Origin of the sequence: Flavobacterium sp. GSP27, from assembly GCF_003970395.1 — a bacterium.
Taxonomy (GTDB): domain Bacteria; phylum Bacteroidota; class Bacteroidia; order Flavobacteriales; family Flavobacteriaceae; genus Flavobacterium.
On sequence record NZ_RYDP01000010.1, the window covers coordinates 57,672 to 115,342 of the forward strand.

Genomic DNA, 57,671 nt, shown 5'->3' on the forward strand with positions numbered 1-57,671 from the left:
CGTTGACGCGAATGGCTTCATTGGCACCTATTGCCAGCGCTTTTCTTAAAGTAGGTTCGGTTTCTGGTCCTCCAACATTCACAACCGTAACGGTTGCGCCTTGTTGTTCTTGGAACCAAATAGCGCGTGTCAAACCAAATTCGTCATTTGGATTGATTACATATTGAACTCCATTGGTGTCAAATTCTGAATCGCCGTTGACAAAGTTAATTTTTGAAGTAGTATCAGGAACGTGACTGATGCAAACTAATATTTTCATACTTATATTTTTTATTATTCGTAATTTCTTTTACAAATTTAAAATATTAATTTGAATAATATACTATGCACGCATAATATTTTACTTAACTACTACGTTTTCGCTACTTTACAGTTTAAATTTAATATTTAGCAAATAATAACCTGTTAGCGATTGAGAAATTCTTTCTTCTGTGAAATTATCGAATCGAGTTAGCGTAATTTGTTCGTAATTTTTTATGTTCAGAATATCGTGCGCTATTAAGCTAATTTCGACTTTTGACTTTGGGGAATTCATACGAAGTCTGGGGCTGAGCTGATAAATTTTGTTGGAAAAAGTGGAAGTGCTTATTTTTTTGTAAGAGAATTTATTTACGAATGATATAGTATTGGAGATTTTAAAACTAGTTTCGATAAAAGGATTTAATATTGAAATGCGACTCTTAAAAAGGACATCTTTATATACGTCTTTTGATACTGCCACTCCGGTTTCAAATTGTAAACTGGTTTGTCTTAATCTTGATATAAACGAAAGATATCCAGAAGTCGATTCTGTTTTTAAATTTTGATTAAGGTTATTTGAAAATAAAATTTTAGAACTGGAAGAATAAGAAGCACTTGCTCTAATTGAAAAGGGAATGAAAGAAAGTGTTTTCTCTGAATAAAGCATCGAGTTAAAACGATTTTCAAAGGGAGCCAGCTGATATTGAATCAAATTTACCGCTGCATCGGCACTGGAGTTATTGGAAATGATATTTGTTGCCTTATAATATGAAAGATTAGAAATAATAGATAATTTTCTTTTATTATCAAAATAGAAATAATCAATTCCTACTTGATTGTTTGGTGACACACTGTTTAATCTAAGATTCACATTTGAGTAAATAGTTCTGTAATCACTAATAACACTGTTTGGTATTAAATTTTCTGCTTGTGTGAGGCTGTTGTTTCTGGAAAAAGATAATTTGATGTAATGATTGGAACTAAAGTCTGTTTTTAAGCTTATTTTGGGTGTAAATAACCACTTTGTATCGGTTGAATTGTCCATTTTAAATTGAATTCTGGAGTAGGATAAAGCAGATGAGAATGTCGTTTTGTCCGAAAATTTAAATTTAGTTTGTAATCCAAAACTTTGAACGCTGTTTTCTGTGATTATGTCATTTTCAAATTGCGGAAATTGCTCTTCAGTACTTTTATAATTATCTTTTCTTGAAGAGGACTCCATGAAAAGTGAGTTAGCTGTCTTTTTTACGTTGAAGGTATAATTGGCATTCACATCGATATTATTCTTGTTTAAGTCGCTATTCTGAATAATTTTGTTTGCATTATTCTCAAAGTTCAAAGCTAAAAAAGGAAGGTTGGATTCGATATTTAAAAGGTTTGATTTTTTGAGAATTTGCTGTTTCAAAGAAAAATTAAAGCCGCTGTTATTTTCGAAAAGTGTAGCGAAATTCAATTGATGATTAAATGTGTAATCTGTTAGTTCTGTCGCGTTATTTAATTGGTTTGCGTTGTTGTCAATTTCAATTGAATTGGTTTTACTTATGCCCGAAAAGAACCCTTTATAACTGATTAATGTTTTTTCATTTGGTTTAGTGGTAATGTCTATAGAGGAATTAGTGAAAACGGTTTCTTCAGTACTATATCTGCTGTCTTTATTGGAGAAAACACCAGAGTTGGACGAGTAGAATTGCGTATTTGACTGTTGTTCTATTTGATCTACACTGTTAAAAATCGAGTAAAAGTTTACCTGCGTTTTTTTATTGGGCGAATATTTTAGATTTAAACCAGTGAAATAGGAGGATCGTTCTTTCACATTATTGCCAATAGTTAAAAACCGAGGTAAATCATCATTTTTCGAAAATGTGGTTTCACCAATGGTACCTTCTTCTTTTTGGTTTGTAAATTTGGTATAATCGTCAATGTTCATGGAAAGTTCCCCCGTATTATTGGAATCGCTAATCAGACTAAATAACGTTTTTTTGCTAAAATTGAATAGTGTGGCGTGTACTTTATATTTGTTATCGCCAGCTCCCGCGGATACGTTTCCTGTAAGTTTATTTTTGAATTGTTCTTTGATGTTGATGTTTAAGGCAGTAATCTCAGATTTATTGTTTTTTTTAATAGTCTTAAATTCAGTATAGTTTTTTATTAACTCAATATTTTTAACCATTTCAGCAGTGATGTTTTCGGTGGCTATTTTTTGTTGGTTAATAAAAAATTCCTCTCCATCAATTAAAAGTTTGTCTACTTCTTTTCCATTTGCTTTGATTTTGCCTTGAGAGTCTATGTCTAAGCCGGGTAATTTTTTGATGACATCTTTCAAAGTTTCTTCGGTACCATTTAGAAATTTTTCAATCCGGTATCTTAGTGTGTCGCCAATTTCGGTCATTCCGGCAGCTTCGTTCTTAATGATTACATTGTCTAGATCAATTTTGTTTTCTTCTAATGTAATTTTGCCTATGTCTAACAAATTATTTGTTATTTCAATTTCCTTTGTGAAAGACTTTAAACCCAAATAACTTATTTTAAGGATATATAAACCTTTCATGTCTACCACTAGGCGAAAATTTCCTGAAGTGTCAGAAAAGGAAAAAGCGAAAATTTCATCATTTTTAATATCTTTTAATTGTACAGTTGCCTGACTTATTGGTTTACTGGAGATGTCCACGACTGAACCGGTCACGTTATTTTGAGAAAATATAGGTACAGCAAACAATAAAAAAAAGCAGAGAAACTGCTTTTTTAGTGAACAAATATCCTGAAAAAAATGAATCATTATTTGTTACTTTGTTTCAAATAGTCACTGAAACTCATTTCTGTAGCCCTGTTGTTAGGTTCTTCGATAGGTGTGTTTTCTTTGCTAAAAACCAATTTGTCAAGAGTTAAAACTGTAATGTCACTAATCTCCACTTGTATTATGAATCCGGGTAAGCCGCTGTAGTGCATGGGTCCATCGTTAATAGGTATATCTTCAGTGTACCAAGCAACGATGGATTGATTGGAGTTGAATGTGGTATTGATTGTTGTTGCTTTTTTACAAACATAACCGTTAATAGTTTGGGTTTCGCTAATTAATTTCCAGTTAAATACGGGTAATGATTCTTTTATGTTTATGTCCTTGTTATCTTGGGTAAAAACAACTTTTAATTTTTTTAAGTTAAAATCTTTATATCTAATAAAAGACGAAGGTCGACTTATGGACGATGTTGTTTCGTGTTTTATTCCATATTTTTCAATATAGGTTGTGTCAATTGAGGATTTTTCGTTAGAAATCAAATTTTGTATTGATTTATTTTCTGAATATAGATAGGAAAAAATCATTGGTTTAAGTGCTTTGTCAGAAAGTGTTGTCTCGTCTCCAATTCCTTTAATTGGTCTTTCTATAAGAATAGCCTTTAGAGTTTGTGCAGTTGCAAAATTAAAAAACAATATAAGTACGATTGAAAAATAATTATAATTCATATGTAGTTTGATTACAAATACGAAAGGGAGTTTCACCCTTTCGTATTTGTATATTTAAAATGTTCGGTTTATTCAGCCGCTAAGGAATACCAAGTGCAATGATAAGTAGTAGTAACGGTTGTTACGCCATTTAAACCATTATAACTTGTAGATTCTGAGATTTTATAGCAAAACCAAACATCTTTCTCTTCTAAAGTGTTCGTTTTTGTATTTTCTTCTCTTGTAAATTGTAAATTTTCAGTGTTGCTAAAAGTTTTTGACTCGTTATTGGCTACCGCTAATCCAGAAAAAGCAATTAATGCAACTGCTGTAAATAATAATTTTTTCATAGTATAATGTTTTAAGGTTATACTTGCTAAATAAAAAAAAACAACTCTTGCAAGAAAAACTTGATTTTTTTATGATGTTTAAATTCAAGGCAGTTATGTTTTTAAAATCGTTTAAAATCATTTGTTACTTCTACTAAAACTATTATACTAAAAGAATTAAGGTTTATTACATCGTTTTCGTAGCCCGGATAGCAGCGGCATCCTTCTTGTGGCTCCTTTAGCCACAGGAAGATACAGCGGAGAGCCGGAAATAGCTCCTGAAAATTATCGCTATAAATCCTGAATTAATTTAGAGTAATTTATGCTTTTAAATGATATTAAATATTTATTTTTGCTTTTCGAAAATTATCCTTCGACTGCGCTCAGGAGGACAAAATATAAAAAAATATGAGAACGATACAATTTAGAGAGGCCATTTGTGAAGCGATGAGTGAAGAAATGCGTCACGATGAGTCCATATACTTAATGGGTGAAGAAGTTGCAGAATATAATGGTGCCTACAAAGCATCTAAAGGTATGCTAGCTGAATTTGGCGAGAAAAGAGTCATTGATACTCCTATCGCAGAGCTTGGTTTTACTGGTATTGCAGTAGGTTCAGCCATGAATGGATGCAGACCGATTGTGGAATACATGACGTTCAATTTTTGTTTAGTAGGTATTGACCAAATCATAAATAATGCTGCCAAAATGCGTCAGATGACGGGTGGACAATTTAATGTGCCAATCGTTTTTCGTGGTCCAACAGCTTCGGCAGGACAATTAGGAGCAACGCACTCACAAGCGTTAGAAAACTGGTTTGCGAATACTCCGGGTCTTAAAGTGGTAGTTCCCTCTACGGTTTATGATGCCAAAGGTTTGTTGAAAGCGGCTATTCGTGATAACGATCCTGTGATTTTCATGGAATCTGAACAAATGTATGGGGATAAAGGTGAAGTTCCAGATGGCGAATATGTAATTCCGTTAGGAGTTGCTGATATCAAGCGTGAAGGTACGGATGTGACAATTGTTTCTTTTGGAAAAATTATCAAAGAGGCGCATATTGCCGCTGACGAATTAGCCAAAGAAGGAATTTCTTGTGAAATTATCGATTTGCGAACTGTACGTCCTATGGACTATGAGACGATTTTAACATCGGTTAAAAAAACAAATAGATTAGTAGTTCTTGAGGAAGCATGGCCTTTTGCAAGTGTGGCTTCTGAAATTACCTATATTGTTCAAGAACGTGCTTTTGATTTCTTGGATGCGCCTATTCAACGTATTACGACTGCAGATACGCCAGCGCCGTACTCTCCGGTTTTATTGAAAGAATGGTTGCCTAATGCTGGTGATGTAGTAAAAGCGGTTAAAAAAGTACTGTATAAAAAATAGTCAGTTGGAATCGTTTGATTTGGAATAAGGGCTAATAACCCGTTTTTTAATAATCAATTAATCCTGCGGTCTTAATTAACTATATTTGAAACTTCATCAATTCTTTAATTTGATGAAGTTTTTTTTTGAATGACTATGAAATCGCCATGACAGAAGCTGTCTCAAACACCAATTAAGATCTGGCGATACCATATTCCTACAAAAACAAATATTATCTACATATGAAAAAGAATCTCTTATTGTTTCTGCTTTTGTTGTTGGTCTCAGCAACTACTAGTTTTGCGCAAACAAAAGTGAGTGGTGTTGTGGTTGATAAATCCAACCTGCCCATTCCATTTGCCAATGTAGTTTTCAAAGGTTCCAGTGAAGGAATTGTGACTAATGAGGACGGTAAGTTTTACCTGGAATCCAAAAAAACATATACTACTTTACTCATATCCTCCGTTGGGTTTTCTGAAAAAGAAATTTACTTAGATAAACCGGTAAATTATAATTTCAAAATTCAGTTGAATGAAGCCGAAAGCTTAAACGAAGTAGTGGTTTTTGCCGGAAAAACATCAAAAAAGGACAATCCTGCGCTCGATATTCTGAGGAAAATCTGGGAAAGAAAACGTAAAAACGGGTTGTATCAGTTTGACCAATACCAGATGGAAAAGTACGAGAAAATAGAATTTGATATGAATTCTATTGACAGTGCTTTTATGAAAAGCAAACTTTTTAAAGGGATGGAATTTATATTCGATCAAATGGATACGTCCCGAGTAACCGGGAAAACCTATTTGCCTATTTTTATAAATGAATCACTCCATGATGTTTATGGAGACAACAAATTAAAGAAGGTAAAAGAAAAAATAAAAGCCAATAAAACGTCCGGATTTGATGGGAATCAACAGATTTTATCTTTTGTAAAAGACTTGTATTCAGATTATAATATCTACAATAATTACTTGACTTTTTTTGACAAAAGCTTTACCAGTCCGCTGTCTAAAACAGGGATTGATGTCTACAATTATGTACTGAAAGACAGTTCGTATATTGATGATAAATGGTGCTATAATATTGTTTTTTATCCAAGACGAAAAAACGAATTGACTTTCAAAGGAGATTTTTGGGTGAATGATTCCACATTTGCCATCAAGAAAATCAATATGGCAGTGACCAAAAGTGCCAATATCAACTGGGTAAAAGATATTTACTTAGAGCAGGAATTTGAAGTAGTCAGTGACTCGGTTTTCTTGTTGACCAAGGATTATTTGATGTCTGACTTTGCTTTGAACAAAAAAGAAAATTCGAAAGGTGTTTATGGAAAAAGAACTAGTTTTTACCGGAACCATCAGTTCAATACAGAATTGCCTGTTGCTTTTTATAAAGCCGAAGTCAATTATATGGATGACGAAGTCTACAATAAATCCGAGGAATATTGGAATGAAAACCGTTTTGAAAACTTAAGCAAGGATGAATTGGGCGTTTATAAAATGCTTGATACCCTGCAAACCGTAAATAAATTCAAACAATTGTACAGCTTAGTATCCATACTAGGAAGTGGTTATGTGGAGTTTAATAACTTTGATTATGGACCTGTTTTTTCTACATTTGGATACAATGAAGTAGAGGGTGTACGGTTGCGAGTAGGAGGAAGAACCTATTTTGGTCCTAACGATCCTTGGCGCATTCAGGCGTATACTGCGTATGGGTTTGATGATGATAAATTTAAATACGGACTTTCCGGAAAATGGATGGTCGACAAGAAAAATAGGATCATTTTATCCGGCGGAAATAGGCGAGACATTGAACAAATAGGAGCCAGTTTAACTACTACAAATGATGTTTTAGGCCGAAGTTTTGCTTCGTCGTCCGTATTCTCATCTGGCAGTAACGGGAAGTTAACCAACATCAATTTGACTAATGTTGCCATAGAAATGGAGCCAGTAAAAAACTTGACTTTTCAGGCTGGGATTTCGTATCGTACGCTGGAGTCTGCATCGCCTACTTTTAGCCTGGATTATTATACCAACATAGCCAATTTAGCTACTAAAAGTGATGTAAAACAATCCGAAGCGAACATTCAGATCGAGTATTCTCCAAAGCGAAAAACGATTGGTTTTGGGGTTGAAAGAAGCAATGTTGACAGTCCTTTTAGTCGTTTTTTTATTAATTACAGCCATGGATTCAAAGGGCTTTTGAACAGTAATTTCAAATATGACAAAGTACAATTATATTACAAACAGCCTATAGTTATTGGTCCATTGGGGCGAACCAATATTATTATGGAAGTAGGAAAAACTTTTGGAACAGTTCCGTTAGGATTGATAAATGTGATTCCGGGAAATCAAACTTTTTTCACGATTGAAAACACCTTCAGTAATCTTAATTTCTATGAATTTGTATCGGATCAATATGCTACTTTACAGTGGAATCACAATTTCAACGGGCGTCTTTTTTCCAGAATACCGTTCATGCGCAAACTCAATTGGAGAGAAATTATATCCGTAAAAGGGGTTTATGGAAGCATCTCTGATGAAAACAGAGCTATTAATGCTTCGGGTTTAATTTACAATGCACCTGAAAAAGGCTATTGGGAATACAGTGCTGGTATTGGAAATATCTTCAAAGTATTCCGTATTGATTTCGCCTGGCGAGGCAATTATCTCAACGTGCCGGAAACGAATCGTTTTACTGTAAAAGGGTCGTTTGGGTTCAGTTTTTAGGAGCTATTCCGGCTGTACACTATATCTTTTTATAAGGCGAATAAAAATCGCCTTATAAAAAGGATGCCGTTTCCATCCGGGCTAAAAAAACATCAGATTATGCAAGAAGCCATCGACTACCTTTTAGAAAAAGATGCTATTTTCAAAGCAATCATTGAACAATACGGAATGCCTGTTATTCCCAAAAGACCGCAAGGTTTTGAGACTCTGGTATTGTTGGTTTTAGAGCAACAAGTATCGATAGAGTCCGCTAAAGCTACTTTTTTGAAAATAAAAACTACTCTAAAAACGGTAACACCGGAAATTCTTGTTCTCATATCGGATGCTGAGTTTAGGAATCTTGGCGTAAGCCGTCAAAAAACGTCTTATATCAAAGCTTTGGCGACAGCCTTAATAAATAAAGAACTTGATTTAGAAAGTTTGCCAGCCAAAACGGCTCTGCAAGTGCGCGAAGAACTCATCAAAATCAAAGGGATAGGAAACTGGACCATCGATATTTATTTAATGTTTTCTCTGCAAGAGCCTGATTTATTGCCATTAGGCGATATTGCCGTTGTACACACAATCAAGGAATTACTGGATATTCACGACAAAAATGAGATGCAAGTTCATACGTTGAAATGGAGTCCGTATCGCTCTTTTGCAACCTATCTTTTATGGCATTATTATTTAAAGAAAAGAAATAGAACCGTTTTTTACTAAAGTGCTGTTTCTTAAAATTTAATCAACAGATAACATAGATTTTTCATTGTTGAAAGGGATTCTTTACTTATTTTTGCAACCATAAAATATAGAAAAGAAAAACTAAAATGACTGCAGACAAATTAACAACTTTCGATGTTTTAATCGAAATCCCAAGAGGAAGTAGAAATAAATACGAATATGATTTCGAAATAAAAAGAATGCGTTTTGACAGAATGTTATTCTCGTCAATGATGTATCCTGCGGATTACGGATTTATTCCGGAAACATTAGCCTTAGACGGCGATCCATTAGATGTATTGGTTTTGGTAAACGAACCTACTTTTCCCGGTTGTGTTATGGAAGTAAAACCCATTGGTGTTTTCCACATGGCGGATGATAAAGGACCGGATGAAAAAGTTATCTGTGTACCGGTTTCAGATCCAATCTGGAATTCATTGAATGATCTGTCAGACATGAATCCACATTTATTAAAAGAAATTGAACACTTTTTTCAAGTGTACAAAGATCTTGAAAACAAGAAAGTAGATGTAGGCGGCTGGGGAGATGTAAATGAAGCCTATGCAATTATCGCAGAGTGTACGGAGCGATTTAATCAAATTGAGAATAAACCAGAGGGATTGTTTAGTATTAAATAATTTTACGTCATAATTTTTACAAAAAAAGCAACATTCTGTTAAGAATGTTGCTTTTTTTGTTTAAATTCGTTTTGTTACACTATTAATTTTAACCAAAAACCAAACCGAAATTATGAATACAATTATGATTTATTTGCCTATTGCGATGGCATTTATTGGACTGGCATTTATGTTTGCTAAAAGAAAATGGGTATTAAAACAGGATCCGGGTGATGGTAAGATGAAAGAGATTTCGGATTACATTTACGAAGGAGCCTTGGCTTTCTTGAAAGCAGAATATAGGTTGTTGACGTTTTTTGTCATTGGAGCTAGCATAGTTTTAGCCGGAATTTCTTTTTTCGTTCCTACTACACACATATTAATAGTGGTTGCTTTTGTTTTTGGTGCTTTTTTCTCGGCTTTAGCTGGGAACATGGGAATGAAAATTGCAACAAAAACCAATGTTAGAACCACACAAGCCGCCCGTACCAGTTTGCCTAAAGCCCTAAAAGTTTCTTTTGGTGGCGGAACCGTAATGGGATTAGGGGTTGCGGGATTGGCTGTTTTAGGATTGACCACTTTCTTTATTTTCTTTTTTCACTTCTTTATGAACGGCGTTTGGACTTCTACGGAAGATATGACCATTGTTTTAGAAACACTAGCGGGATTTTCTCTTGGAGCAGAATCTATTGCCTTGTTTGCAAGAGTTGGTGGAGGAATATACACTAAAGCGGCCGATGTTGGAGCTGATTTGGTAGGGAAAATAGAAGCTGGAATTCCGGAAGATGATCCCCGTAATCCGGCTACAATTGCGGACAATGTAGGGGATAATGTAGGCGATGTTGCCGGAATGGGAGCTGATTTATTTGGTTCTTATGTCGCAACCGTTTTAGCGGCCATGGTTTTAGGAAATTATGTAATTAAAGACATGGGCGGAACTATTCAAGATGCTTTTGGAGGAATAGGACCTATCTTATTGCCAATGGCAATCGCCGGTTTTGGTATTTTATTTTCGATTATCGGAACGATGGTGGTAAAAATTACAGATGATAATGCAAAAGAAGCGCAAGTGCAAAGCGCTTTAAATAGGGGAAACTGGCTTTCAATAGGATTAACCCTTATTGCCTGCTATTTTTTAGTGCAATACATGTTGCCAGAAACCATGAAAATGGATTTTTTTGGAGAAGGAACTAAAGAAATTTCATCCATGCGTGTTTTTTATGCTACAATTGTAGGTCTGGCAGTAGGTGGACTCATTTCGTCAGTAACTGAGTATTATACAGGATTGGGTACAAAACCTGTTATGGCAATTGTTCAAAAATCTTCAACTGGAGCAGGAACAAACGTAATTGCAGGATTGGCAACCGGAATGATTTCTACGTTTCCAACGGTTTTATTATTTGCAGCTGCAATTTGGACTTCCTACGCATTAGCAGGATTTTATGGTGTGGCTTTAGCTGCTTCAGCGATGATGGCAACAACGGCCATGCAATTGGCAATCGATGCTTTTGGACCCATATCGGATAACGCCGGTGGAATTGCTGAAATGAGCGAATTGCCTAAAGAAGTACGCACAAGAACCGACATTTTAGATGCCGTAGGAAATACAACTGCAGCAACCGGAAAAGGCTTTGCTATTGCTTCGGCAGCATTAACTTCACTAGCTCTATTTGCTGCGTATGTAACTTTTACAGGAATTGACGGAATCAATATTTTTAAAGCACCAGTTTTAGCAATGCTATTCGTGGGAGGCATGATACCTGTAGTTTTCTCGGCATTAGCGATGAATTCTGTCGGGAAAGCCGCAATGGACATGGTGTATGAAGTACGTCGTCAGTTCAGGGAGATTCCCGGAATTATGGAAGGAACCGGAAAACCGGAATATGCTAAGTGTGTTGATATTTCGACGAAAGCTGCATTGCGCGAAATGATGTTGCCGGGAATATTGACAATTGGTTTTCCAATTGCAATTGTTTTGCTTGGCAAATTAGTTTACGGAGACAACAACCAGCTAATCGCCGAAATGTTAGGGGGTTATATGGCCGGAGTTACCGTTTCGGGTGTGCTTTGGGCTGTTTTTCAAAACAATGCCGGTGGTGCTTGGGACAACGCTAAAAAATCTTTTGAAGCGGGAGTTCTTATTAATGGTGAAATGACCTATAAAGGTTCTGATGCGCATAAAGCGGCCATTACTGGCGATACTGTTGGAGATCCGTTCAAAGATACTTCTGGACCATCAATGAATATTTTAATTAAATTGACGTGTTTGATTGGTTTGGTAATTGCACCAATTTTAGGTAGTGGTAATCATACATTGGCTAATAAAGCCGCTTGTTGTGCTGCTTCTGAAATGTGTACTTCAATATCTAAAGAAGAGTGTCTTGCTAAAGGATGTGACAGTAAAACGTGTAGATTTATGAATGCTTCCGCAGCAGTAACTGAAATGGTCTCGAAAAAAGTTACGATAGAAAAAACCAATGTTGATGGAGAAGTAAAAGCGACTATTAAAACTAATATTAACGGAAAAGAAAACATTCAAAGTTTTGAAGGAACTGATGCAGAAGTTCAGGCTAAGATTGATGCTTTAAAGTAATCAATATCTTGTAAATAAAAAATGCCTCGCAATTTAGACTGTGAGGCATTTTTTGTTTGAAATTATAAAATTATTGTTCTAATGCATATTCTTTGATTAAAGTTGAAGCTGGAATATGGAGTGTTTCTGTTAAAATTCTAATTTGTTTAATAGTTAAAGCTCTTCTACGTTTAAAAATTTCAGTTACTCTGGAGCGACTATTTAAAATGACTCCTAAATCAGAATCTGTAAGTCCGTTTTGTTCCATCATAAATTTAATGGCTTCAATTGGATCTGGTTCAGGAATAGGATAGTGTATTTGTTCATATTTCTCTATAAGAGTGACTAGAATATCTAATTCATCTTCTTCATTGGTATTAGGTTTAGCATCAAAAAGGGTGTTTACTCTTTCTAAAGCTAGTTCATAATCTTTTTCTGTTTTTATAGGATTTATTTCCATTTTTTATAAGTTTTTAATGTCCTTCAAATTGTCATATTCAGGATGAGTTCCAATAAATAAAATATAGACAATTTGTGTTACATAATTAATTTTCACGATTAATCGGTAATGATTGCCACAAATATTGAAAACCACTTTGTTGTTACCTACAAAATCTGCCGAGCCGAAAATTGATTTTATAGCATTAGAATTGATGAAACTATTTTTGTCAATAACCTGATACCAAGACAATAATTGTTGTTTTGAACTAGGGTGTTGCTCCCAAAAATGCTGTAAAGTTCTTTTGGCAATTATTCGCATACGTTATTTTGAATGTCAAAGATAGTCGAAAATTCCCTATTTGGGAAAAATATTTTTTTCGTTTTAATCTCATTGAAAAAACTATATTTGCTAAAATAACAAAATATAATATTGAAAAGATAAACAGATAATTTAACAAATAAAAATATAGCGTTTCGCTAAAGATTTCCCCGCTTTCTTAAATCAGCAAAATTTAAAAATGTAGCACTGGGAACTCAAAGCAGAAACGCCTACGGTAAGCGTGGGCGGTTCTCTTTGTTTGTGCTACAAGGGTTTTTGCTGAACCTAAGAAAGTCAAACATGTGGGAATTTAGCCCACGTGTTGTTTTTGGTAAAACCAAAAAATAAATGCCTACACTACACTGGATTGGTAAAGACAAAATTATCAATCATCATCAAAAAGTTCCTTATAAAGTCCTGAATCACGAATTTGGTTTTTCTGAAAATGAAAAATCGGAAACTCCTATTGCTTCTGGAAACCTTATTATCAATGGGGATAACCTTGAAGCGTTGAAATCTTTATTGCCCAAATACGAAGGAAAAGTTAACTGCGTTTACATCGATCCGCCATACAATACAGGAAACGAAAGCTGGGTGTATAATGACAATGTCAATTCTCCGAAGATTAAAAAATGGTTAGGCAAAGTCGTGGGCAAAGAAAGTGAAGACTTGACCCGACATGATAAATGGTTGTGTATGATGTATCCACGATTAAAATTGCTTCATAAACTATTGACCAAAAATGGTGCTATTTTTATCTCAATTGATGACAATGAACAAGCCAATTTGAAATTAATGATGGATGAGGTTTTTGGTGGTGGAAATTTTGTTAGTAATGTAATTTGGCAAAGGGCTTACTCTCCAGTTAATCTTAAAAAGACATTTTCGCAAAATCACGATTTTGTTATATGTTATTGTAAAAATTATTCTCTTTTTGAAATGAATGGACTAGAAAGGAGCGTGGAGGCGGATGACAGATATAAAAACCTAGATAATGATGAAAGAGGTTTGTGGACTTCAGGAGATTTAACAGTTGGTCCAGCTGTAGATACTAAACTGTATAAAATTGTTAGCCCATCTGGAAAAGAGTTTTATCCACCAAAAGGGAGATGTTGGGTTATTACTGAAGATCGTTTTAATGAATATTTAGAGGATAACCGTATATGGTTTGGGGAGAAGGGTAATAATATGCCTAGACAAAAAAGATTTTTATCAGATGTCAAAGATGGCATTACACCAATGACCGTATGGACATATCAAGAAGTTGGTCATACACAAGATGCTAAAAAAGAGATTAAATCAATTTTTTCTGAAAGTGACATCCCATTTGACACACCAAAATCAATAAAATTAATGGAAAGAATTATTCAGTTAGGTGCAAACAAAAACTCCATAATCCTGGACAGCTTTGCGGGTTCAGGAACGACAGCCCACGCGGTTTTAAACTTAAACAAACAAGACGGAGGCAATCGCAAGTTTATTTTGATAGAAATGGAGGATTATGCTGAAACTATTACTGCCGAACGTGTCAAAAGAGTTATTAACGGTTACGGCCCCCCAACCCCCAAAGGGGGAGAAAAAACCACAGAAGGAACTGGGGGAAGTTTTGATTATTACACTTTGGGCGAACCATTATTTGACGAACATAACAATCTAAACGAAACGGTTGGCATAGAGAAAATCAGGGAATATGTTTGGTTTGCTGAAACTCGAATCCCCACCCCAGCCCTCCCCGAAGGGGAGGGAGCCAGAACGGGAAAGGTTTACTTAGGTACTCACAACGATACTGCTTACTATTTTATCTATGAAAAAGACAGTCTGACAACATTGGATTATGAATCTTTAGCAGATTACGTTCAACAAAAAGCAGAGCGCTATATTATTTATGCCGATAATTGCTTGTTGCCGGAAACTTTTATGAGAGCCAAAAATATTGAATTCAAGAAAATTCCGAGAGATATAACTCGTTTTTAACTATGGAACTAAAAACCTATCAAAAGCAAGTAATCGACGATTTGCAACAGTATTTCGAGTATTTGCAAAACCATAAAAAAGCGGATAAAGCTTTCAATTCTTTTTGGCAGGAAAAAGTGGGCTTCTACAATCCATTAACTGGTGAAGGAATGCGTCCGTATCAAAATACCGTTCCAAATGCCGTTCATTTGAGCATAAAAGTGCCAACCGCTGGAGGAAAAACCTTTATTGCCTGCAATGCATTGAAAACTGTTTTTGATGCAATGCCAGAAACTAAGGCAAGAGCAGTTGTTTGGTTGGTACCTTGGAGCAATTTATTAGATCAAACGGTACGAAATCTTTCTAACCCCGATCATCCGTATTGTCAGAAACTGAACTCATTGTTCAATAACCGAGTTCAAGTCTATGAAAAACGAGATTTATTGCAAGGGGCTAATTTCAATCCATCATCGGTACAAGAGCAATTGAGTATAATGGTTGTAAATTTTGCTTCCATACGGGCCAAAAATAAGGAAGACAGAAAATTTAATGAGCAAAATTCTAATTTATCCAGTTTTTCCGATTTGATTGATGATGAGATTGTTTTAGAAGGCACCGAAAAAGAGGCGTTAATCAATGTTATTAGAAGTTTAAATCCAATTTTGGTTGTCGATGAAAGTCACAATGCCGAAAGTGATTTGAGTGTTGAAATGTTGAATAATCTCAATCCAAGTTTCATTTTGGATTTGACCGCAACACCTAAGCAAAATGCTAATATTGTAAGTTTAGTTTCGGCTATTGAACTCAAAAAAGAGCATATGGTTAAATTGCCTGTCATCGTTTACAATCATCAAAATATAGAAGGTGTTATAGAAAGTGCTTTGCATTTGCAAAACAAATTAGAAACAGAAGCTAAAATTTTGGAAGAAAATGGAGGGAAATACATTCGTCCAATAGTTTTGTTTCAGGCACAACCCAAAGGGAAAGAGGATAATACGACTTTTGACAAATTGAAAGCTCAGTTGATTGCAGTAGGAATTCCTGAAGAGCAAATCAAAATCAAAACGGCCAATAAAGATGAGTTGAAAAACGAGGATTTAATGAGCAAGGATTGTCCAGTTCGTTATATTATTACAATCAATGCCTTGAAAGAGGGCTGGGATTGTCCGTTTGCTTATATCTTGGCTTCCTTGGCGGACAAGTCATCGGAAGTTGATGTTACTCAGATTTTGGGTCGTGTTTTACGTCAACCGTATGTTATGAAACACAACAGCACTATGTTGAATTTGTCGTATGTAATTACGGCCTCGGTTAAGTTTCAGAATACGTTGCAAAATATTATAAAAGGTTTGCAGCAATCAGGTTTTAGCGAAAAAGATTATCGTGATAAAGATATAATGGCAGAATTTGTAAAAGAAGAAGTGAAGCAAGAAACATTAGATAAATTCTTTTTTCCTGAACAGATAGAAGTTGTAGAAGAAGGTGTTATTGATATTCAAAAAATTCATTTCAATCCCAGTGAAATTAGTAACTCTCCCAATATTGCTGTATTTGAAATGGAAAAAATGGCAATTGAAGATAGTCTAAAAATGGAGATTCAAATTGCAAATCAAGATAATTCTAACACCGTTCAACAAATATATTCAGAGGTTGGTATGAAAGTGAAACAATATAAAATGCGGGAAAGTGTGGCTGAACAGGCTTCAGCAATTGTATTGCCAAAATTTGTAGTTGAAGTTCCTCAAAATGAATTTCTCTTTATGGAACAAGGTGACACACAATTATTAGACAGGGTCAATCTTTTGAAAGATTTTAAGCTTTCGGATAAAGATATTCAAATTCCTTTTAAAAGTATTTCTTCGGATTTATATAAAATTGATACTGAAAAAACGAATGACGGCGGTTATAAAATGGTTTCGTTCAAAATAGAAAATGTAGTGCAAGAAAAAATGACGGAATACATTTTAGCTAAACCTAAAGAAGGACAAATTAAAGATTTAACACATTTTGTAGTCAAGCAAATTGATAAATTACCACCTATTGCCGATAATGAAATTAAGAAATACGTCAATAGAATTTTAGAGAATATGACTGCCCAAGAGCTAATTGATTTCAATCAATATAAGTTAACGTATTCTGATTCGATTAAGGAAAAAATCAATCAATTAGCCGATATTTATGCGGAAGAAAAGTTTAAAGATTGGCTCGAAATTGATAAAATAAAAGCAAAAGCAATCTGGAAATTTGAAACAGCCATAATTCCGCCAAGAATTGGGAATGACATTGGTAATTCATTGTATGTTCACGAAGGGGATATGAACGGATTAGAAGAGCAATTTATTTTGGAGATTTCCAGTTCATCAAATATTGCTTTTTGGCATCGTAATTTAGGAAGAGGTAAAGGATTTTCTTTGAATGGTTATAAATCGAATCATTATCCTGATTTTATTTTGGTAACTAAAACTAATAAAGTAATCGTTGTTGAAACCAAAGGTTCTCATTTAAATAATCCGGATACCGCAGCAAAGTTGAGGTTAGGAAAATCTTGGGCAAGGCTTTCGGGTTCTAATTATAATTATATGATGGTTTTTGATAAAAACGCAATTGATGGCGCCTATAATTTAGAGAAAGCAATAAGTTTGATAAAACAGATGTAGATTTGTGGAAATCGTTGTAAATATAAATGCCTCACAATTGCGAGGCATTTTTTGTTTTTATGTATTTTATCACCAGTTTCTACTCCCTCTCCTTCGGAGAGGGTTGGGGAGAGGATTCTAAAACAACCCGTTCAACTCCGCATCAATTCTATTAAAAATAGTTCCTAAATCTTCGGGATTATCAACAAAATTCATGTTATCCACATCAATAATTAATAATTTTCCTTTGTCATAGGTTTGAATCCAGCCTTCGTAGCGTTCGTTCAAACGACTCAAATACTCAATGGATATTGAGTTTTCATATTCACGGCCGCGTTTGTGTATTTGACCAACTAAATTAGGAATAGAACTCCTTAAATAGATCAATAAATCAGGGGCTTTAACCGTAGATTCCATTAATTCAAAAAGAGACGAATAATTCTGGAAGTCACGATTGGTCATCAAACCCATTGCATATAAATTAGGAGCAAAAATATGGGCATCTTCATAAATAGTTCGGTCCTGAATGATTTTTTTGCCACTTTCACGAATTTGCATCACCTGACGGAAGCGACTATTCAAGAAATAAATTTGTAAATTAAACGACCAACGTTCCATTTGATGGTAAAAATCATCTAAATACGGATTGTCTACTACGTCTTCATAATGTGGTTCCCACTTGAAATGTTTCGCTAATAAGCGTGTCAAAGTTGTCTTTCCAGAGCCTATGTTTCCTGCTATTGCTATGTGCATTACGGTAGTATGATTTTATAATTTGTAATTCCTTCAGCTGTAAAAATAGATAAAATTTGGTCTTTGTAATAGAATTTTTTAAAGGATTTTTCTGAAATTTCAATTTCAGTTTTTTGGTTTTTTTCCAAATCCTGCAAAATTAAAATCCCATTTTTAGAATAGATGATCTGATTTTCATTTATAATTTCAATCGAGTCAAAATCAGAAACTTTTCCTTTGTTTGCTATTTTGCCAAAAATATCGCAAGTGTACCAGTTGTTTTTACCGTCCATCCAATAGAAGATGTTGAAATCTGAAGCGTAATTCTTAATGCTTTCTGTAAAAGGAACTGAAATAGTTTTGTAATCCTTGTTCAAATAATCATATAATCCCAGTTGCTGATTCATACTGTTGTAAACCCACAACTGATTCATTGATGCAATTCCAATCGCAGTAGCTACAATTGGAATTGTATTTTCTGAAAAATTTATTTTTTGAATTTCATTCAGTTGATTATCCAAGATGACAACGGTATTGAAATTTTCGTAAAATAAAACAATTTTCAAAGGGTTATGCAAATCTATTTTTGTGATTCTACCCAAAGAAATATTTTTGTATTCTAAAGTATTCCGTGTTCCAATTTTAGAAAAAACATTGTTATGGATGGTGTAATAAAAACCAAATGAATCATAACCTAAAAACGCATCTCCATCAAATCGAATAGAATCGATTTTAATAGCTGTTAGTTTTTGGTTCTGACTAAAAACAAATGAAAATGAAGCGATAAACAGCAATAATATTACTTTTTTCATACAGCGAAATTACAATTAAACGGTATATAATTTTGATTGTTTTATTAATATTTTAACAGAATACTTGTAACAAAAATAGTGTTTTTCACTCTTATTCATTAAAACCCAATAGTTATGTATAAAGTAATTTACGCAATAATAGTAACAATTGCATCGTTTTTGGGGCTTCGCGCTCAGGAATTTCAAGGAATGGCAGTGTATGAATCAAAAACCAGTACCTCCGATTTCAAAACACGAATGGAAGGCAATAAGGATATGACTCCTGATATGCAAAAAATGATTGAGGAAAGTATGAAAAAAATGTTCGAAAAAACATTCATTCTTAATTTTGATAAATCGGCATCAATATACAAAGAGAAGAAAAACTGGATGCTCCCGGTCAAGGCGGTGGCGTAATGCGAATGATGTCGTGTATGACTGGCGGTGGCGGAACGTATTAAAAAAGGACTCGAAATTTGAGTATAGAATACAGGCAAATAACCTTTTAAATACGAGATCAAGATTAAACAACTCCTTTAGCGTAAATGGCTTTAATGCGAATGAAACGATTATTTTACCACGATTTGTGACCTTTATTTTAAAGTACAATATATAGCCAAATTAAAAAGGGGATTTTGACTGAACAAAATCCCCTTTTTCATTTTAAATCTGTACTGAATTACAATCCAAAAGCAGTTTTAACTTGGTCAACAAAATCTAATTTTTCCCAAGTGAATAAATCTACAGTAACCGTTTTTTCTAAGCCACCTGGAGCTTTAAATGTTTTAGTTACTGTTTCTGGAGTACGCCCCATGTGTCCGTAAGCAGCCGTTTCGCTATAGATTGGATTTCTTAATTTCAAACGTTGCTCTATAAAGTACGGGCGCATGTCAAAAATAGCTTCTACTTTTTTAGCAATTTCTCCATCGGTTAAGGTTACTTTTGAAGTCCCATAAGTTTCTATAAAAATCCCCATTGGTTTAGCAACACCAATTGCGTAGGAAACCTGTACTAAAATTTCGTCAGCAACACCTGCTGCAACTAGATTTTTAGCAATGTGACGAGTCGCATAAGCCGCACTTCTGTCTACTTTACTAGGGTCTTTACCAGAGAATGCACCACCACCGTGAGCACCTTTTCCACCGTAAGTGTCTACAATAATTTTTCTACCTGTTAGTCCAGTATCTCCGTGAGGTCCTCCAATGACAAATTTTCCTGTTGGATTGATGTGGTATTTAATTTGATCATTAAATAAATGAGCACTCGCTGGATTTTTTGCAATAATTCTTGGAATCAAAATTTCGATGATGTCCTTTTTGATTTTTGCAAGCATCGTAGCTTCTTCGTCAAAATCATCATGCTGTGTTGAGATTACAATAGCTTCAATTCGAGTTGGCTTGTTGTCATCACTGTATTCTAACGTCACTTGAGATTTAGCATCCGGACGCAAATAGGTGATTTCGTTATTTTCACGTCTTAAAACGGCCAATTCTTTTAATAATTTATGAGATAAATCTAGTGCCAAAGGCATGTAATTTTCTGTTTCATTTGTTGCGTAACCAAACATCATTCCTTGATCACCAGCACCTTGTTCTTCAGGATTTGCTCTATCAACACCTTGATTGATGTCAGCAGATTGTTCGTGTATAGCAGAAAGAATACCACAAGAATCCGCTTCAAACATGTAGGCGCTTTTGGTGTAACCAATTTTCTTGATTACATCGCGAGCGATTTGTTGCACATCTAAATAGGTATTTGATTTTACTTCACCTGCCAAGATTACTTGACCTGTAGTTACTAAAGTTTCGCAAGCTACTTTTGAGTCAGCATCAAATGCCAAAAAATTATCAATTAATGCGTCTGAAATTTGATCTGCAATTTTGTCTGGATGTCCTTCGCTTACAGATTCTGACGTAAATAAATAGGCCATAATAATTATTATTTTAAATTAAGCGAGAAAAAATAATTGCTAAAAAGGACTAAAGAAGAGTTTCTGCTTTAGCATTTTTTCTACTGAAAAACGTTCAGTATTCATAATGAATTTGTTTCATTATGAAGAGGTTGCAATCAGTTCAAATTTTTCCTCTTGTATTTGGTTGCAAATGTATGAAACCATTTTGAATTGCAAATTAATCTTTTGTTTTTTTTGAGAATAAATATTTTTCGGGTTCTAAATTATTAAGAAAAAATAATATTTAAAATAGTTTCGCTATTGTTTTCTTAAACTTATTTGGATATTTAAAAAATAATTTGCAATTTTGAAATTCTAATAAAGTAAAAATGAAATTTAATATTTGTAATATGTTTAAGGTCGCACAGGAAAATTCCTGAGGGTTGCGTATTGAATAATTTAAATCAAATTATATATCAAAAGCTTCCCGGATAACGGGAAGCTTTTTTTTTGAATAGTAATAAACAGAATAGATTTTTTAGTCACAAAAAGCCTCGATGAATAACCTAAAAAGCCAAAAAACAAATAACGCAACAGTCAATAACATGATTTGTGTCAATGCCATTATGTGTATTCGCGGCTGTTGATTCCAAAAGTAAGTGTATAACTTAAAACCCTTTTGGATATGGATCTAAAAGGGTTTTTTGTTTTTCTGATTTTTTCAAATCTCACAACAATTCATACAAGGAGACCAAAAATGAATATTAACACCTAACACCTAAAAATTATGAGCACAACAAAGTATTTTACAAAGACATTTCGGTTATTAAAAAGTATTAATTTTAGAAATAAAAAAGAAAAGGAAAACGATTCTAAGAATGAATTGATTCATCCTAGATTTGAGATCTCAAAGAACGATGTTTTGGCACAAAAAATAGTGACTAATTCATTGCTTTTCCTAATGTATTCCCAAGAGAATGAAGCGCTTTTTATTTAATAAATCCGAATTTATTTTTGGTTTTGAGATTTTCAAAGGATGTTTAAAAGTGTTGTTTTGACGAAGTAAGAAAACGGGATGAGTATTCTCATTACTTCGTCAGAATAACAATTGCGTGTGAATTGTTTTTTGTATTTATGGTGCCCAAAGAAATAAACGAATCCACATAAAAATTTGGTTGTTACAAAAAATAGTGGTTAATTTGCTACTTTAAGTTCAAAAACGTATTGAAATGTTATAAAGAAAGGCAGAGGGATTAGACCCGATGAAGCCTTAGCAACCCTTCGATTTATCGAAGAAGGTGCTGCATTCTACCACGCTCATCGTGGAAAGATAACACTAAGAATTAGTCTAGATAACGCCTGACTTTCTTTATAATATTTCCAAACACAGATCAAAAATCATAAAAGATTTGCCATTGGAAAATAAACCAACCTCTATTACATTTCAAAATTTCACCACTAAAAGTGGCGCTTTTTATGCTACCTTAAACGTAAGTTTTCAAGTTTTTGGGCCAGAATTGCATACGGCACCAATTGTTTTGGTCAACCATGCTTTAACCGGAAATTCACAAGTTGTGGGCGAAAACGGTTGGTGGAATGATTTAATTGGAGCACACAAAACCATAGATACTACAAAATATACAATACTCGCATTTAATGTTCCCGGAAATGGTTTTGATGGTTTTGAGATCGAAGATTATTTAGATTTTACTGCCAGAGACATTGCCAGGATTTTTATTGAAGGGATTCGGGTTCTGGATATTAAAAAACTATACGCCATTATTGGGGGTTCTGTAGGTGGCGGAATTGCTTGGGAAATGGTCGCTTTAGAGCCAAAAATCACACAGCATTTAATTCCTATCGCAACGGATTGGAAATCGACGGATTGGCTAATTGCCAATTGCTTTTTGCAGGAACAAATTCTCAACAACTCTTCAAAACCTATTGAAGACGCTCGCACTCATGCTATGTTATGCTATAGAACTCCGGAATCATTTGCTGCAAAATTTCAGCGAACCACCAATGAAGAATTGGGGATTTTTAATGTAGAAAGCTGGTTGCTACATCACGGCGAAAAATTGCAGAAACGTTTTCAAATTTCGTCATATAAAATGATGAATCAACTGTTGAAAACAATCGATATCACCAGAGACCGCACATCATTCGAAGAGATAACTTCAAAAATTGAAGCCGAGATTCATATTATTGGAATCAATTCCGACCTGTTTTTTACGGCAAATGAAAATAAAGCAACGTACAAGGATTTAAAAAAATATAAAAAGAGGGTTACCTATCAGGAAATAGTTTCCATCCACGGACACGACGCTTTTTTGATAGAGTACAAACAATTACACAATTTGCTTCAGGATATATTCTAAGCCAAAAAACAGAACACAATGAAAATATTGAAATTTGGAGGAAAATCGTTATCGAATGGCGACGGAATAAATAAGGTGGTTGCAATTATTATTGATAAAGTAAATCAAGGAGAGGAAATTGCTATTGTGGTTTCGGCGCGAGGAAATGCTACGGATGAATTAGAAGAAATTTTAAGTATTGCCGCTAAAAACGGAGTTTATAAACCTCTTTTTGATGATTTCAAAAAATACCAACAAGACGAATATCAAGACGTAGATTTATCCGAAGAGTTCCATGTTCTTGAAAAATTATTCGAAGGCGTCAGCTTAATTGGTGATTACAGCAACAAAATAAAAGACCAAATTTTATCAAAAGGGGAACTACTTTCGGCAAAATTACTGACGGCAATTTTGGTCGAAAATGGGATAAATGCCCGTTTTGCAGATACTCGGGAATTGATAAAAACCGATTCGAAATTTGGTGATGCACAACCTTTGGAACAAATTTCGAAGAAAAATGTCATCAATTATTTCAAACAAAATAACGGAACAACCGTAAATATTGTTACAGGTTTCATTGGTTCAAACACAAATAATGACACGACCACTTTAGGAAGAAACGGTAGCAATTACACCGCTTCGTTGATTGCGAATTATTTGAATGCGGACGAATTACAGAATTATACGCATGTAGACGGAATTTATACCGCTAATCCGGATTTAGTAGTTGATGCAAAGAAAATTGACCATTTGTCGTTTAATGAAGCCAATGAAATAGCCAATTTTGGTGCTACGATTCTTCATGCCAAAACGATCATTCCTTTGTTGGAAAAAAACATTCCGCTTCGTATCTTGAATACGTTCAACCATGAAAATAAAGGAACATTAATCACTTCCAATTCAAACAAGGAAGGGATCAAAACACTTTCGGTGCTTGAAAATGTTTCGTTAGTGAACCTGGAAGGAAGAGGATTACTGGGAAAAACAGGTGTTGATGCCCGTATTTTCAGAGTGATGGGCGATAATGATATTAGCGTAAGTATCATTTCTCAAGGTTCGTCAGAAAGAGGAATTGGTTTAGTTGTTGCCACTGATAAAGCGACAAAAGCAATGATTGAATTAGAGAAAGAATTCGAAAATGATTTCTATTCGAAAGATGTAAATAAAATCACGGTGACGGATGATGTTTCGGTGATTTCTATCATTGGTCAGGATTTAAGTACTTTTCACAAGCCATACACGGCGTTGATAAAAAATAAAATTGTCCCGATTCTTTTCAATAATACCGTTACGGGTAAAAACGTGAGTTTGGTGGTCAAAAAATCGCAATTGAACAAAGCTTTAAACGTGATTCACGGAGAGATTTTTGGAGTAGCTAAGAAAATCAATATCGCTATTTTCGGACATGGATTAGTTGGTGGAACGTTGATTAACCAAATATTGGAATCGGCAGCAACTATCGAGAAAAGAAAAGATATCAAACTGAATGTTTTTGCAATTGCCAATTCAAGTAATGTACTTTTGAATAAAAATGGCGTTACTCCAAATTGGAAAAATGAAATCCAGAACAATGGCTTTTCTTATACTATAGATGATGTAATTGCCTACGCAAATGAGCATCACTTGGAGAATTTGATTGCGATTGATAACACGGCAAGTGCTGAATTTGTTGGAAATTATATAAAATTAGCTGAAAACAGTTTTGATTTGATTTCGTCTAATAAAGTGGCCAATACGTTAAGCTATAGTTTTTATAAAAAATTACGAAAAGTGCTGGCGGATAATCAAAAGAGTTATCTTTATGAAACTAATGTTGGAGCAGGATTGCCATTGATTGATACGATTAAATTATTGCACCTTTCAGGAGAAAATATCACAAAGATTAAAGGTGTTTTTTCTGGAACATTGAGTTATTTGTTCAATAATTTTTCTGCAAAAGAGGCTTCGTTTAGCGAAATATTGAAGGAGGCCATTGACAATGGGTATACAGAGCCGGATCCAAGAGAAGATTTGTGCGGGAACGACGTAGGTAGAAAATTATTGATTTTGGCAAGAGAATTAGACTTGCAAAATGAGTTTGAAGAAATTGATATTCAAAATTTAATTCCAGAACATTTGCGTGAAGGCGATGTTTCGGATTTCTTGAATAAATTGACCGAGTTTGATCCAATTTATGCTAAAATAAAAGCCGACCAAAAGCCCAATCACGTCCTGCGATACATAGGCGAATTGTCAGGCGATTTGCAAAATGACAAAGGTAATCTAGAAGTAAAATTAGTTTCCGTACCTTCGGATACTGCTTTGGGAGGCTTAAAAGGTTCTGATTCTTTCTTCGAAATTTACACTGAATCGTATGGCGACAGACCAATCGTAATTCAAGGCGCAGGTGCAGGATCTGCGGTAACGGCGAGAGGTGTTTTTGGTGATATTTTGAGATTGTCGGATAAAGGGTAGCCCCCATACCCCTGAAGGGGGAATAAAAAGATTGCAGATTGCTTCGCCAGTTCGAGCAAGCTCTCGGGTGACGATTTTTGATTTAACATATATAAAAGTAAAATCTGCGTCCAAATAAATATAAATAATAAAAAAGGGACTGCCTCCAGTCTTGGCTCCCTTCCCTTCGGGGAGGGTTGGGGAGGGGAATAATATGAAAATTACACTAAACAGAGTAAACGACAACTTCCACTTTGAATTAAAAAACGAGCGTGGTCACTTAGTAAACGTAGATAGCCGACCAGAATTTGGCGGAGACGATAAAGGCGCAAGTCCAATGGAATTAGTATTGATGGGTGTTGCGGGTTGCAGTGCGATTGATATGATTTCGATTTTGAAAAAACAGCGTCAGGAAATCACTTCTTTCAAAGCTGAGGTCGAAGGAGAACGGGTACAAGTAGGAGAAGCAAAACCATTCAAGGATATTACTGTAGTATTCTTTTTGGAAGGACCTATTAATGAAGAAAAAGCAGCGAGAGCCGCACAACTTTCTTTCGAAAAATACTGTTCGGTTTCTAAAACATTAGAGCCAACAGCAACCATACACTATAAAGTAGTTTTGAACGGAGTTGAATTGGCGTAAAGCTAAAATAGTCAACTTCTAAAACTTTAATTTTAAACAATAAAGAGCTTTTTTTTATAGAAAAATTATGCGGAAAAACTTTGTGAATCTCTGTGATTCCTTTGCGAATCTTTGTGAAACAACTCTTTGAAATCTAATAATAATGAACGATCAAGAATTTGGTTTTGAAACCTCAGCCATCCGTACCCAATTAGAAAGAACACAATATTTAGAGCACTCGGTTCCTTTGTACTTAACTTCTAGTTTTGTATTTGAGGATGCCGAAGATATGCGTGCTTCTTTTGCCGAAGAGAAAGACAGAAATATATATAGCCGTTACAGCAACCCAAACACGAACGAATTTGTTGATAAAGTGTGTATAATGGAAGGTGCGGCAGCTGGTTTTGCCTTTGCTTCAGGAATGGCAGCAGTGTATTCAACCTTGGCAGCTTTATTGAAATCTGGAGATCATATTGTTTCTTCGAGTAGTGTTTTTGGAGCGACACATTCTTTATTTATCAATTATTTTCCAAAATGGAATATTGAAACCTCCTATTTTGATATTAATAAGCCGGAAACAATTGAAAGTTTCATCACACCAAATACAAAGATTCTTTTTGCGGAATCACCTACCAATCCTGCTGTTGATATTATCGATTTAGAACTTTTAGGAACGATTGCTAAAAAACATAATTTGATTTTGGTAATTGATAACTGTTTTGCAACACCTTATCTGCAACAACCAATAAAATGGGGTGCGCATTTAGTGGTGCATTCCGCTACAAAGTTAATGGACGGTCAAGGTAGAGTGTTGGGAGGAATAACAGTTGGTGATGCTGAATTGATTCAAAAAATCTATTTGTTTTCTCGACTTACCGGTCCTTCTTTATCGCCTTTTAATGCTTGGGTATTATCAAAAAGTTTAGAAACTTTGGCGATTCGTTTAGACAGGCATTGTGAAAATGCGATGAAAGTAGCGGAGTTTTTAGAGCAGCATCCGAATGTGAATCGCGTGAAATATCCGTTTTTGAAATCGCATCCACAATACGAAATTGCTCAAAAGCAAATGAAGTTGGGCGGAAATATTGTTGCTTTTGAAATAAAAGGGGGGCTTGAAGCCGGAAGAAACTTTTTGGATAAAATAAAATTATGTTCTTTATCACCAAATTTAGGAGATACCAGAACAATCGTTACGCATCCAGCATCGACAACACATAGCAAATTATCTGTTGAAGAACGTTTAGCAGTGAGTATTACCGATGGTTTAGTTCGTGTTTCAGTAGGATTGGAAACCGTAAAAGATGTGATTGCTGATTTGGAGCAGGCGCTTTCGTAAAGTTCATGACGATTGAAGCCATACAATAGTCCAGGGTTTAAACCGTGGTCAATGTGGTTTATTTAAGAACGTTTAGCAGTGAGTATTACCGATGGTTTAGTTCGTGTTTCAGTAGGATTGGAAACCGTAAAAGATGTGATTGCTGATTTAGAGCAGGCATTGTTGTAAGGATTTTTTGATTGTAGATTTACTACAAATTAAAAATCATCAATCTCCATTCACTATTCTTAAATCAAAAAGTATATTTTTGTTGTTTCAATATAAAAAGAATGTTGATTTCAGACAGCTTTGAAATCTACAATCAAAAATAATTAATCTTCAATTATATTTTTTTAAAATGCTTTCAAAAAAAACTAAATACGGAATAAAAGCACTTACTTTTTTGGCACGCCAAAAAAACAATTTTCCGGTGCAAATAGCGGAGATAGCCAAGAGCGAGACTATCTCGATCAAGTTTTTAGAAAGTATTTTATTATTACTGCGTCATTCTGGTTTTTTAGGAGCCAAAAAAGGAAAAGGCGGAGGCTATTATTTGATAAAAGATCCTAAGGAAATAAATATGGCCCATGTGTATCGTATTCTAGAGGGACCTATTGCATTACTTCCATGTGCCAGCCATAATTTTTATGAGCCTTGTGAAGACTGTGCCGATGAAACCACTTGCGCCGTTCGGAAATTAATGACCGAAGTGCGAGACAATACCCTGATGATATTGGAAAACAATACCCTAGCGGATATCGCCTTTTAAAAAATAAACTTAAAAATTAGTGTTGTAGTTAAACAAAAAGTACTATTTTTGCGCTTTAATCTACAATGCCGATAGGGTAATAGATAATAAATAAAATTTATTTTACCTTGCAAGCATGAATAAAGAAGTAGTAGAAGAAAATAAAGGGATGATAAAATCCCAAATTACATTTAAAGAACGCTTGTGGGTTGTTATTCCGGTTGTTTTATTAGTTGGATTAATTTCTACATTGGTGTACAACCATCATGCTGAATTTTCTTGGAATGGTTTTGTGGGAGGGTTCGATCAGGAGTTTTTAATCTTTTTTTGTATTGGCGTTTTTGCACAACTAGTCGATGGAACTTTAGGAATGGGCTACGGAGCAACCTCTACCTCTTTTTTATTGGCATATGGAATCCCGCCAGCAATCAGCAGTACAGGTGTTCACGTTGCTGAAATGTTTACCACCGGCGCTTCTGCAATTTCTCATCATCGTTTTGGGAATATCAATAAAAAACTAGTCCGGCATTTGTTGATACCCGGAATTTTGGGTTCGATTACCGGAGCTTATTTGTTATCGGATGTAATTGATGGGGATGCAATAAAGCCTTTTATTGCCGTGTATATGATCGCTTTGGCGGTTATAATTATCAGAAAGGCAATGCAAAAAAATATTATTAAAAAGAAAACGAAACGATTGAATATTCTGGCTTCTTTTGGGGGATTCATGGATTCCGTTGGAGGTGGAGGCTGGGGGCCAATTGTAACTTCTACATTATTAGGACGCGGTAGAAATCCTAGATATACAATTGGTTCTGTGAATGCAGCCGAATTTGCGGTTTCTTTCGCTAGTGGTATTACATTTATGATTTTTGGAGGAATCCAAGGATGGCAGGTTATTATAGGTTTAATTTTAGGAGGCGTTATTGCTGCGCCAATTGCTGCTTTATTAGTTAATAAAATCAAAAGAAAACCAATGATGATTTTGGTAGGTATCTTAATTATTATTTTGAGTTTAAGAACCTTGTCAAAATTGTTGTAAAAGATAAACGGAATTATGAGCACAGATATAGTACAAGCGTTATTGCATAAAACCAAAGATTTTTCCATTGAGGAAACGCTTCGTTTTTTAGCCAACGAATATAAGGATAACGTAGTTTTTTCTACTTCTTTTGGTCAGGAAGATCAGGTGATTACGGCTTTAATTGCGAAAAATGATTTGCCAATTACCATTTTTACATTGGATACAGGACGATTATTTCAGGAAACGTATGATGTTTTTCATAAAACTTTAAGAAAATATAAAATTGACATTAAAACCTATTTTCCGGAAGCAATTGCGGTGGAAGAGTTGTTAAATCATAAAGGTCCAAACAGCTTCTATGAATCGGTGGAGAATAGAAAAGAGTGTTGTTTTATTCGAAAAGTGGCACCGTTGACTAAAGCATTAAAAGGGAATGACATCTGGATTACTGGTTTACGTGCGGAACAATCCGAAAACAGAAATGACTTAGACCTTTTTGAATACGATGAAAAGTTCGACATTATAAAATTCAATCCATTATTGAAATGGACTTTGATAGAAGTAGAAGCTTATTTAGAAAAAAATAATGTGCCACAAAATGTATTACACAAACAAGGGTTTGTAAGTATAGGATGTGCTCCATGTACGAGAGCCATAGCCGAAGGGGAAGATATCAGAGCAGGGAGATGGTCATGGGAATCGAGTCATAAAGAATGTGGGTTGCACCAAAAATAATTAAAAATTAATACAACAATCTTTCAATTTTTGAATTTTTTAATCCTTGAATAAATAAAAATATAATGAGTACCATATTAAAAACAAATGCTTTAGAAAGCGAAGCGATATACATATTTAGAGAAGTAATTTCTCAATTTGACAAACCGGTATTGCTTTTCTCTGGTGGAAAAGATTCGATTACTTTGGTACGTTTAGCTCAAAAAGCATTTTTTCCAGCGAAAATCCCTTTTCCATTGTTGCACGTAGATACGGGACATAACTTTCCTGAAACTATTGCTTTTAGAGATAAATTAGTTGCTGAATTGGGATTAGAATTAATCGTTCGTAATGTGCAAGATGCTATTGACGAAGGGAAAGTTGTAGAAGAAACAGGTAAGTACTCCAGTAGAAACAGTTTGCAAACGACTACACTTTTGGATGCTATCGAAGAATTCAAATTTGATGCTTGCATCGGTGGTGCGCGTAGAGATGAAGAAAAAGCGAGAGCGAAGGAGCGTATTTTTTCGGTTCGTGATGATTTTGGTCAATGGGACGAAAAAAATCAGCGTCCTGAATTATTTGATATTTTAAACGGAAAAATTGAAAACGGTCAAAACGTTCGTGTTTTTCCAATTTCGAATTGGACAGAGCTAGATGTTTGGAGTTATATCGAACAAGAGCAAATCGAAATTCCATCGATTTACTTTTCACACAAGCGTAAGGTATTCTTGAGAGACGGTATGATTTGGTCTCATTCTCCTTTTGTTTACCAAGAAGAAGATGAGCAAATTGAAGAAAGAATTGTTCGTTTTAGAACCGTTGGAGATATGAGTTGTACCGCAGCTGTTGATTCTTATGCAGCAACGATTCAGGAAGTGGTGGGTGAAATTAGATCTTCAACTATTTCTGAAAGAGGAGCCAGAATTGATGATAAACGTTCTGAAGCTGCAATGGAAAAAAGAAAACAACAAGGTTATTTTTAGAATTTGATTTTTTAAAATTAGTAAGCAAGTATAAAAAAAACAAGAGTTTTAAAGGTTTTATACTTTAAAATTTAAACTCAATATAAAATGGAAGTTTTAAAAATAGCAACAGCAGGAAGTGTAGATGACGGAAAAAGTACATTAATCGGGAGATTATTGTACGATACAAAATCATTGACTACAGATAAGATTGAAGCAATAGAAAAAAGCAGTAAGCAAAAAGGATACGATTACTTAGATTTCTCATTGGCTACCGATGGTTTGGTTGCTGAAAGAGAACAAGGAATTACGATTGATGTGGCGCATATTTATTTTTCGACAGCCAAAAAAAGTTACATTATTGCCGATACTCCGGGTCACGTTGAATATACACGAAACATGGTTACCGGAGCTTCAACTTCACAAGTTTCAATCATTTTGATTGATGCGCGTAAAGGAGTTATTGAGCAAACCTACCGTCACTTTTTTATCAATAATTTATTGAGAGTAAAAGATGTGATTGTTGCGGTAAACAAAATGGATTTAGTTGATTATTCAGAAGAAGTATACAACAAAATCAAAGCAGACTTTCAGGCATTAAATGCAAAAAGTGCTTTCAAAGAACAAAATGTAAGTTACATTCCGCTAAGTGCAATCAATGGTGGTAATGTTGCCGATAAATCGGAGAACATGCCTTGGTATACTGGACAGACGGTTTTGGAACATTTGGAATCATTGGAACCAAATGATATCTACGAAAACGGGATCGCACGTTTTCCTGTTCAAACAGTAATCCGACCAAAAACGGAAGAGTATCACGACTTTAGAGGATATGCCGGAAAATTATACGGTAACACTATTAAAGTAGGAGATGCAGTAACGGTGCTTCCTTCTTTAACTGAATCTACAGTAACGAATATTCACTTTTTTGATAAACAATTTGATGAAGCTACGGCTGGTTCTTCTATCACTTTGGAACTGGAAAATGATATCAATGTAACCAGAGGGGATATGATTGTAAAATCGAATGAACTTCCTAAAATTGAAAAAGACATTACAACAACTGTTTGTTGGATGGACAGTAAAAAATTAGTGGCAGGCGCAAAATATTATGTACAACACAACAGCAATAGAGTTTTGGCAAAAATTGATAGTGTAAAAAACGTAATCGCAACCGATTATTCTGGAACAACACCAGCGACTCAATTAGCTATAAATGAAATTGGAGAAGTAACTATCAAATTGAGCAAAGCCATTTATTTTGATGCTTACACGGATAATAAATCTAACGGAGCTTTCATCTTAATAGATGCTGCAACCAACACAACAGCTGGCGTTGGTTTTATAAAATAGTCCCTACCCCAGCCCTCCCCGAAGGGGAGGGAGACATACTGGATAAAAGTATGTCGGTAGTTAAGGGGTTTACCTTTTTACGGTGAGAATATAATAATAATTGAGTTAAAAGAAAATGTAATAATATTTCCAGTTTCGACTCCCTCCCCTTCGGGGAGGGTTGGGGAGGGGATAAACATAACTAAAGATGCAAAGTTTTAGAACAGAAATAGAAGATCCGATTGTCCAAAAAGAGATTATCGATTTAGAGAAAAAAATTCATTCCTTCCGAAGTGGACAAATTGACGATGAGCGTTTTCGCAGTCTTCGTTTGGCACGTGGTATTTACGGTCAACGCCAAGAAGGCGTGCAAATGATTCGTATTAAATTGCCATACGGAAAAGTGACTAGCGAGCAATTGAAGCGTATTACGGAAGTGTCCGACAAATATTCTACAGGACGTTTGCACATTACAACCCGTCAGGATATTCAAATTCACTATGTGAGTTTAGACAGAACACCGGAGCTTTGGTCTGAGTTAGCCAAAGACGATATCACTTTGAGAGAAGCTTGTGGAAACACCGTGCGTAATATTACTGGAAGCGAATTAGCGGGTGTAGATGTTGACGAACCTTTTGACGTTTCGCCTTATGCGCATGGTTTGTTTCAATATTTATTGCGTAACCCAATTTGTCAAGAAATGGGACGTAAGTTCAAAATATCATTCTCCTCTTCTGATAAAGATACTGCTTTGAGTTATTTGCACGATTTAGGATTTATTCCAAAAATTGTAAATGGCGAAAAAGGGTTCAAAATAATGTTTGCCGGAGGTTTAGGTTCTCAACCAAGTCACGCTGAATTGCTTTCAGAATTTGTACCGGTGAACCAAATTATCCCAACTGCCGAAGGTATAATCAGGGTTTTTGACCGTTACGGAGAAAGAGCAAAACGTTTGAAAGCACGTATGAAGTTTTTAATCAAGGACTTGGGTCGTGAAGAGTTTTTGCGTTTGGTTGACGAAGAGAAAAAAGCTCTTCCGTTTCATACTTACGAAATAGACACTACCGCTTTTGAAGGACCAATTACTGAACCTTTATTGGCAGTACCAGCAGTAACGATCGAGGATGTTGAAGCTTTTGAAGCTTGGAAAAAATCGAATGTGATTGCACAAAAACAAGCAGGATATGTAGCTATTGGTATTAAAGTACTTTTAGGAGATTTTTATACAGACAAAGCAAAATTATTAGCCGATTTGATTAAAAATTATGGTGCTAATGAGTTGCGTTTTTCATTAAGACAAAACATCGTTTTGCGTAATATTAAAGAAGAAAATTTAGCGTTCTTTTACCAAGAATTAGCCAAATTAGATTTTGTTGCTTTAGGATACGATACTATCGGAGATATCACGGCTTGTCCAGGTACGGATACGTGTAATTTAGGGATTGCAAGTAGTACTGGTATTGCAGATGAATTAGAAAGAGTATTAAAAACAGAATACCCACAATATAGCAACAATCAGCAAATCGCTATAAAAATTAGCGGTTGTATGAATGCTTGTGGACAACACAATATGTCCGAAATTGGTTTCCAAGGAATGTCAATCAATGCCGGAAAACTAGTGGCGCCAGCGCTTCAAGTATTATTGGGCGGAGGAAATTTAGGAAACGGAAACGGAAGATTTTCGGATAAAGTAATCAAAATTCCAAGTAGAAGAGGACCCGATGCGTTGCGTTTTATCTTAAATGATTTTGATGCCAATGGAAACGGACTATCATTCTTGAATTATTACGATGCAAAAGGAGAGAAATATTTCTACGAATTTCTAAAACCATTGGCAGATATAACAAACCTTACCGAAGCTGATTTTGTAGATTGGGGAAATGCCGATAACTACGTAAAAGCAGTTGGAATAGGAGAATGTGCAGGTGTAGTAATTGATTTAGTGGCTACTTTAATATTAGAAGCCAAAGATAAAATGACTTTTGCACTAGAAGCTTTTGAAGATAAAAAATGGGCGGATGCTATTTATTTAGCCTACGCAGGTTTTGTAAACGGTGCCAAAGCAATTTTACTGGCCGAAAACCAAAAAACAAATCACCACGCTGGAATTATCGATTTGTTTGATACTGTTTTTATCGAAAGCAAAAAAATAGAATTGGACTCAAGCTTTAAAGAGTTAGTTTATCAAATCAAAGCGAATGAGCCTTCGGCAGAATTTGCACAAAAATACATTCAAGAAGGAGTTGCGTTTTTTGATAAAATAGAAAAATACAGAGCAAAAGATTTAGCTGATGCATAATACAATACAACCAAAAGTAACTTTAGTGGGTGCTGGTCCTGGCGATCCAGATTTGCTTACTCTGAAAGGAGTTAAAGCACTTGCTGAAGCGAACGTGGTTTTGTATGATGCGCTCGCCAATGAAGAAATAATGAATCACGCACCAAAAACGGCCATAAAAATATTTGTGGGTAAAAGAATTGGCGCACATGAATATTCGCAAGACCAAATCAATCAGTTGATTGTTGATAATGCGCTTACCTATGGAAATGTCGTTCGGTTGAAGGGTGGAGATCCATTTATTTTTGGTCGTGGAAGCGAAGAAATTGAATTTGCAGAAAGTTTTGGAATCCCTACATTTGTAGTCCCCGGAATTTCATCTTCGATTGCAGTTCCGGCTTATCAAGGAATTTCTTTGACAAAAAGAGGTGTTTCAGAAAGTTTTTGGGTAATCACAGGCACTACTTCCGACAGGAATTTGTCGAATGATGTAGCTCTCGCAGCGCAATCATCAGCAACAGTTGTGATTTTGATGGGAATGAGTAAACTATCACAAATTGTTTCATTATTCCAGAAGGAATCCAAAGGAGAAACTCCTGTTGCAATTATTCAAAACGGAACTACTCCACAGGAAAAAATTGGAGTTGGAACGATTAACACTATCCAAGGAGTTGTGGCGGAGAAAAAGTTAAGTTCACCAGCTATAATTGTTATTGGAGAAGTGGTCAAAGAAAGTATCAAGTTAAAAGGATTTCACGAAGAATTCATTTTAAGTAACATTGCATAAAAAATAAGTATAAATTATTCAAGCTCAGGTTCCCTCTCCTTCGGAGAGGGTTGGGAGAGGAAAATAAGATAGTAATGGAAAGAAACGAACTATATCCTGTTTTTTTAAAACTACACAACCTCAATGTACTTATTGTAGGTGGAGGAAATGTGGGTTTAGAAAAGTTATCTTTCATGTTGAAATCCAGTCCAAATGCCAATGTTGAAGTGGTGGCGCCAAGGTTTCTTCCAGAATTGGAAGGCCTGGCAGCAAAACATCCTTCGGTAATATTGACCTATAAAAAGTTCAATCGCTGGATGCTTCGCAAACGCCACATGGTAATTGCCTGCACCGATGATTTGAAAGTAAATAAACGGGTATTCGACTTGTGTCGAAAAAGACATTTGATTTGCAACATTGCCGATACACCGGATTTATGTGATTATTATTTGGGCGGAATCGTAACCAAAGGAAATGTGAAAATAGCCATTTCAACCAACGGTAAATCACCGACAACTGCCAAAAGATTACGGGAGTTTTTCGAAGAAATAATTCCGGATGACATCAATAAAATGGTCGAAAACCTCAATGAATATCGCAAAACGCTTAAAGGGAATTTCGAAGAAAAAGTACAAAAAATGAACGAAATCACAGAAGCATTAAAAAACAAAGAATAAAAGCATTGCAAATTAACGAATGATATTTATCATTTAAAGTTGTAAAAATCAATCGTTAATTTGTACTAAATAGTTTATTATAATTACATTACATAAAGAATAAAAAAATGATTAAAACAGACATACTTATAATAGGAGCCGGACCAACTGGTTTATTTGCCGTTTTTGAAGCAGGATTATTGAAATTAAAATGCCATATTTTAGATGCTTTGCCACAAGCGGGCGGACAGCTTTCAGAATTATATCCTAAAAAACCTATTTATGATATTCCAGGGTTTCCAGAAGTATTAGCTGGGGATTTAGTGGATAATTTAATGGAACAAATCAAGCAGTTCGAGCCAGGATTCACACTTGGCGAGCGTGCAGAAACGATTGAAAAACAAGAAGACGGAAGTTTTATTGTCACCTCAAATAAAGGAAAAAAATTCCATGCACCAGTTGTGGCGATTGCCGGTGGATTAGGAAGTTTTGAACCCAGAAAACCATTGATCGAAGACATCGAATTTTACGAAGATAAAGGAATCAAGTATTTCATTAAAAATCCGGAAAAATTCAGAGACAAAAGAGTAGTAATTGCAGGAGGTGGTGATTCCGCTTTAGATTGGAGTATTTTCTTGTCGAATATTGCTTCCGAAGTGACTTTAATTCACCGTAGAAATGAATTCAGAGGAGCCTTGGATTCGGTCGAAAAAGTGCAGGAGTTAAAAGATTCCGGAAAAATAAAAATGATCACGCCGGCAGAAGTAGTTGGTTTAAATGGAGCCGAACATTTAGAATCAATTGATATTGAAGAAAATGGTGCCCACAGAACCATTCCTACAGATTATTTTATTCCGCTTTTTGGATTAACTCCAAAGTTAGGTCCTATCGGAGACTGGGGATTAGACATTGAAAAAAATGCCATAAAAGTAAATAATGCTTTGGATTATCAAACGAATATTCCCGGAATTTTTGCCATTGGTGACGTAAACACTTATCCAGGAAAACTGAAATTGATTCTTTGTGGATTCCACGAAGCAACTATGATGTGTCAGGCAGCCTACCAAATAATCAATCCGGGTAAGAAATATGTGCTGAAATATACTACAGTTTCTGGTGTTGACGGATTTGACGGAACTCGTAAAGAAGCTCCAAAAGCCGTGGTTAAAGCCATAGTTTAACAACTTAATACAAACTAGTTAAAAAATATAGCGCTAATACTTGCAAGTATAGGCGCTATGTCTTTACTTTGCACTGTTCCTATATTTATTGAAAGTTATCACGAAAGGCGGAGGGAAAGACCCAATGAAACCTTAGCAACCCTTTATCTTTAAAGAAGGTGCTACATTCTACTTTATACAGAACCAGTTTCAGTATTTAAGATAGATAACACACGAATACTCACTCAGTATTTCTCAAACCTTTTCTTGACAACATATATTTTTAGCCTGCTGAATTAATTTCGGTATCAGGAGCGAACAATTGGTGTTTTTTTGCCAATACTGTTCCCGCTTTCCGCTATATCTTTTTTTCTGAACGCCAGAAAAATAGGATATCGCTTCAATCGGGGCTAAAGAGTTCATATAGTGAACTTTTGTAATTAATAATCAAAAGTGTAAATCCCGAAATGGATCGTGATTTACAAGAAATAACAAGATATGTCAAGCATTCAAGAAGCCATTAAAAAAAACATACTCATACTCGATGGAGCTATGGGAACCATGTTGCAACGCTACAATTTCTCTGAAGAAGACTTTCGAGGAGAACGTTTCAAAGATTTTCCACATTCCTTAAAAGGGAACAATGATTTATTGTCACTTACGCAACCACAAGCGATTCGTGCGGTACACGCCGCCTATTTTGAAGCAGGAGCAGATATCGTTGAAACCAATACTTTTTCTGGAACCACCATCGGAATGGCAGATTACCATCTCGAAGATATTGTTTACGAACTTAACTACGAATCGGCACGAATTGCCCGTGAAGTAGCCGATGAATTTACAGCCAAAAATCCAGATAAACCTCGTTTTGTAGCCGGTTCAGTTGGACCAACAAACAGAACAGCGAGTATGTCACCAGATGTAAATGATCCAGGTTACAGAGCGGTAACTTTTGATGATTTGCGCATTGCTTACAAACAACAAGTAGAAGCATTGATAGACGGAGGAAGTGATTTACTGTTGGTGGAAACTATTTTCGATACGTTAAACGCCAAAGCGGCTCTTTTCGCTATTGAAGAAGTCAAAGACGAACGCAATATTGACATTCCAATCATGGTTTCCGGGACAATTACCGATGCATCAGGAAGAACACTTTCAGGTCAAACCGTGGAAGCTTTCTTAGTTTCGGTTTCACACATTCCGTTGTTGAGTGTAGGATTCAATTGCGCCTTGGGTGCCGATTTGCTTAAACCGTATCTCCAAACCTTAGCGCATAATACTTCGTTCAATGTTTCGGCACATCCTAATGCAGGATTACCCAACGCTTTTGGAGAGTACGATGAAACGCCAGAACAGATGCAAGCCTTTATCAAAGAATATTTAGACGATAATTTAGTAAATATCATAGGTGGCTGTTGCGGAACAACGCCAGAACACATTAAGTTGATTGCTGATATCGCAAAGGAGTATAAACCTAGAGTTTCAACAGCAACGATGTAATTAAATTTCCTGCATGGTTTTTTTAAATTGTGTAGTGATGTTTGAAAATGGATTTTTTTAGTTGAATCCAAGTTAGTGCCAGCGCCGGAACTGATAACACTAGATAGCGCGGATTTGTAATCCGTGCCCACAAAGAGAATAAAAACTGGGTGGCTAGCGAAGTACGAGTTCCGTAGGAACGATATATTTTGTAGCAACGGAATTTATTCCGTTGAATGAAATAAAAATTAGGATTACGAGCATATTCTGTTGATAATAGATGATTTAGTACCAATATCTGCGTGAGGGATAGCAGTGAAAAGCCCACAGACAAATGAAGTCCCGATAGCTATCGGGACGGAATTAGTCGAAAACTTGTAACGAATAGCCCGACCCTTGTGGTCACGCCCAAAATAATAAGAAACAAAACGAACTACACGTTAAAAAAAAGTAGAAATAAACAACAAAAGCATAAACTTGTACCGTTTCTAAAACCGTGCAGGACAAATAAAGATAAAAAATGGCACAAGCAGAAACTAGAAGAAACTTGGTATTATCAGGATTAGAGCCTTTAATCATTACGCCTAACAGCGTTTTTGTAAATATTGGTGAACGAACGAATGTTACCGGTTCTAGAAAGTTCCTTCGATTAATCAAGGAAGAAAAATACGAGGAAGCACTCAGTATTGCCAAAGAGCAAGTGGAAGGTGGCGCGCAAATCATCGATATAAATATGGATGAAGGAATGCTTGATGGCGAATATGCCATGACGAAATTCCTGAATTTGATTGCTGCTGAACCGGATATTTCCAGAGTTCCAATCATGATTGATAGCTCGAAATGGGATATCATTGAGGCTGGACTAAAAGTGGTGCAAGGTAAGAGTGTGGTAAATTCGATTTCCTTGAAAGAAGGCGAAGAACAATTTATTCATCACGCTAAATTGATTAAGCGTTACGGTGCTGCGGCAATTATTATGGCTTTTGATGAAACTGGACAAGCAGATAATTACGAGCGCCGGGTAGAAATATGCCAACGTTCGTATGATATTTTGGTGAATAAAGTTGGTTTTCCTCCGCAGGATATTATTTTCGATTTGAATATATTTCCAGTAGCGACAGGAATGGAAGAACACCGCTTGAATGCTTTGGATTTCTTTAGAGGAACTAAATGGGTTAGAGAAAATTTACCTCACGCACACATTAGTGGAGGTGTAAGTAATGTTTCGTTCTCTTTTAGAGGAAATGATACGGTTCGGGAGGCGATGCACTCCGTGTTTTTGTACCACGCCATCCAACATGGAATGACGATGGGAATCGTGAATCCTGAAATGTTGTCTATTTATGACGAAATTCCAAAAGATCTTTTAGAACGCGTTGAAGACGTAATTCTGAACAGGCGAGAGGATGCCACAGAGCGATTACTGGATTTTGCCGAAAATGTAAAAGGAGATGTAAAGAGCAATGAAAAAGCGATTCAGGAATGGCGCTCTGGAACGATTCAGGAACGATTGACACATTCCTTAGTGAAGGGAGTGGATGAATTTATTCTTTTGGATATTGAAGAAGCTCGACTGGCAGCAAAAAAACCAATTGAAGTTATTGAAATTAACTTAATGACAGGAATGAATGTGGTTGGGGATTTATTTGGTTCGGGTAAAATGTTTTTGCCGCAAGTGGTAAAATCGGCTCGGGTAATGAAAAAAGCAGTGGCTTATTTGTTGCCGTTTATTGAAGCCAGCAAACAAGCCGGAGACAAACAAGGGAATGGAAAAATCCTGATGGCAACCGTAAAAGGCGATGTACACGATATTGGTAAAAACATTGTAAGCGTGGTGCTGGCGTGTAATAATTATGAGATTGTAGATTTAGGCGTAATGGTGCCTCCCGAAAAAATTATCGCAGCGGCCATTGAGCATAACGTAGATATTATTGGATTGAGCGGATTGATCACGCCGTCACTGGACGAAATGGTTTTTCTTGCTAAAGAATTAGACAAAAGAGGACTTAAAATTCCAATAATGATTGGTGGGGCAACAACTTCGCGAGCACATACAGCCGTGAAAATTGCACCACAATACAGAGAAACGGTTATTCATGTGAATGATGCTTCGAGAGCCGTAACGGTGGCGGGAAGTTTATTGAACAAGGATAAAAAAATATATGCAAGCGACATTAGAGCGGAGTATGATGCCTTTAGAGAGACGTTTTTGAATCGTTCACGCGACAAGAATTTCTTAACTATTGAGCAAGCGCGCAAGAATAAATTGCAGTTGGATTGGGAGAATTTTACTCCTGTAAAGCCAAAAATCATAGGCGAACAAGTGATCGAAGTGGATTTGGATGTTTTGGTTCCGTATATTGACTGGACACCGTTTTTTAGAACATGGGAATTGTTCGGGAAATATCCGGCAATTTTAACGGATGCGGTAGTGGGCGAACAAGCCACTTCGGTTTTTGCAGATGCGCAGGAAATGTTAGAAGTTATTTTGAGAGAAAAGAAACTGACTGCTAAAGGAATTTATGGAATTTTCCCTGCCAATCAAGTGAACGATGATGACATTGAGATAAGTGATGAAAACGGAAAACCATTGCAGACATTCTTGACGTTACGTCAGCAATCACAAAAAACAAAAGGTGCTCCAAACATTGCTTTGTCTGATTTTATTGCTCCAAAAGATAGCGGTAAAACGGATTATATGGGCGCATTTTGTGTCACGACTGGTTTTGGTGTTGATGAGTGGGCGGCTGAATTCGAAAGAGATTTAGACGATTACAATTCGATTATGGTCAAAGCATTAGCAGATCGTTTTGCGGAAGCTTTTGCGGAATATTTACACGAAAAAATCCGTAAAGAAATTTGGGGCTATTCATCAGATGAAGCTTTAAGTACAGAGGCTATGATCGCAGAAGATTACAAAGGAATTCGTCCGGCTCCAGGATATCCGGCGTGTCCCGACCATTTAGAAAAACCTACGATTTGGAAATTACTAAATGTAGAACAAGAAATTGGAGTGACGCTAACCGAAAGTATGGCGATGTGGCCCGCTTCATCGGTTTCTGGGTATTACTTTGGAAATCCGGAAAGCAAGTATTTCGGACTTGGAAAAATAAAAGAAGACCAAGTCATTGATTATGCCAAACGCAGAAGCATTCCAACCGATGTAGCAATGAAATGGTTGAACCCGAATGTAGCAGATTAAAATCCCCACCCAGCCTCCCCGAAGGGGAGGAGTCGAAAAGGAAGAAAAAAATATTGTTCAATTAAAATTACCCGAGTTCTCCCCTCCTTTGGAGGGGTCGGGGGAGGATCATGAAAGTAACACAACATATAGAAGCAGCCAAAGGAGAAACGTTATTCTCCTTTGAAATTATTCCGCCTCAAAAAGGCAAAAGTATTCAGGAATTATACAATAATATTGATCCGTTGATGGAGTTCAAACCGCCATTCATAGACGTAACCACCTCTCGCGAAGAATTTATCTATATGGATAAAGGAAATGGTTTATTGGAAAAAAAACTAACCAGAATGCGTCCAGGAACACTTGGGATTTGCGCTTCGATCAAGCATAAATACAATGTAGATACCGTTCCTCATGTGCTTTGTGGTGGTTTTACCAAAGAAGAAACGGAATATCTATTAGTTGATTGTCATTATCTGGGAATTGATAATGTGATGGCTTTGCGTGGCGATGCCATGAAAGACGAGCAGTCTTTTGTTCCTAAATTAGGAGGAAATGATTTTGCAGTTGATTTGGTCAAACAAATTAACCAATTAAATTGCGGGAAGTACTTGCATGACCTCATGGATGTTGATGATAAAGCCAATTTTTGTATTGGAGTTGCGGGATATCCGGAGAAACATTTAGAATCACCGTCTTTAATTTCAGATTTGAAAAGACTCAAAGAAAAAGTAGATGCCGGTGCGGATTATGTGGTGACGCAAATGTTTTTTGATAATGCTAAATACTTCGAATTTGTTGCCAAAGCCAGAGAAATTGGGATCACCGTTCCTATTATTCCGGGAATTAAGCCTATTGCCGTGCAAAGACACTTACAAGTTTTGCCACAAATTTTCCGAATCGATCTGCCGGAAGATTTAATTCATGCGGTTGATCAGTGCAAAAACAACGCAGATATCAGACAAGTAGGAATCGAATGGGCTATCCAACAATCATTGGAGTTGAAAGCAGCCGGTGTTCCCGTGTTGCACTATTATTCTATGGGAAAATCAGAAAATATTCGACAAATAGCGAGTAAGGTTTTTTAGGAGCTATTTCCAGCTATTCGTTACAATCTTTTCTTGTCTAAAAAAACGAGACAAGAAAAGGATTTTTACTGCTATCTGGGCTAGGGATTTAACGGTTATAAATGTCGTTATTCATTCCAAATTCTCATAATTTTGTCATTCCGACGAAGGAGGAATTTCACCGCATGGGATTCCTCCTTCGTCGGAATGACAAATCAAACGGTATAAGTATTATGAATGGCTAGTATTTTTCATCTGCAAACTGCGACTGAACACTGATTACTATTTTTTCGTAATCTCTCTAAAAACAGCCTCTAAATTTTTATTTTTCTGATTCAGTTGCAATGTTTTCAAACCATTGGCATTGGCAAAATCAAAAACTGCCGGACGCATGTCTTTATCCGCTTTGAAAGTCAACTCCCAAATCATGTCGTGCGTATTTTTATAAGAAACAAGATTTTCGATTTTAGCAATGGCTTGTTCTTCGATTTTATAGTCAAATTCTACTTCAATCACTTGTTCCTTATCTTCAGAAATTAAGTTGTCCAGTTTTTTATCGGCAACAATTTTTCCATTATTGATGATAATAACACGGTCACAAATCGCTTCTACTTCCTGCATAATGTGCGTCGAAAGGAAAACAGTTTTGTCTTTTCCCACATTTTTAATCACATTACGAATTTCGATTAATTGGTTTGGATCTAAACCAGTGGTTGGTTCATCCAAAATCAAAACATCGGGATTGTGCAATAACGTGTTGGCAAGGCCCACACGTTGCCGATATCCTTTAGACAATTGGCCTATTTTTTTATGACTTTCGGTAGTTAAACCAGTAAGTTGAATTACTTCGTCGATACGGGATTTAGCTACTTTATACACATCAGCGTTAAAGGCTAAATATTCGCGTACATACAAATCCAAATACAGCGGATTGTGTTCCGGTAAATAACCAATTGAAAGTTGTACTGCCTTTTGGTTGGTGTTTACATCATTTCCGTTTACTATTGCGGATCCTTCATCAGCATTGATGTAAGTGGTCAATATTTTCATCAAAGTTGATTTTCCGGCTCCATTTGGACCTAAGAAACCAACTATTTCTCCTTTTTTGACAGAAAATGTAATGTTGTCTAAGGCTTTTTGAGTACCGTAACTTTTGGATATGTTATTTACTTCTATTGACATGGAATTTTATTTGTTGCAAAAGTAAACAGAAAAAGTATTGATTTATTGTTTTTGTAACTCAATAAATAAAAGACCTTAGTCAAAGTTTATTGAGCAAGAGGATATTCTCTTTTAGATTTATATATTTACCATAAACTATATGAACATGAATTTGAAAAACACACAATCAGGGAGTTTCTTGAAAAACTACAAAAGTATTTTATTGCTGCTTGGCGGAATTTTGGCAGGAAGTATATTGGGTTTAGTTTTTGGAAAGGAAGTAGAAGTGATTAAACCATTGGGCGATATATTTCTGAATTTATTGTTTACCGCCATTATCCCTTTGGTGTTTTTTACGATTGCATCTTCGATTGCCAATTTAGAAAAATCAGAGAAACTGGGAAGATTATTTGTAATTGTTATGGGAGTGTTTTTAAGCACCGTATTACTTTCTGCCATTTTGATGCTGGTTGGTGTCCTGTTATTTCCCATTCATCAAGACATCATTATTTCAAAAATACCGTTAGAAAGTATACAAAGTACAAATACAGGTTCACAAATTACCCAATTGCTTACAGCGGGGGATTTTTATGAACTGCTTTCTCGAAAAAGCATGTTGGCCTTAATCATTTTTTCCTTTCTAATAGGGTTTGCCGCCCTGCGTTCCGGAGAAAAAGGAAAAGATTTCAGCAGGTTTTTGAATTCAGGCAATGAAGTGATGAAACAATTGTTACACATCATCATGAAAACGGCTCCAATAGGTTTGGGGGCTTATTTCGCGTATCAGGTTGGAATTTTTGGACCGCAATTATTTGGAGCTTATGCAAAACCTTTGGGGCTTTATTATGCGGTTTGTGCTTTCTACTTTATTGTGTTTTTTAGTTTGTACGCTTTTATCGCTGGAGGGAAATTAGGATTTAAAGTATTTTGGAAAAATAATATTACGCCTTCCTTAACCGCATTGGGAACTTGCAGCAGCATTGCCACTATTCCTGCCAATCTGGAAGGTGCCGAAAAAATGAATATTCCGGCTCACATCAGAAATGTAGTTATTCCACTGGGTGCGCCTTTGCATAAAGACGGATCCAGTATGTCATCTATTGTGAAAATTGCGGTAATTTTCGCCATGTTCGGAAAAGATTTAACGGACCCAAATACCTTATTAGTGGCGTTAGGAATTACAGTAATTGTTTCGGTAGTTGAAGGTGGAATTCCTAATGGAGGTTATATAGGAGAAATTTTGGCGATTACCGTTTATGGTTTCCCAATGGAACAAGCTCTTCCAGCTGCAATGATTGTGGGGACTTTAGTAGATCCAATGGCGACATTGCTAAATGCGAATGGTGATTTAGTGTCGGCGATGATGGTTGCCCGAATTTCGGAAGGAAAAAAATGGCTTGCTGAAAAAGTAGTTGTATAAAACCACTTTTTTTAGCCGGTTTCAATGGTATAGTTTTAAAAACAGTAAAATAGCAACGACTTATTGGTGTTTTAAAGACCTTTTTTTAATTATTACATAATTAATAACCAGTTTTTTAGCGAATTCTTTTTTTGTTCAATAAAATCAGCCTTTTTTTTTGGATAGCTGGAAATTATGTATACATTCGCAGAGTAATTAATACAAAAAACAACAGCATGTTGAATAGCCGATTTTATTTTAGCAACTCTTATTATTTCTTCTGGAAGGTCGAAAGGGATTGTTGTATGGTTATTTGATTATAAAATTAAATTGATACTATAAATATACAATCCCGATGTAAATCGGGATTTTTTTTTGCTTAAAAAGGTGTAAAATGAATGAAATAATTGGAATACAAGGCATAACGGGTTCTTTTCACCATCAGGTGGCGCAAGAATATTTTCATCAGGCGGTTGCTTTAGATGAATGTTTGTCCTTTGAAGAGTTAGTGGATAACCTACTCTCCGGTAAATCAGATCAGGCAGTTATGGCTATAGAAAATTCTATTGCGGGCCCAATTATTCCGAATTACGCATTGATTGACAAGAATAATTTACACATTATTGGGGAGCATTATTTAATAATTCATCAAAATTTAATGGCCTTAAAAGGGCAGAAAATAGAAGATATTTTGGAAGTACATTCGCATCCTATGGCCATTTTGCAATGTATGGAATTCCTTAAAAAATATCCAAATATAAAATTAGTCGAAGATAAAGATACTGCCGAAACGGCACGTAGAATTCAGGGAAATCAGTTGAAAGGGATTGCTGCAATTGCCAGTATTACGGCGTCGAGAATGTATGATTTAGAAATTTTGGCTCCGGAGATTCAAACGATTAAAAATAATATGACACGTTTTGTGATTATCAAAAAGGAAAATTCATTTGTTCCGGAAAACGAAATTAACAGAGCGTCCATCAAATTTGAATTGGATCACAAACGGGGAAGTTTAGCGGCAGTTTTGAATGTGATGAGCGATTGCAAATTGAATTTAACAAAAATACAATCGTTACCAAAAATAGAAACGCCTTGGAAATATTCGTTTTTTGTCGATGTCACTTTTGAAAAATACGAAGATTATGCGAAAGCAAAGTCGCTATTGATCATTATGGCAGAATATTTCAAAGTGTTAGGCGAATATAAAAACACAAAATTATAAAGCCCTTAACCCCAACCCCCGAAGTGGGAATTAGATTAAGATCGATTTACAAGAAATTTAAAATAGAAGAATGATTACTATAGCGAAACGTCTCGAAATAATTGAAGAATACTATTTCTCCTCAAAGTTGAGAGAAGTAAGGCAACTGGCTTCTGAAGGGAAACCCATTATCAATATGGGAATTGGAAGTCCGGATTTACAGCCGTCACAGGCGGTAATTGATGCAGTGGTTCTGGCAATGCAAGAGGAGAATGCACATCAATACCAAAGTTATCAGGGGTTGCCAGAGTTGCGGCAAGGTATGGCTGATTTTTACAAAAACAATTACGGAGTTGCGTTGAATCCGGCTAACGAAATTTTGCCTTTGATGGGTTCCAAAGAGGGAATTATGCATATTTCACTGGCTTTTTTGAATGAAGGCGATCAGGTACTGATCCCAAATCCAGGATATCCAACCTATACTTCGGTGACAAATTTAGTGGGAGCAGTTCCGGTTTATTATGACTTAAAAGAAAACAATAACTGGGAGCCGGATTTTGAAGCTTTGGAAAAATTGGATTTGTCGAAAGTGAAAATCATGTGGATTGGGTATCCGCACATGCCAACTGGAGCCAGAGGAAGTCTGGCATTGTTTGAAAAATTAGTGACTTTTGCCAAAAAGCATAACATTTTATTAGTCAACGACAATCCGTATAGTTTTGTTTTGAACGACAATCCGATGAGTTTGTTGCAAGTAGCAGGTGCAAAAGACGTGGTTTTAGAATTGAATTCTTTGAGTAAGACTTTTAACATGGCGGGCTGGAGAGTGGGAATGCTTCTGGGAAATGCAGCTTGCATTGATGCCGTTTTGAAAGTGAAAAGCAACATGGATAGCGGTATGTTTTACGGGATTCAAAAAGGAGCAATTGAAGCTTTAAAAAGTGACAAAACTTGGTTTGATTCGATGAATGCGATTTATAGAAAACGCAGAATTCTTACCGAACAACTGGCTGAGAAATTAGGCTGTAAAGTTTATAAAGAAGGAGTTGGATTATTTGTTTGGGCAAAATTGCCGGACGGAATCACATCGGCGGAGAAATTCATAGATGAAATTTTATATGACAAATCTATTTTTATTACACCGGGAACCATTTTTGGTTCTAATGGAGAAGGTTACATCCGATTTGCATTGTGTGTAAAAGAAGAAAAAGTACAGGAAGCAATTGATAGATTTTAATACATGAATATACACGTAATAGGAATAGGATTGATAGGCGGTTCAATGGTATTGGACATTAAAGCACTGCATCCGGAAGCCAAAATTTATGGAATCGATACTGATGAAAATCATTTGCAGGAAGCAATAACTTTGGGAGTTGTTGATGCTGGTGCGACATTTGATGATTTATCCGATGCAGATTTTGTAATCGTTTCTGTTCCGGTTGACGTTGTATTAAGTGTTTTACCAAAAGTACTGGATGTTATTGGTGAAAATACGATTGTTTTTGAAGTAGGTTCGACAAAAACGCCTATTTGTGAAGCGGTTGCTAATCATCCTAAGAGAAGGAATTTTATTGCAACGCATCCTATTGCAGGAACGGAGTTTTCAGGACCATCGGCAGCGATAAAAGGATTGTTTCAAGGGAAAACGAATATCATTTGTGAGGTCGAAAAAACAACGTTTAAATTACAGGAAAAAGCGTTGGATTTGTTTAAGGCAATGGGAATGCGGATTCGGTATATGGATCCGAAATCACATGACAAACATATTGCTTATGTGTCGCATTTATCCCATATCAGTGCATTTATGCTTGGAAAAACGGTAATTGACAAAGAGAAAGACGAGCAGGATATTTTTGATATGGCGGGTTCTGGTTTTGAAAGTACGGTTCGTTTGGCCAAGAGTTCACCGGCAATGTGGACACCAATTTTTAAACAGAACAGGAAGCAGGTTGTGAAAACATTAGAGGAGTATATTTCTAATTTGTCAAAGTTTAAGGAATTATTAGAGAAGGAAGATTATGATGCGATTTACCATGAAATGCAAAGTGTGAATAAAATAAAAGAAATATTAAACGGAATAAATATAAAAAAGTAACCAGCATTTTTTCAGAAGCTTCAGGAGCAGGTTACAGTTAAAGTAAACAACACAGAATAAAATAAAAAAACTAAAATTAGAAAAGATGGAAAACAAGAAAGAAATGAGAAATTGGTTGAATGAATTCAATTTGACTCATCCATTTGTGATCGCAGGACCTTGTAGTGCTGAAACAGAAGAGCAAGTATTGAAAATTGCACATGAATTGAAAGACTCTGACGTAAGTGTTTTTAGAGCAGGAATTTGGAAACCAAGAACGCGTCCGGGAGGATTTGAAGGAGTAGGAGCAATAGGACTTAAATGGCTGCAAAAAGCAAAGGCAGAAACCGGCTTGCTTATGGGAACCGAAGTAGCGACTGCAGCGCATTGTAAATTGGCTTTAGAGCATGATATTGATGTATTATGGGTTGGAGCCCGTACAACTGCAAATCCGTTTGCGGTGCAAGAAATTGCTGATACATTAAAAGGAACCGATAAAATTGTATTGGTCAAGAATCCGGTAAATCCAGATATGGCTTTGTGGCTGGGTGGTGTGGAACGTTTGCATGCGGCAGGAATTAAGAATTTAGGCGTTATTCACAGAGGTTTTTCTACGTATGAAAAAACGAAATACAGAAACATTCCTGAATGGCAGATAGCTATTGAATTGCAAAATAAATTCCCTGATTTGCCTTTGATCATTGATCCCTCCCATATTACAGGAAACCGTGAGATGATTCTTGAAGTGACTCAAGAAGCATTAGATCTGAATTACGACGGTATGATTATCGAGACGCATACTGATCCGGATAATGCCTGGAGTGATGCAGCGCAACAAGTGACACCAGATGCTTTGAAGCAAATTTTCAAAGATTTGAAAGTGAGAAAAGTAAGTGGTGATACGGATGAGTTTGCTAATAAAATGACAAAATTGAGAGCGAATATTGATGTTCTGGATTCGAATTTATTGGAATTGTTAGGCAAAAGAATGAAAGTGGCTGACGAAATTGGTCAAGTGAAAAAAGACGCTAACGTTGCTGTATTGCAAAACAATCGTTGGAACGAAATTTTAGGAAAAATGATTTTGGAAGGCGAGAAGAAAGGGTTGACAGAAGAGTTTGTACTAAAAATGTTCAAAGCGATTCACCAGGAAAGTATTGGTCACCAAGAAAAAGTACTAAACGCTTAGTCCGTATTTTTTAAATATAAATCCCTGCAGCTTTTGTCAAAAGTTGTGGGGATTTTCTATTTTTAATTGTATGTAAAGTTGCTCAAAGTGAAAAACTTTAAACTTTTAAACTTTAAACCTAAAACAAAGAATTATCTTTGCAAAGTCTTAGATTTTAAATCAGAAATCTAAAATAGTTAATCTTCAATCAAATAATCCTTTATGACAGGACTCGTTTACAAATCTACAGGAAGTTGGTACACCGTAAAATCCGAACAAGGGGATTTTATTGAATGCCGTATGAAAGGGAAATTCCGAATTAAAGGAATCAAAAGCACCAATCCTATTGCTGTAGGCGATATTGTGGATTATGAACTAGAAGAATCATCCGATACTGTTACGGGAACCATTCATAACATTCATGACAGAAAGAATTATATCGTTCGGAAATCAGTGAATTTATCCCATCAGATGCATATTATTGCGTCTAATATTGACAGGGTTTTCTTGCTGGTAACCATCAATAATCCGCCAACGACTTTTAACTTTATTGACCGTTTTCTGGTTACTGCCGAAGCGTATGGAATTGAAACTATACTGGTTTTTAATAAAATAGATACGCTAGACGATGCCACGCTGGATGAACAATTGTACATGCAGCATGTGTATCAGGAAATTGGATATAAATGTTTGCGCGTTTCTTCGACTGAAATGAAAGGAATAGAGGAATTGAAAGAAATGATGATTGGGAAAGTGAGCATGTTCTCTGGACATTCCGGAGTTGGGAAATCGACTTTGGTAAATGCGATGGAGTCTTCTTTACATCTGAAAACAAAGACAATTTCTGAAGCAAGCAAGCAAGGGCAACACACGACGACTTTTGCCGAAATGTATGATTTGTCTTTTGATGCCAGAATCATCGATACTCCCGGGATCAAAGGTTTTGGAATTGTAGACATGGATGCAGCAGAAATCAGTGGTTATTTTCCTGAATTTTTTAAGTTGAAAGAGCAATGTAAATTCAATAATTGCTTGCATAAAGATGAGCCGCATTGCGCTATTAAAGGGGCTTTAGAAAAAGATGAAATCGCTTGGTCCCGTTATAGAAGTTACCTTAAAATTCTGGAAGGAGACGATGAAAATTACCGTACTGATATTCATAACGAGGATCGAATAATCAGTGACAAAACTAGGGAATAGTAGAGACGCGATTTATCGCGTCTATTTTACATAGAATATAAAAGAATGAAAATCGTCCTCCAAAGAGTTTCCCAAGCCTCCGTAACCATCGATACTAAAGTCGTAGCCGATATCCAGAAAGGATTGTTGGTTTTGGTTGGGATTGAAGATTTAGACAATCAAGAAGATATCAATTGGTTAGCTTCAAAAACAGTCAATATTCGTATTTTTGGAGATGAAAATGCAGTGATGAATCTATCTGTCAAGGATACAGATGGCGATGTTATTGTGGTAAGTCAATTTACTTTGCACGCCGCTACTAAAAAAGGCAATCGTCCTTCCTATATCAAAGCTTCAAAACCAGAAATAGCTATTCCATTATACGAGAATTTTGTGCTTCAGTTGGAGAAAGAATTGGGTAAAAAAGTACAAACTGGCGTTTTTGGTGCAGATATGAAAGTACTTTTGCTGAATGATGGTCCTGTAACGATAGTAATTGACAGTAAAAATAGAGAGTAGGTTTCCGTACAGCTCTCCAAACATAAAAAGTAAATACCGGAAATTGTTATAAGAAACACCTCACTGAAGGTGTTTTTTTAGGTTCCAATTCTTTACATTTGTTCAAATACAACTGAGATGACTTTAGAACAATACATTCAAAATATAAATTCCGCCTACAAAAGAGGTAATGCAACAGAACACACCTATCGTGGCGATTTGAAGCAACTTATCGAAAGTATTGTTCCGGATGTTGCCGCAACCAATGAACCCAATATTTCGACAACGTTCCTGAAGTGGCTTGGAATTTCTACATTGGTGGTTATCAACCCGCTCAAAAATGGCTCAAAGACCGTAAGGAACGCAAACTGGAATTTGACGATATTGCCCATTATCAAAAAATCATTGTAGCACTAAGTGAAACGGATAGATTAATGAAAGTAATTGATACAATAGCAATAGAATAGTTATGGAAGAAAACGTAAAAAAATTTATTTTATACACCGCACCAAGCGGAGAAATACGTGTTGATGTTTTACTGCAAAACGAATCGGTATGGCTTTCGCAAAAAGCAATGGCGTTATTGTTTGACTGCAGTGCAGACAATGTTTCATTACACTTAAAAAATATTTTTGAAAGTAAGGAATTAGAAGAAAATGCAGTTACCGAGGTTTTCTCGGCAACTGCATCAGATGGCAAAACCTACAAAGTAAAACATTACAGTCTTGACGCAATAATTTCTGTTGGTTACAGAGTAAACTCTACCAAAGCTACACAATTCAGGATTTGGGCAACCCAGACTTTAAAAGAATATATTATAAAAGGGTTTGTGCTTGACGACAATCGTTTAAAACAGGGTCAAGCAATTTTTGGAAAGGATTATTTTAAAGAATTACTGCAAAGAGTTCGTTCGATTCGCGCAAGTGAAAGAAGGATTTACCAGCAAGTAACGGATATTTTTGCTGAGTGCAGTATTGACTATGACAGCAATGCCGATATCACAAAAAATTTCTATGCCACAGTTCAAAATAAATTTCATTTTGCTATAACCGGTAATACTGCTGCCGAAATAATAGCCAAAACTGCCGACGCCAAAAAGGAAAATATGGGATTAACGACTTGGAAAAACAGTCCAAGTGGAAGGGTTTTGAAATCGGATGTGGTAGTTGCCAAAAATTATTTACAAGAAAAAGAAATTAAACAATTGGAGCGCACCGTAACGGGTTACTTTGATTACATAGAAGGATTGATAGAGCGGGAGAATACTTTTACGATGAGTCAATTGGCAACAAGTGTGAATAAATTTCTAAACTTTAATGATTATAAGGTTTTGGATGGTAAAGGGAAAATTTCTAAAATACAAGCTGATAAAAAAGCAATCGCTGCTTATGAAGTATTTAATAAAACACAAAAAATAATTTCTGATTTTGATAAAGAAATAAAAAAACTAAACCCATGAACCTAAAAAATTCCCAACTAGACGTTGACACTTGGATCAAAGAACACGGAGTTCGCTACTTTAACGAATTGACCAATATGGCGCAGCTTACCGAAGAAGTAGGGGAAGTGGCCCGAATCATCGCCCGTCGTTACGGCGAACAATCCGAAAAAGAAAGCGATAAAGACAAAGACCTTGGCGAGGAATTAGCCGATGTAGTTTTTGTGGTATTGTGTTTAGCCAACCAAACCGGAATTGATTTACAAGCCGCTTTTGATAAAAAAATGGATCTAAAATCCATTCGAGACAAAGACCGTCACAAAAACAATGAAAAACTCAAATAATTTGTGAAGTATAAATTATGAATTATAAATGCGGAGTGGTAAATTGCGACTCAAAAATTATTTGAGTTAAAAATGAAAGTATAATTCATAACTCACAACCCATAATTACAAAAATGAATTTACTGTTACAAACTTCCCAATCCAATTTACAAGCTCAAATTGCAGTTACTGGCTCAAAAAGCGAAACAAACCGCTTGTTATTGTTACAGGCCTTATTCCCAAACATTACTTTGGCCAATACTTCGAACTCTGATGATAGTGAAGTCATGCAAAAAGCATTGCTAGGAAACGAGGAAATAGTTGATATTCATCATGCAGGAACAGCCATGCGTTTCCTGACCGCTTATTTTGCTGTGAACGAAAGCCGCGAAGTAGTTTTGACTGGTTCTCAAAGAATGACGGAGCGCCCTATAAAAGTTTTGGTGGAAGCCTTGGAACAATTAGGTGCGAAAATAACGTACGAGAAAGAACCAGGATATCCGCCCATTCGTATCAAAGGACAAAAAATAACAGCTTCTAAAGTGAACATTCCTGCCAATGTGAGCAGTCAATACATATCGGCCTTATTATTAGTGGCGCCAAAACTGGAAAACGGTATTGAAATCACTTTGGTTGGTGAAATCACTTCAGTTCCTTATATCAAAATGACCCTGGCTTTGTTGAATGATTTGGACATTAAAACCAGTTTTGAAGGGAATGTAATTACTATTTATCCAAAACAAGCAGTAGCATCAAAAGTAATGACTGTTGAATCCGATTGGAGTTCGGCTTCCTACTTTTTTAGTTTGGTTGCTTTGGCTGAAAATGCTACTGTTTCATTGACCAGTTATACAGAAACCAGTTTACAAGGCGATTCGGCTTTGGTAGAAATCTATAAGCTAATGGGAGTTGAAACGCATTTTGAAGGAAATAAAATGACGCTTACCAAACAAGGGAATTTTATTCCTCAAACTCTAAATCTTGAACTAAATAATACGCCGGATATTGCCCAAACGATCGTAGTTACCTGCCTTGGATTAGGAATTGGTTGCCATCTAACAGGCTTACATACCTTGAAAATTAAAGAAACAGACCGACTGGAAGCACTACGAATTGAGCTAACAAAACTCGGAGCGAGCATATCCGTTACCAATGATAGCTTGACGCTTTTGGCTTCAAGTGAAATCAATCACAACATTAAAATTGCAACCTACAACGACCACAGAATGGCAATGGCATTTGCACCATTAGCGTTGAAAGTACCCATAATCATCGAAAATGCCGAAGTCGTTTCAAAATCATATCCGGATTTTTGGGAAGATTTAAAAAGTTTAGGTTTCGAAATTTCGTAAAAAACCCTCAATTCATTGGGCGAAAAGATGTTTCCCTTTTCCCTCTCCTTTGGAGAGGGCTGGTGTGAGGAAAAATAAATTGCAAAACACTTGACAACGCCTATCTCACAATCGTATATTTGCACACTCGAATTAAGATTGTCATCCTGAGCGCAGACGAAGGACATAACTCATAATTCATAACTTATAACTTTTTAAGATGAAACTATCACATTTTCAATTCGATTTGCCAAAAGAACTTCTTGCTGAATATCCAGCTGAAAACAGAGACGAAGCACGTCTAATGGTTATAGATCGTAAGAAAGGGACTATAGAGCATAAAATGTTCAAAGATGTTATTGATTATTTTGACGAAGGCGATGTTTTAATTCTCAATAATACTAAAGTTTTTCCGGCACGTTTGTATGGTAACAAGGAAAAAACAGGCGCAAGAATCGAAGTTTTTTTACTTAGAGAATTAAATGCAGAGCAAAGACTTTGGGACGTTTTAGTAGATCCGGCCCGAAAAATCAGAATTGGTAACAAATTGTATTTTGGAGATGATGATTCATTAGTCGCTGAGGTGATAGATAATACTACGTCTCGTGGAAGAACATTGCGTTTTCTTTACGACGGTTCTTATGAAGAATTCAGAAATAAATTAACGGAACTTGGAGAAACTCCAATCCCAAAATACATTTCTAGAGACGTAACTCCGGAAGATGCGGAACGTTACCAAACTATTTATGCCAAAGAAGAAGGATCTGTTGCAGCGCCAACTGCAGGATTGCATTTCTCTAAACATTTAATGAAAAAACTGGAAATCAAAGGAATCAAATTTGCCGAAGTAACCCTTCACGTAGGTTTGGGAACTTTTAATCCGGTTGAGGTTGAGGATTTATCAAAACACAAAATGGATTCCGAGGAATTAAAAATCACTCAAGAAGCATGTGATATTGTAAATAACGCAAAAGTTCATAAAAAAAGAATCTGTACCGTAGGAACAACATCTATGCGTGCCGTAGAAAGTTCAGTTTCGTCACATAATACACTGAATCCTTTTGACGGATGGACAAATAAATTTGTGTTTCCACCTCATGAATTTACGATTCCCACCTGTATGATTACTAATTTTCACACGCCAAAATCAACTTTATTAATGATGGTTTCCGCTTTTTGTGGCCACGATTTAATGAAAAAAGCATACGCAGAAGCAATCGAAAAAGAATACAAATTCTATTCTTACGGTGATGCAATGATGATCATCTAATCTGAATTCATTTCAGTCTAAATAACAAAATCTCGTCAGCAATGGCGAGATTTTTTGGTTTATTCCGAGCACAGTTTTATAAGAGTGTGCCCCAAGGGTCGCGCTGTACGCTGTATCTTTATTTTCTTAAAGAAAGAAAATAAAGGATGCCGCTTCCATCCCTCACACAAAACGTTTGGAAAATGTGAGGACTTTTTGTGTAAAAAGAAATTTAAAACGGCATCTCAATTTTGTGTCTGAATAAATTTGTTACAGCTATTTTTTTGTCAAGTCGAGCGCAGTCGAGATACCGCGTTGAGTTTTGACTGCGCTCGACTTAATATATATTCTGAAGCCTTAAATTGTAATTTGAAAACACCGATACCTGCTTTTTTTTAGATTTCGTAAGTCAGAGTCTGCATTCTCAGCAATACTCGTGGCTCGTATACTTGCATCTTTAGTTGCCTGAGCAATCATTTATTTTTAGTTCGGCCAGTTTGATGTACTAATATTCCACGTCAGAATTAATCAATTCACGGGATTGTCACGATAATTTTTCAATTTTGTTTACTTCCTTAGATTGGATACTCACACTTTGAGTTAACGTGAATCCAGTAAAAATTTGCTGTCTCGTAGTTCCGTTTTTGTTATAAGTAGTTTCAAAATCTTTATTGAAATTTCCCGCAGAGAATATCATTTCATAGGCAATAACTCTTTTGCCGGATAAATAGTTTTTTTCTTTTCTCTCTGTCCTCATCCAATGCGACGTTGGCCTTTTTCAAAGTGGTGCTTTTTCACTACTTTTACAAAACAAAATACAAATCATGATTTTCGAAAACACCTTTGAATTTGCAAAACACCTCGATTTACAAGATCCTTTACACAAATACCAAGACGAATTTATTTTCCCGAAGGTACAAGGAAAAAAAGTAATTTATTTTACTGGAAATTCTTTAGGATTGCAGCCGAAACGCACCAAAGCGTATGTAGATGAAGTCATGAATGATTGGGCAAATCTAGCTGTTGAAGGACATTTTTACAGTGAAAAACCATGGTGGGATTACCACGAACGATTCGCAGATCCGTTGAGTAAAATTGTTGGTGCTTTACCAAGCGAAGTTACCGTGATGAATACATTAACGGTAAATCTTCATTTACTGATGGTTTCCTTTTACCAACCTACACAAACCAGATATAAAATTATTTGCGAAGAAAAAGCATTTCCTTCGGATCAATATATGTTTCAAAGTCAGGTCGATTTTCACTCCCAAAACCTGGGGATACAACTCGAGGATGCAATTGTTGAGATTAAGCGTCGCGATGGCGAACACAACATTCGCTTAGAAGATGTGTTGGCAAAAATTGAGGAAGTAGGTGATGAGTTGGCTTTGGTCTTAATTGGGGGAGTCAATTATTACACAGGACAGGTATTTGATATGAAAACTATTACCGCTGCAGGTCATAAAGTGGGAGCCTACGTAGGCTGGGATTTAGCGCACGCCGCAGGAAATATTAAGCTGGAATTGCACGATTGGAATGCGGATTTTGCCGCTTGGTGCAGTTATAAATACATGAATTCAGGGCCAGGAAATGCTTCTGGATGTTTTATTCATAAAAAGCACCACAACAATGCAGCGTTACCCAGATTTGCCGGATGGTGGGGACATAATAAAGAACGTCGTTTTAAGATGGAACAAACCTTTGATCCTATTCAAGGCGCTGATGGCTGGCAAATTAGTAATCTTCCAATACTTTCTCTGGCGCCTTATTTAGCATCTGTAGACATGTT

49 protein-coding genes, 1 pseudogene and 2 riboswitches (2 of these 52 cut by a window edge) are annotated in these 57,671 nt (G+C 35.8%); of the genes and pseudogenes, 39 read left to right on the forward strand and 11 right to left on the reverse strand.

From position 1 onward, the window contains the following. The 4 genes from EKM05_RS10060 to EKM05_RS10075 form a co-directional block, all read right to left on the reverse strand. A protein-coding gene (locus EKM05_RS10060) for an electron transfer flavoprotein subunit beta/FixA family protein (protein WP_126452978.1) crosses the window boundary here: on the reverse strand, positions 1–259 show its 5' portion. 488 nt of this gene lie to the left of the window's left edge; 259 of the gene's 747 nt are visible here — the first part of the coding sequence; the start codon lies at positions 257–259; its stop codon lies off the left edge, out of view. 108 nt (positions 260–367) lie between these two features. After that, entirely contained in the window at positions 368–2,923 is a 2,556-nt protein-coding gene (locus tag EKM05_RS10065) for a TonB-dependent receptor (RefSeq protein WP_158615147.1), read from the reverse strand. Positions 2,924–3,015: 92 nt separating this feature from the next. Beyond that, positions 3,016–3,702: a GLPGLI family protein gene (locus tag EKM05_RS10070; protein ID WP_126554960.1), complete on the reverse strand. Its 687-nt coding sequence runs from the start codon at positions 3,700–3,702 to the stop codon at positions 3,016–3,018. A gap of 68 nt (positions 3,703–3,770) precedes the next feature. Continuing rightward, positions 3,771–4,031, reverse strand: a complete 261-nt coding sequence (locus EKM05_RS10075; RefSeq protein WP_126554962.1) for a hypothetical protein — start codon at positions 4,029–4,031, stop codon at positions 3,771–3,773. 387 nt (positions 4,032–4,418) lie between these two features. On the opposite strand from EKM05_RS10075, the gene EKM05_RS10080 reads away from it, so the two are divergent. The 5 genes from EKM05_RS10080 to EKM05_RS10100 all read left to right on the forward strand — a co-directional run bounded on the left by EKM05_RS10080 (position 4,419) and on the right by EKM05_RS10100 (position 12,019). Then, entirely contained in the window at positions 4,419–5,399 is a 981-nt protein-coding gene (locus EKM05_RS10080) for a pyruvate dehydrogenase complex E1 component subunit beta (protein WP_091255586.1), read from the forward strand. Positions 5,400–5,620: 221 nt separating this feature from the next. After that, complete coding sequence (locus EKM05_RS10085; protein WP_126457447.1) at positions 5,621–8,107, forward strand: DUF5686 and carboxypeptidase-like regulatory domain-containing protein; 2,487 nt, start codon at positions 5,621–5,623, stop codon at positions 8,105–8,107. Positions 8,108–8,206: 99 nt separating this feature from the next. Further along, entirely contained in the window at positions 8,207–8,809 is a 603-nt protein-coding gene (locus EKM05_RS10090) for a DNA-3-methyladenine glycosylase (protein WP_126554964.1), read from the forward strand. 107 nt (positions 8,810–8,916) lie between these two features. Next, a complete protein-coding gene (locus tag EKM05_RS10095) occupies positions 8,917–9,447 on the forward strand; it encodes an inorganic diphosphatase (RefSeq protein WP_126452987.1) in 531 nt (176 codons plus the stop codon). A 112-nt stretch (positions 9,448–9,559) separates the two neighbouring features. Further along, a complete protein-coding gene (locus EKM05_RS10100; protein WP_126554966.1) occupies positions 9,560–12,019 on the forward strand; it encodes a sodium-translocating pyrophosphatase in 2,460 nt (819 codons plus the stop codon). A gap of 70 nt (positions 12,020–12,089) precedes the next feature. Here EKM05_RS10100 and EKM05_RS10105 read toward each other — a convergent pair whose 3' ends face one another. Both EKM05_RS10105 and EKM05_RS10110 read right to left on the reverse strand, forming a co-directional pair. Then, positions 12,090–12,458 (reverse strand): type II toxin-antitoxin system HigA family antitoxin, encoded by a 369-nt coding sequence (locus tag EKM05_RS10105; protein WP_126554968.1) that lies wholly within the window; start codon positions 12,456–12,458, stop codon positions 12,090–12,092. A 3-nt stretch (positions 12,459–12,461) separates the two neighbouring features. Then, positions 12,462–12,758: a type II toxin-antitoxin system HigB family toxin gene (locus EKM05_RS10110; protein WP_126554970.1), complete on the reverse strand. Its 297-nt coding sequence runs from the start codon at positions 12,756–12,758 to the stop codon at positions 12,462–12,464. Between the two features lie 348 nt (positions 12,759–13,106). Here EKM05_RS10110 and EKM05_RS10115 point away from each other — a divergent pair, with 348 nt between their 5' ends. Together EKM05_RS10115 and EKM05_RS10120 are read left to right on the forward strand one after the other, a co-directional pair. Beyond that, complete coding sequence (locus EKM05_RS10115; protein WP_126554972.1) at positions 13,107–14,732, forward strand: site-specific DNA-methyltransferase; 1,626 nt, start codon at positions 13,107–13,109, stop codon at positions 14,730–14,732. A 2-nt stretch (positions 14,733–14,734) separates the two neighbouring features. Continuing rightward, complete coding sequence (locus EKM05_RS10120) at positions 14,735–17,368, forward strand: DEAD/DEAH box helicase (protein ID WP_126554974.1); 2,634 nt, start codon at positions 14,735–14,737, stop codon at positions 17,366–17,368. Positions 17,369–17,485: 117 nt separating this feature from the next. Here EKM05_RS10120 and EKM05_RS10125 read toward each other — a convergent pair whose 3' ends face one another. Then, on the reverse strand, positions 17,486–18,100 hold the full coding sequence (locus EKM05_RS10125) for a deoxynucleoside kinase (protein ID WP_126452993.1): 615 nt from the start codon (positions 18,098–18,100) through the stop codon (positions 17,486–17,488). Beyond that, positions 18,100–18,891 (reverse strand): hypothetical protein, encoded by a 792-nt coding sequence (locus EKM05_RS10130; RefSeq protein ID WP_126554976.1) that lies wholly within the window; start codon positions 18,889–18,891, stop codon positions 18,100–18,102. Before EKM05_RS10130 ends, EKM05_RS10125 begins: the two co-directional genes overlap by 1 nt. Before the next feature lie 114 nt (positions 18,892–19,005). Between EKM05_RS10130 and EKM05_RS10135 the strand changes: the two genes are divergently transcribed. Further along, positions 19,006–19,287: a hypothetical protein gene (locus EKM05_RS10135; protein ID WP_233590901.1), complete on the forward strand. Its 282-nt coding sequence runs from the start codon at positions 19,006–19,008 to the stop codon at positions 19,285–19,287. A 262-nt stretch (positions 19,288–19,549) separates the two neighbouring features. Here the strand turns inward: EKM05_RS10135 and metK are convergent, their stop codons facing one another. Beyond that, positions 19,550–20,800, reverse strand: coding sequence for a methionine adenosyltransferase (gene metK / locus EKM05_RS10140; protein ID WP_126554978.1), 1,251 nt, complete (start codon positions 20,798–20,800; stop codon positions 19,550–19,552). A 748-nt stretch (positions 20,801–21,548) separates the two neighbouring features. Here metK and EKM05_RS10145 point away from each other — a divergent pair. The 18 genes and pseudogenes from EKM05_RS10145 (at position 21,549) to metF (ending at position 42,879) form a co-directional block, all read left to right on the forward strand. Then, on the forward strand, positions 21,549–21,758 hold the full coding sequence (locus EKM05_RS10145; RefSeq protein WP_126554980.1) for a hypothetical protein: 210 nt from the start codon (positions 21,549–21,551) through the stop codon (positions 21,756–21,758). A gap of 232 nt (positions 21,759–21,990) precedes the next feature. Next, positions 21,991–22,098: riboswitch (SAM riboswitch) on the forward strand. Positions 22,099–22,176: 78 nt separating this feature from the next. After that, entirely contained in the window at positions 22,177–23,139 is a 963-nt protein-coding gene (locus EKM05_RS10150) for an alpha/beta fold hydrolase (RefSeq protein WP_233589333.1), read from the forward strand. 18 nt (positions 23,140–23,157) lie between these two features. Then, positions 23,158–25,572 carry a bifunctional aspartate kinase/homoserine dehydrogenase I gene (gene thrA, locus EKM05_RS10155; RefSeq protein ID WP_126554984.1) on the forward strand — a complete coding sequence of 805 codons (2,415 nt, stop codon included), beginning with the start codon at positions 23,158–23,160 and terminating at the stop codon, positions 25,570–25,572. Between the two features lie 193 nt (positions 25,573–25,765). Next, on the forward strand, positions 25,766–26,194 hold the full coding sequence (locus EKM05_RS10160) for an OsmC family protein (protein ID WP_126457437.1): 429 nt from the start codon (positions 25,766–25,768) through the stop codon (positions 26,192–26,194). Positions 26,195–26,336: 142 nt separating this feature from the next. Continuing rightward, positions 26,337–27,509 (forward strand): PLP-dependent aspartate aminotransferase family protein, encoded by a 1,173-nt coding sequence (locus tag EKM05_RS10165; protein ID WP_126457436.1) that lies wholly within the window; start codon positions 26,337–26,339, stop codon positions 27,507–27,509. Positions 27,510–27,575: 66 nt separating this feature from the next. After that, positions 27,576–27,677, forward strand: a pseudogene (locus tag EKM05_RS10170) (PLP-dependent transferase); the annotation flags it as partial. A 169-nt stretch (positions 27,678–27,846) separates the two neighbouring features. Next, on the forward strand, positions 27,847–28,257 hold the full coding sequence (locus EKM05_RS10175; RefSeq protein ID WP_126516147.1) for an Rrf2 family transcriptional regulator: 411 nt from the start codon (positions 27,847–27,849) through the stop codon (positions 28,255–28,257). Positions 28,258–28,372: 115 nt separating this feature from the next. Then, the gene (locus EKM05_RS10180; protein WP_231507414.1) at positions 28,373–29,278 is read left to right on the forward strand and encodes a sulfite exporter TauE/SafE family protein; all 906 of its coding nucleotides are present in this window, start codon (positions 28,373–28,375) and stop codon (positions 29,276–29,278) included. A gap of 15 nt (positions 29,279–29,293) precedes the next feature. Then, positions 29,294–29,995: a phosphoadenylyl-sulfate reductase gene (locus tag EKM05_RS10185; RefSeq protein ID WP_126516148.1), complete on the forward strand. Its 702-nt coding sequence runs from the start codon at positions 29,294–29,296 to the stop codon at positions 29,993–29,995. Between the two features lie 65 nt (positions 29,996–30,060). Next, entirely contained in the window at positions 30,061–30,960 is a 900-nt protein-coding gene (cysD, locus tag EKM05_RS10190) for a sulfate adenylyltransferase subunit CysD (protein WP_126453028.1), read from the forward strand. 87 nt (positions 30,961–31,047) lie between these two features. Next, complete coding sequence (locus EKM05_RS10195) at positions 31,048–32,292, forward strand: sulfate adenylyltransferase subunit 1 (RefSeq protein WP_126516149.1); 1,245 nt, start codon at positions 31,048–31,050, stop codon at positions 32,290–32,292. 187 nt (positions 32,293–32,479) lie between these two features. Next, the gene (locus tag EKM05_RS10200) at positions 32,480–34,570 is read left to right on the forward strand and encodes a HEPN domain-containing protein (protein WP_126554988.1); all 2,091 of its coding nucleotides are present in this window, start codon (positions 32,480–32,482) and stop codon (positions 34,568–34,570) included. Next, positions 34,563–35,336 (forward strand): uroporphyrinogen-III C-methyltransferase, encoded by a 774-nt coding sequence (gene cobA / locus EKM05_RS10205; protein WP_126554990.1) that lies wholly within the window; start codon positions 34,563–34,565, stop codon positions 35,334–35,336. The genes EKM05_RS10200 and cobA overlap by 8 nt, the downstream gene beginning before the upstream one ends. A gap of 74 nt (positions 35,337–35,410) precedes the next feature. Beyond that, complete coding sequence (locus EKM05_RS10210; RefSeq protein WP_126554992.1) at positions 35,411–35,992, forward strand: bifunctional precorrin-2 dehydrogenase/sirohydrochlorin ferrochelatase; 582 nt, start codon at positions 35,411–35,413, stop codon at positions 35,990–35,992. A gap of 107 nt (positions 35,993–36,099) precedes the next feature. Beyond that, positions 36,100–37,152: an NAD(P)/FAD-dependent oxidoreductase gene (locus EKM05_RS10215; protein ID WP_091204228.1), complete on the forward strand. Its 1,053-nt coding sequence runs from the start codon at positions 36,100–36,102 to the stop codon at positions 37,150–37,152. Positions 37,153–37,244: 92 nt separating this feature from the next. Next, positions 37,245–37,364, forward strand: a riboswitch (SAM riboswitch). 265 nt (positions 37,365–37,629) lie between these two features. Then, positions 37,630–38,631, forward strand: a complete 1,002-nt coding sequence (locus EKM05_RS10220; protein WP_126554994.1) for a homocysteine S-methyltransferase family protein — start codon at positions 37,630–37,632, stop codon at positions 38,629–38,631. Positions 38,632–39,130: 499 nt separating this feature from the next. After that, positions 39,131–41,812, forward strand: coding sequence for a methionine synthase (metH, locus tag EKM05_RS10225; RefSeq protein ID WP_126457426.1), 2,682 nt, complete (start codon positions 39,131–39,133; stop codon positions 41,810–41,812). A 110-nt stretch (positions 41,813–41,922) separates the two neighbouring features. After that, positions 41,923–42,879 (forward strand): methylenetetrahydrofolate reductase [NAD(P)H], encoded by a 957-nt coding sequence (gene metF / locus EKM05_RS10230; protein ID WP_126554996.1) that lies wholly within the window; start codon positions 41,923–41,925, stop codon positions 42,877–42,879. A gap of 261 nt (positions 42,880–43,140) precedes the next feature. On the opposite strand, the gene gldA is transcribed toward metF, so the two are convergent. Beyond that, the gene (gene gldA / locus EKM05_RS10235) at positions 43,141–44,040 is read right to left on the reverse strand and encodes a gliding motility-associated ABC transporter ATP-binding subunit GldA (RefSeq protein WP_126554998.1); all 900 of its coding nucleotides are present in this window, start codon (positions 44,038–44,040) and stop codon (positions 43,141–43,143) included. 145 nt (positions 44,041–44,185) lie between these two features. Here gldA and EKM05_RS10240 point away from each other — a divergent pair, with 145 nt between their 5' ends. The 12 genes from EKM05_RS10240 to queA all read left to right on the forward strand — a co-directional run bounded on the left by EKM05_RS10240 (position 44,186) and on the right by queA (position 55,903). After that, the gene (locus EKM05_RS10240; RefSeq protein ID WP_126555000.1) at positions 44,186–45,439 is read left to right on the forward strand and encodes a dicarboxylate/amino acid:cation symporter; all 1,254 of its coding nucleotides are present in this window, start codon (positions 44,186–44,188) and stop codon (positions 45,437–45,439) included. 373 nt (positions 45,440–45,812) lie between these two features. Next, positions 45,813–46,640 (forward strand): prephenate dehydratase, encoded by an 828-nt coding sequence (locus EKM05_RS10245; protein WP_126555003.1) that lies wholly within the window; start codon positions 45,813–45,815, stop codon positions 46,638–46,640. Between the two features lie 70 nt (positions 46,641–46,710). Continuing rightward, entirely contained in the window at positions 46,711–47,856 is a 1,146-nt protein-coding gene (locus EKM05_RS10250; RefSeq protein WP_126457421.1) for a pyridoxal phosphate-dependent aminotransferase, read from the forward strand. 3 nt (positions 47,857–47,859) lie between these two features. Further along, positions 47,860–48,717, forward strand: a complete 858-nt coding sequence (locus tag EKM05_RS10255; protein ID WP_126555005.1) for a prephenate dehydrogenase — start codon at positions 47,860–47,862, stop codon at positions 48,715–48,717. Between the two features lie 85 nt (positions 48,718–48,802). Further along, a complete protein-coding gene (locus EKM05_RS10260; RefSeq protein WP_126457419.1) occupies positions 48,803–49,885 on the forward strand; it encodes a bifunctional 3-deoxy-7-phosphoheptulonate synthase/chorismate mutase type II in 1,083 nt (360 codons plus the stop codon). A 201-nt stretch (positions 49,886–50,086) separates the two neighbouring features. Then, positions 50,087–51,064 carry a ribosome small subunit-dependent GTPase A gene (gene rsgA, locus EKM05_RS10265; RefSeq protein ID WP_126457418.1) on the forward strand — a complete coding sequence of 326 codons (978 nt, stop codon included), beginning with the start codon at positions 50,087–50,089 and terminating at the stop codon, positions 51,062–51,064. A 45-nt stretch (positions 51,065–51,109) separates the two neighbouring features. Further along, positions 51,110–51,562, forward strand: a complete 453-nt coding sequence (gene dtd / locus EKM05_RS10270) for a D-aminoacyl-tRNA deacylase (protein ID WP_126555007.1) — start codon at positions 51,110–51,112, stop codon at positions 51,560–51,562. Positions 51,563–51,837: 275 nt separating this feature from the next. Then, positions 51,838–52,008 (forward strand): type ISP restriction/modification enzyme, encoded by a 171-nt coding sequence (locus tag EKM05_RS10280; RefSeq protein ID WP_231507415.1) that lies wholly within the window; start codon positions 51,838–51,840, stop codon positions 52,006–52,008. A 2-nt stretch (positions 52,009–52,010) separates the two neighbouring features. Continuing rightward, entirely contained in the window at positions 52,011–53,000 is a 990-nt protein-coding gene (locus tag EKM05_RS10285; RefSeq protein WP_126555009.1) for a virulence RhuM family protein, read from the forward strand. Continuing rightward, positions 52,997–53,323 (forward strand): nucleotide pyrophosphohydrolase, encoded by a 327-nt coding sequence (locus EKM05_RS10290; RefSeq protein WP_126453086.1) that lies wholly within the window; start codon positions 52,997–52,999, stop codon positions 53,321–53,323. The genes EKM05_RS10285 and EKM05_RS10290 overlap by 4 nt, the downstream gene beginning before the upstream one ends. A 113-nt stretch (positions 53,324–53,436) precedes the next feature. Continuing rightward, on the forward strand, positions 53,437–54,654 hold the full coding sequence (gene aroA / locus EKM05_RS10295) for a 3-phosphoshikimate 1-carboxyvinyltransferase (RefSeq protein WP_126555011.1): 1,218 nt from the start codon (positions 53,437–53,439) through the stop codon (positions 54,652–54,654). 199 nt (positions 54,655–54,853) lie between these two features. Further along, positions 54,854–55,903: a tRNA preQ1(34) S-adenosylmethionine ribosyltransferase-isomerase QueA gene (queA, locus tag EKM05_RS10300; protein ID WP_126453091.1), complete on the forward strand. Its 1,050-nt coding sequence runs from the start codon at positions 54,854–54,856 to the stop codon at positions 55,901–55,903. A 523-nt stretch (positions 55,904–56,426) separates the two neighbouring features. On the opposite strand, the gene EKM05_RS10305 is transcribed toward queA, so the two are convergent. Next, positions 56,427–56,639 (reverse strand): hypothetical protein, encoded by a 213-nt coding sequence (locus EKM05_RS10305; RefSeq protein WP_126457414.1) that lies wholly within the window; start codon positions 56,637–56,639, stop codon positions 56,427–56,429. A gap of 67 nt (positions 56,640–56,706) precedes the next feature. Between EKM05_RS10305 and kynU the strand changes: the two genes are divergently transcribed. Continuing rightward, positions 56,707–57,671: the 5' portion of a kynureninase gene (gene kynU, locus EKM05_RS10310; protein WP_126555013.1), read on the forward strand. It continues 322 nt past the right edge of the window; 965 of the gene's 1,287 nt are visible here — the first part of the coding sequence; it begins with the start codon at positions 56,707–56,709; its stop codon lies off the right edge, out of view.

Excerpts from the sequence above, each read along its gene's own strand:
- EKM05_RS10070 (WP_126554960.1), bottom strand. The coding sequence starts at position 3,702 with ATGAATTATAATTATTTTTCAATCGTACTTATATTGTTTTTTAATTTT.
- EKM05_RS10075 (WP_126554962.1), bottom strand. The coding sequence starts at position 4,031 with ATGAAAAAATTATTATTTACAGCAGTTGCATTAATTGCTTTTTCTGGA.
- EKM05_RS10080 (WP_091255586.1), top strand. The coding sequence starts at position 4,419 with ATGAGAACGATACAATTTAGAGAGGCCATTTGTGAAGCGATGAGTGAA.
- EKM05_RS10085 (WP_126457447.1), top strand. The coding sequence starts at position 5,621 with ATGAAAAAGAATCTCTTATTGTTTCTGCTTTTGTTGTTGGTCTCAGCA.
- EKM05_RS10090 (WP_126554964.1), top strand. The coding sequence starts at position 8,207 with ATGCAAGAAGCCATCGACTACCTTTTAGAAAAAGATGCTATTTTCAAA.
- EKM05_RS10095 (WP_126452987.1), top strand. The coding sequence starts at position 8,917 with ATGACTGCAGACAAATTAACAACTTTCGATGTTTTAATCGAAATCCCA.
- EKM05_RS10100 (WP_126554966.1), top strand. The coding sequence starts at position 9,560 with ATGAATACAATTATGATTTATTTGCCTATTGCGATGGCATTTATTGGA.
- EKM05_RS10105 (WP_126554968.1), bottom strand. The coding sequence starts at position 12,458 with ATGGAAATAAATCCTATAAAAACAGAAAAAGATTATGAACTAGCTTTA.
- EKM05_RS10110 (WP_126554970.1), bottom strand. The coding sequence starts at position 12,758 with ATGCGAATAATTGCCAAAAGAACTTTACAGCATTTTTGGGAGCAACAC.
- EKM05_RS10115 (WP_126554972.1), top strand. The coding sequence starts at position 13,107 with ATGCCTACACTACACTGGATTGGTAAAGACAAAATTATCAATCATCAT.
- EKM05_RS10120 (WP_126554974.1), top strand. The coding sequence starts at position 14,735 with ATGGAACTAAAAACCTATCAAAAGCAAGTAATCGACGATTTGCAACAG.
- EKM05_RS10125 (WP_126452993.1), bottom strand. The coding sequence starts at position 18,100 with ATGCACATAGCAATAGCAGGAAACATAGGCTCTGGAAAGACAACTTTG.
- EKM05_RS10130 (WP_126554976.1), bottom strand. The coding sequence starts at position 18,891 with ATGAAAAAAGTAATATTATTGCTGTTTATCGCTTCATTTTCATTTGTT.
- EKM05_RS10135 (WP_233590901.1), top strand. The coding sequence starts at position 19,006 with ATGTATAAAGTAATTTACGCAATAATAGTAACAATTGCATCGTTTTTG.
- metK (WP_126554978.1), bottom strand. The coding sequence starts at position 20,800 with ATGGCCTATTTATTTACGTCAGAATCTGTAAGCGAAGGACATCCAGAC.
- EKM05_RS10145 (WP_126554980.1), top strand. The coding sequence starts at position 21,549 with ATGAGCACAACAAAGTATTTTACAAAGACATTTCGGTTATTAAAAAGT.
- thrA (WP_126554984.1), top strand. The coding sequence starts at position 23,158 with ATGAAAATATTGAAATTTGGAGGAAAATCGTTATCGAATGGCGACGGA.
- EKM05_RS10160 (WP_126457437.1), top strand. The coding sequence starts at position 25,766 with ATGAAAATTACACTAAACAGAGTAAACGACAACTTCCACTTTGAATTA.
- EKM05_RS10165 (WP_126457436.1), top strand. The coding sequence starts at position 26,337 with ATGAACGATCAAGAATTTGGTTTTGAAACCTCAGCCATCCGTACCCAA.
- EKM05_RS10175 (WP_126516147.1), top strand. The coding sequence starts at position 27,847 with ATGCTTTCAAAAAAAACTAAATACGGAATAAAAGCACTTACTTTTTTG.
- EKM05_RS10180 (WP_231507414.1), top strand. The coding sequence starts at position 28,373 with ATGAATAAAGAAGTAGTAGAAGAAAATAAAGGGATGATAAAATCCCAA.
- EKM05_RS10185 (WP_126516148.1), top strand. The coding sequence starts at position 29,294 with ATGAGCACAGATATAGTACAAGCGTTATTGCATAAAACCAAAGATTTT.
- cysD (WP_126453028.1), top strand. The coding sequence starts at position 30,061 with ATGAGTACCATATTAAAAACAAATGCTTTAGAAAGCGAAGCGATATAC.
- EKM05_RS10195 (WP_126516149.1), top strand. The coding sequence starts at position 31,048 with ATGGAAGTTTTAAAAATAGCAACAGCAGGAAGTGTAGATGACGGAAAA.
- EKM05_RS10200 (WP_126554988.1), top strand. The coding sequence starts at position 32,480 with ATGCAAAGTTTTAGAACAGAAATAGAAGATCCGATTGTCCAAAAAGAG.
- cobA (WP_126554990.1), top strand. The coding sequence starts at position 34,563 with ATGCATAATACAATACAACCAAAAGTAACTTTAGTGGGTGCTGGTCCT.
- EKM05_RS10210 (WP_126554992.1), top strand. The coding sequence starts at position 35,411 with ATGGAAAGAAACGAACTATATCCTGTTTTTTTAAAACTACACAACCTC.
- EKM05_RS10215 (WP_091204228.1), top strand. The coding sequence starts at position 36,100 with ATGATTAAAACAGACATACTTATAATAGGAGCCGGACCAACTGGTTTA.
- EKM05_RS10220 (WP_126554994.1), top strand. The coding sequence starts at position 37,630 with ATGTCAAGCATTCAAGAAGCCATTAAAAAAAACATACTCATACTCGAT.
- metH (WP_126457426.1), top strand. The coding sequence starts at position 39,131 with ATGGCACAAGCAGAAACTAGAAGAAACTTGGTATTATCAGGATTAGAG.
- metF (WP_126554996.1), top strand. The coding sequence starts at position 41,923 with ATGAAAGTAACACAACATATAGAAGCAGCCAAAGGAGAAACGTTATTC.
- gldA (WP_126554998.1), bottom strand. The coding sequence starts at position 44,040 with ATGTCAATAGAAGTAAATAACATATCCAAAAGTTACGGTACTCAAAAA.
- EKM05_RS10240 (WP_126555000.1), top strand. The coding sequence starts at position 44,186 with ATGAATTTGAAAAACACACAATCAGGGAGTTTCTTGAAAAACTACAAA.
- EKM05_RS10245 (WP_126555003.1), top strand. The coding sequence starts at position 45,813 with ATGAATGAAATAATTGGAATACAAGGCATAACGGGTTCTTTTCACCAT.
- EKM05_RS10250 (WP_126457421.1), top strand. The coding sequence starts at position 46,711 with ATGATTACTATAGCGAAACGTCTCGAAATAATTGAAGAATACTATTTC.
- EKM05_RS10255 (WP_126555005.1), top strand. The coding sequence starts at position 47,860 with ATGAATATACACGTAATAGGAATAGGATTGATAGGCGGTTCAATGGTA.
- EKM05_RS10260 (WP_126457419.1), top strand. The coding sequence starts at position 48,803 with ATGGAAAACAAGAAAGAAATGAGAAATTGGTTGAATGAATTCAATTTG.
- rsgA (WP_126457418.1), top strand. The coding sequence starts at position 50,087 with ATGACAGGACTCGTTTACAAATCTACAGGAAGTTGGTACACCGTAAAA.
- dtd (WP_126555007.1), top strand. The coding sequence starts at position 51,110 with ATGAAAATCGTCCTCCAAAGAGTTTCCCAAGCCTCCGTAACCATCGAT.
- EKM05_RS10285 (WP_126555009.1), top strand. The coding sequence starts at position 52,011 with ATGGAAGAAAACGTAAAAAAATTTATTTTATACACCGCACCAAGCGGA.
- EKM05_RS10290 (WP_126453086.1), top strand. The coding sequence starts at position 52,997 with ATGAACCTAAAAAATTCCCAACTAGACGTTGACACTTGGATCAAAGAA.
- aroA (WP_126555011.1), top strand. The coding sequence starts at position 53,437 with ATGAATTTACTGTTACAAACTTCCCAATCCAATTTACAAGCTCAAATT.
- queA (WP_126453091.1), top strand. The coding sequence starts at position 54,854 with ATGAAACTATCACATTTTCAATTCGATTTGCCAAAAGAACTTCTTGCT.
- EKM05_RS10305 (WP_126457414.1), bottom strand. The coding sequence starts at position 56,639 with ATGAGGACAGAGAGAAAAGAAAAAAACTATTTATCCGGCAAAAGAGTT.